We start from the raw sequence: 57671 nt of genomic DNA, 5'->3' as shown, positions 1-57671 counted from the left end.
GTGACAAGGTGACCGTAGAAGAATTCTGCAATTACTACCTGGCGAAAAAAAACGTTGGAGAGAAGGGAAGCGTGTTTGCAGGAATGGCTCCGCCCGATTTAGACACTGTACTTGCCAAATTGATTGGTCGGATTGCGTCAATGTATTCGACCTATTGTAAAATGGCCCTGCAAGAAAAACCCGAAATGGAACTCGATAGCTTTTATTTCCTCAATGCTATCTACCATAAAATCGAATCGCAAAAAAAAGACATCATTCAATTCCATTTTGTGGAACAGTCCACAGGTATGGATATATTAAAGCGACTACTTTCTTCAGGTTATATCACTGAACGAGAGGATCCATCCGACAAACGAGCGAAATTAGTAAGCGTCACGTCAAAAGGAGAAAAAACGTTGCATGAGCTTTATCAATTGCTTTTCAAGCCAACACTACTGATGTTTAGTTCTATTCCAGAAGAAGAGAAAAAACTGTTGGTCGATATACTTACTCCCCTTGAAATAAAACACGGAGACATTCTTTCCACAAGCAGAAATCGAACCTTAAATGAAATTCTGGAAAATGAAATTGGGGAGAAGGCTCTTAGAGAAATTCACGCTGACTTAGAGAAACGAATCAGCCAATTCGGAAAAACCAAATCTGATCATAATTAAACTTTGTCAAGAGCTTCAATAATAGTTAGATAAATGGAATCAACGTCTTTGTCTCCAATAAGACTGATTTTTCCTAGTCATAGCTTTTAAGCCCAGCGTTTCGAACATTTTCTTATCCTGTTTTAAACCTGGATTTGGTGTTACCAACAAAGTTTCGCTTTCACTTGTGAAGATGGAATTAGCTCCTGCCATGAAACACCAGGCCTGCTCTTCCTCATTCATTTCAGCTCTGCCTGCACATTCCGCAGCATATTTTAAAATCATGGTAGTTACTGTTTCGCAACGTTCACTTGCGGATATTTTTCTCGCACCTGAATTCTCCATAAATGAAAGGGTGTTTAAAAATCGGGCATGATGTTCATCATTGCTTATAATCATTTCAAGTAGTTGTTGAAGTGCCATATTATTTTTGTTCAAAAGTAGTGCCTTGCCGGATCATCAATGTGGTCCAGTTTTAAGGTTATTGATAGTCCGGATTAATGACATTTAAAAGTTTAATATAACTCAATCGCAATCGACAAGCTGCACCCGCTACTCGTGCAATTGATCCCAACGAAAACAAATAATGTCGAAAACAATATTATTTATAACGAATTCGTTTTATATTTGTCTAGTTAAATAATATCAATAAAGTCATGAAAAAATATATTACATTTAAAGTCAGTTTCATTATCCTTTTGACAATCAATATGTTAATTATTGTCGCAGACTACATTTATGTCACCCCTCCCATAACTATTCGCACACAGGCTTTGCCGGGGGGAAAGGATCAAGACATCGTGGCAATAAAGGCTCTTGAAAAACTATCTGCGGAGGGCTGGGCTGAGGGAGACGGTGAAAAGATGGCTTCGGTATATACTGATAGAGCCGATTACGTCACGTTCAATGGCGAATGGCTCCAGTCCCGATATGAGATCGATTCGCTTCATCAAGAATTGTACGATGGAGTACTGGAAGGGTCGTCGATTGAGAACAGGATGATACAAAGCATCCGTTTCCTGACCGATAGTGTTGCGATTGTCCATATTACTGGAGCAGTTAAACATAAAGGCAGCAAAAAGCCTGCAAAAAGTAGGGATTCTATACAGACGTTAGTTGCATGGAAAACGGGCGGACAATGGAAGTTCACGGCTTTCCACAATGCCCGGATAAGCAGGGTTTCATTATGGGAAGGCATCAAGATGTCTTTTAATTGATAATTATACTTACTATGCTAACAGAACGTCACAGTACTTCATTCGCCGTACTACTAAGTGCGATGATTGTCACATCTTCATGTGGACCCGATATCGACCCGATACCCAATAGAATAGAATTCAGTGAGAAGCTAAGCGACTATGACCTTTTTACTGACATGCGGAATCTGGAACCCGCGTCTGATGTAACCATTTATGAACTTTCATCGCCGTTATTTACCGATTATGCATCAAAACAGCGACTGATCAAACTGCCCAAAGGGACGGCAATGACGGCTCCAGATGGTAAGTTACCTGAATTCCCTGAAGGTACAATACTCGCCAAGACCTTCTATTATGATAGACCCGATGCTCCGCAGGGAAAACACATCATCGAAACCCGACTACTGATCAAGGATGAAGGCAACTGGAATGCGGCGACCTACCGTTGGAATGAATTAAAACAAGAGGCACACCTCCTAAAGGATGGAGCACGGGTAAATGCATCGTATAGGAGTTCCAACGGCGTAGAGAAGACTGTCGGGTATCTGATCCCGACCGAAGCAGAATGTAGTAGCTGCCATCGCACCAATAGCAGGATTGTCCCACTTGGCCCTGAATTACGCAACCTCAATATTGGGGTTTCCAAACGGGGAAGGATTGTCAACCAAATCAACTATTTTATTGATATTGGTATACTCAATCCTGTGGATAATCAGGCGTTGGGTGTTCTACCCAACTGGGCCGACAACAGGTTTACTATCGATGAGCGTGCAAGAGCTTACATGCATGTCAACTGCTCGCATTGCCATAACAGTGGGGGATGGGCTGACGATTTCACGAGTTTGGATCTAACATATGACACCCCGTTTGATGAAACACGCATTGGAAGTAGGAAAAAGCGGATTGCGGAACGCATTATGCTCACAGGCGATGGCAAAATGCCCAGGCTTGGCACTACGGTGTTACACACCGAGGGAATACAGCTAATTAGGGACTATATTGAGGGATTATAATGAACCCTGGTTGGGCGTACCGCTGTTTCAGGATGCTGGAGCATCCCCATCCTTTTAACTCCGACTTGTAAGTCTGCCCGATCGGAAGATATTCTTCTCCAATAAAGATCTGGTCCCTTTCTAGGCGATCGATATGTCCCATATTCACGGCCTCTCCACAATATATCGGCACAACAATAGCTGTAATATAGCAATTAATTTGGCTAAATTTGGTGAGAAAGGGTGGCAAAGGAAGGCGATTGACAAATTAATAATTTCAGGCAAAAGCGAATGTCAATATAACACGGCCTAATAAAAATATAATTATGATTTACAAAGAGGTTAAACCACATCCAAGTCTAGCAGATTACATCGATGCCTATTGGGTTACTGAGGGGGTGGAGAAACAATGTGTTAAAGATATAATATTACCGGATAATTGTGTTGATTTGATTTTTAATTTAGGAGAAAAGTACGAAACATACAACGGGGCTTTAGCAATGTATCCAGAGAAAACCTATCTCGTTGGGACAATGACCACATTTAAGGAGAGCGTTATGTATGCATCGAATAAACTTATTGGAGTTCGTTTTAAGCCTTCAGCCTTTTCCTCGTTTTACAACTTTGCACCTTTAAATGAAGTTAAAGATAAAACTATTGAATTTGAGCAGTCTTTATCACCCGACATTCACCAGATAGAAAAGCACTCTTTCGCCTATCTCGATGAATTTTTCTTAAAAGGGCTGACAAAGGAAAAGCACAATCTATTTAAGGTAGTAAGAGACATTGAAATAACCAATGGTCTAATTAGTATAGACATATTGGCAAAACAAAATAGCACGACAATAAGGCAACTAGAACGGAACTTCAAAAAGTACGTCGGAATTAGTCCAAAAGTGTTTGCTAATATTGTTAGGTTTAAAACCGCCCTTTCTAAAATAAAGCACAATCGAAATCAACTAAGTTTATTGGGTATTGCTCACGAATGTGGGTATTATGATCACGCCCATTTAAGCAATGAGATAAAAAGATATGCAGGCGTTGTTCCCTCAAAATTTTGATTTTGTCGTTTTTTTCCAAAGTTCCAATTATAATAATCATTTACTTTTGTAAAAACAGAATAAGATATTATGGCTGAAATTAATTCGCAAAAACTAAAACACGAGCAGATACAATACATTGAATTTCTATCAAAGGATATTGTTCAAGCGAAGAATTTTTACACCAAATGTTTTGGTTGGAAGTTTACAGATTATGGAACAGAATACACTGCATTTGCTGGAGACTATGTAGATGGTGGATTTACTTATGGGGAACCAACCAACGGAACTATTTTAGTCGTTCTCTATTCAGAAGATATTGAAACGACTAAAAGTAAAGTAATAAGTGCAGGAGGCACTATTGTTAAAGACATTTTCAGTTTCCCCGGAGGAAAACGTTTTCAATTCACAGATTTAGACGGCTACGAACTCGCTGTTTGGACAGAATAAATAGCGATATGGACAAACATAGTATTACGAGTTACTCTGTAAAACATATAAGTATTTCTATAAATAAGCCTGCCGATGAGGTGTATCGCTATGCCTCAAACCCTGAAAATTGGCCTGCGTGGACAGATTTTATTCAATCTATAGTTAAAGAAAACAGCACTTGGTTTGCTGTATCCGACTTAGGAAGAATTAAGGTAGAATTTGTTCCCGACAATAATTTCGGAATTATAGACCATTGGGTTACTCTTACAGATGGCACAACTGTATACAATCCGATGAGGGTAATCGAAAATGGTCAAGGGAGCGAATTTGTTTTTACCTTGTTTAGGATGCCCTATATGACGGAAGAAGCATTTGAACAGGATGCAACGGCTGTAATGAACGATTTAAAAACGTTAAAAAAAATACTTGAAAAGAATAGTAGAACGACTTAAGACAATTCACAACATAACAGTTAAACTGTAAAACAGTTGTTGGAATAATAGCTTTTAATAGCACGGAATCGATCATATTATATGCAGGTTTAATCTAGGGTGTCAACTACTACTTTAATAACAAATTAAAAGAATGAATAAATCAAATTCAACAATCCCCGAGGGCTATACAACAATTACTCCTTGGATAATTTCGCCGTCATCAGTGAAACTGATTGAATTTATGATCGCTGCATTTGATGCGGTAGAAATAGTGGACAATAGAGCATACAATGCCGACGGCTCCATTGGGCATATGGAAGCGCGTATCGGTACCGCCATCGTCATGCTCTTTGATTCAAAATCGCACTGGTTTGCAACGCGTGCTTTTCTCAGAATTTTTGTCGACGATAGTCAAGCGATTTACGACAAGGCTATGAAAGCAGGTGCAGGGCACTAACCGTCTGCAACTCGGCACCCGTAACGGTACCGCGGCACTAGTCATCAACGGAACAGACGGCAGGCCGCGTGTCAAGTTAGAGGTAAATGGCCGGAATGAAGTATCTTTTTCCGCGCTGGATGAGAACGGCAATACGATAAAGCAGCTGTTGGAGTAATTGTTTCTAAAAGTGATATGATGAATACATTTAGTATGACCCGGATATTCAGCAGGTTTTCTTTTGAAGGCAATAATGGTATTGTATCTTTGAATAAGGATAACATTACAAGATGAAAGCAGCTGTACGTGCCAGATATGGATCACCCGAGACACTAGTCGTCACAGAAATTAAGGGGCAGAAACCTAAAAAAGGCGAATTGCTTGTCAAGGTATATGCGACTACCGTAAACCGGACAGATTGTGCCGTGCTTACGGGGAAGCCCTTTGTCATGCGTTTTTTTACTGGACTCTTCCGGCCCCGCCTCTCCGTGCCGGGAACCGATTTTGCCGGACTGGTGGAAGCCGTCGGCGACGGGGTGGAGGGCCTCAAGAAAGGCGACCGGGTATGGGGATTTGATGACAACGGATTGGCCTCCCAAGCCCAGTACATGACCATATTTTCGCAAAAGGCGGTCATGCGGATCCCTGACGGGGTTTCATATCAACAGGCGGCTGCCAGTGCGGAAGCGGCTCATTATGCTTACAACTTTATAAAAAAGGTTGCCCTGAAGCCCGGACAAAAAGTGCTCCTGAATGGCGCGACGGGAGGTATCGGCTCGGCTCTCCTGCAGCTTCTGAAATATTATGGTGTGGAAGTCACGGCCGTTTGCCCTACAGCGCACGTCCCGATGATAAGATCGCTCGGAGCAGACCGGGTTATTGATTACATGAAGACAGATTTTACGCAGGATACTGTACGTTATGATTTTGTCTTCGATGCCGTTGGAAAAAGTACCTTTTTCAAGTGCAAGCGTATTTTGCAAAAGAAAGGCCTATATCTTTCCTCGGAATTAGGGCCTTATTCTCAAAATGTTTTCCTTGCTTTGCTAGCGCCGATATCCGGAGGCAAGCGCGTAAAATTTCCCATCCCCCTAGACATCAAAGCAAGTATGGCCTTCATTGCCAAACTCAGCGAGGAGGGAAAGTTCAACCCCTTGATAGATCGCAGCTATCCGCTTGATCGCATAGCAGAGGCTTACACCTATGTGGCGAGTGGACAGAAAATCGGAAACGTTATCCTTCTTTTACATGACGAGGATTCTACTCCTACGGATTTGGTTTCTGCAAGTTGCGGAATTTAATATACTGTCCGGAAATCTTTTTAAAGATTTTTATGGAGTGAAAAGAAGGATGGATACTTATGAAATTGATAACGATAGAGCTTTCTATAAAATATACTATGAGGCTTCCCAAAGAAACTAGAATACTTTTAGTTATAATTGAATTAATGCACTCTTTCAAACAGTTCGGGGTAACTAACTATTAAGCCTGATTTATCAACGGTTATTATTGCTTCGAAATCGTTCGGTACGTTCTCGTATTTATATTTTTCTGCACTCAGCCGCGAATATTTCTGCTCGCGCGCTGTTATTTTTTGTCCAAGTATGTCAATATAAATAACATCGATATGCGCTTGTTGGCCGTCTTTTAATTTTAACCGGTTAATCGGAAACGAGTTAGACAAGGGAGTTAAAGAAATATCAATATCTACACAGGCAGACATGTTGTTTATAACTGATCCGTTTACATTCCAATGATCATCGGTTTTCCGTCCTTCGACTTGAAATGGAGAATTGTTTATTTTCGCATTGATGCTGAAATGCTGTACTTCCCAATTGCGATTTGTCTCGATAAAATAAGCTATGCTGTAAATCTTATTATCCAGATGCCCCACTATCGTCGAGTCGATCATCACTGCCTTTTCATCAAGTCGGATAGTGCAATGTTCTAAAGAGTTGTAATATTTCCCCTGCCAAAGGATGTTGGTGTCTTGCATTTTAATAACCTAAGTTTATTCCAGAAAGATACGACTATTATTCAAAAATCTGAAACTGATACCCGTGGACAGAAACTCTGTACGGACGTGTCCAAGATCCCGCTCTAGCTATTTTTCATCGATTCTAGTCGATACTATATTGGGATAATGAAAAATGACCAGTTCCATTTGGTCAGGTGGATGAATAGAAGCCGAGCAGCATAACGTCGTAAAGACGTTACAGCGCAGGACGACTTAGTGGACAACGGCTTTACGCCGCCGCAAATATTCCGCACCAGCGTGTACGTGTACAGCGGAACGGTAGACAGCCGTTTTTTGAATTATCGGCAGAGAGAAGACGAATATTGCAAAATAATCTTTCCCGAAAACTTGTCTAAACGTAACTTTTAAATTACCTTTGCCTTTGTGAAAGTAAGAGAGGTCATAGCTTTTAAAAACTATTTCGAGGATTTCCTTTTGGGGCAACCAAAGAAAGTTCAAGATAAGATTTTTAAAATCATCGAAGCTATTGAAACTCTTGAACGGGTTCCGTCAAACTATTTAAAACATCTGACGGGAACAGATGGATTATATGAGGCAAGGATTCAACTTGGCTCAAATATCTGGAGGGTGTTCTGCTTTTTCGACGGAGAAAAATTAGTTGTTTTGATGAATGGATTTCAGAAAAAAACTCAAAAAACACCTAAAAACGAAATTGAGAAGGCGTTGAAAATAATGGCTGAATATTATGAGCAAAAGAACAAAGGCAATGGAAACTAAAAGCTGGAAAGACATAAAGGACAACGTTTACGGAACAGTGGGAACTGAAAGGCGTGATGAACTTGAAAGGGATTTTGAATCTTTTAAGATCGGACTGCTTCTTAAAAAAGCCCGTGAAGAAAAACAATTGACGCAATCCGAACTTGCCGAATTGGTCGATAAAAAACGAGAATACATTTCAAGGGTAGAAAACAATGGAAGTAATTTAACTTTAAAAACGTTGTTCGACATTGTTGAAAAAGGCTTGGGAGGGAAAGTAAAAATATCGATTGAAGTCTGACCTATCCATGAAGTCTGTAAAATCTGAGATCATAACATCATTGTACAGGAAGTAGAGATAGTCTATGCCTTTGACAAATAAATTATTTTTTCTAGCATGCGGAACGTGACGCGTCGGTAAAAGCATACAGAATTTCCAAAGCTTTGGATCTACCTGTACAGGTTATTAAGGATGGTCAGATTATAGAAAAATCGGCCGATGGGTCTGTAAAGTCTACCAAAACAATACAGCGGGTGAAATGTAAAATGATATTATACCGTTATAAGCTGTTAATACTAACTTGAACCTTTGAAAATGAAGAAGATAGTCCTGTTACTTTATGCCATTTTTAACATAACACTGCTATTTTCTCAAGAGAAAACTATTATCGAATTACAAAAAGTTGACGGCTATGGTCCTCACGGAAAGACCTCGTTCGGCATAAGTGAAAAACGAGATAGTAAACGAAAAGAATTATATCCCTCTGCTAAAAATATTCCCGAAAACTGGAACGATGTTCGAGAATACTACTATGAATTAAATCCAAAGCAGTTAATCTACCAATCCGTACATCGATTGGATACGATGAGCGCAAGTCTAGCCAAGCTACTAGAAACGGAAGATATTGACCTAAAAGACTCGGTGAATTACGCAGACGAACCTCTGGCTTGCGGGATTAATGTTGTGATAGGGAGAGATAGTCTGGGAATGCATTATATAATTGATAGAAATCAGAATAACGATTTTGGCGATGATGTGGTGAGGCCTGTTGTTGGAAGAAATACTTCACCCTCGGTATCAAATAATCCAGACTATGTTTTTTATCAATACTGGTACGGCGGCAAGGTTCATAACGACACCCTGGTTATTTCCGTATCAGAGATTAATAACGACGTCTTTTTTTCGTTCCCGCAATTTTATTTATCAACTTTAAACTACCAAAACAATACATATTATATCTGTAAGAATATCGGCAACAGAGGAGCTTTCGTTGTGCCTGCTATACCGTATTTTTCGGCGTTACCTCGAGAGAAGAGAGTTTTAGAAGGACAATATTTTAATTTGGGTGAGGACACGTTCAAACTATCCCGCATTTTGTATGACGGGAAATTTATAGAGGTCGAAGGCGCTGTTATTTTGACTGATACCATCAAGACCGTAAAAGAGAATCGAAATGTTCATCAAGCATCCGATCAAGCAGGATTTTTAGCTCCTGCATTATCCGGACGAGATGTATTAAACGGAGACATGTGGACGTTGGATAGTGTGGATAAGGACAAACTGATTTTTATTTACTTTTGGAGTACGACATGTGCCCCGTGTTTACAAGATTTACCAAATCTAACACGCATTGCGAACAAATATAAGGATAAGGTAGAATTTGTAGGAATCTGCGATGTACGAACCGATCTCAACGCGGTGTTGAATAAGCATAACATAAATTGGACGATGATTAAACTTCAAGATGCTGAAACGGAAGTAAGCAAATACAATATATACAAATACCCATCATCATATCTGCTAAACAGCGAACGGGTCATTCAGCGGGTAGATATGAGATCAGCGCAATTAGAGGAGTTTATAATAGAGAATATTCTTTAAATATTGGTTGGTAGGCGAAAATGGAAGCAAATACTAAAACTATTCACATTTCAAAGAAAGAAAAAATGCATTGGTAACTACTGTTCTGACTTTTACTCCTCAGCAGATATTTACGTCAACAACTACTTACCAATGCTGAAGACTAATTCATAATTTTAATGTGGATGATAATTTCGTATTGGATTCAATAATGTTCTGTGTTAAAGTTGTAAACATGGAAATTAAGGCGTACAGTAAAATTGAATACTCTGGCCAGTACACTAGTTTGCATACTGAAGTGGTTGGAATTTTTCCTTCTGTATATCAGAACATTACGTGTTTATTTTAAGAGAGTCCCGTATACACGTAATACAAATCATCTTTTGAACCTTTATACAAATAGCGAACCAAAGAAGAAGTTGCCCCTAAGATGAACTATAGCGAAGCATCGGAAATATATCATAAGTATAAAGCGGGAACGACTACTCCTGAAGAGAGGGCGTTGCTTGAACAGGCATACATTCTTCTTGCCGAAACACAGGAATTGCCGCTATTTGAAAAAAAGCAAGTCAAAACTGCTATATGGAACAGGATAGCCCCTAAGAAACCAGGCGAGTATTCCCGCTGGCTTCCTTATGCAGCAGCCGCACTTGTCTTTGCGGTAGCGGGTGCATACCTGCTTTACGTCGGCGGGGTAACCGACCGGTCCGCCGAAATCGTAAATGATATCGGGCCAGGCAGCAACCGGGCAACCCTTATGCTGGCCGACGGCCGCATGATTCCGCTACGTGAAGATAAATCGGGCATTACCATTGGCAATTCGCTGTTGTCAAGCGAACATAAACCGCCCATAGAGTTTTCGCTACACTTGTTACATCTTTTTAATAGAAATGACGTATTACGGTAGATACACCGATCATAAGCTCCTATCCCTGTTGAAATCAGGAGATGAGCGGGCATTCGCCGAAATCTACCGGCGCTATTGGGAAGTGCTGTTCTGTCATGCCTTGAGGATACTGCAGGATGACGACCTTGCAAAAGATGCGCTTCAGGATGTATTTGCCACACTTTGGGACAAATATGCCACAATAGACGACCGTGGTAAGTTGTCGGCATTTCTGTACCGCTCCGTACGCAACAGAGTTTTCGATTTGCTCGACCATAGCAAGGTGAAAGATGCGTACCTGTCCATGGTAACCAAGGTAGCCGACATAGGAGTTTGGAGTGTCGATGCACATATTAGGGAGAGAGAACTGGCAGGGGCGATTGAACGGGAAGTTGCCGATATGCCCGAAGGCATGCGCAGGGTATTCGAGCTGAGCCGCCTGGACGGTCTGAGCTATCGTGAAATCGCCTCAGAGCTCCAGATCAGCGAAAATACTGTAAAAGTGCAGGTTAGCCGGGCTTTACGACTGCTCCGTAAGGTTTTCAATCTGCTGATCAGTGCACTAGTTTGCATACTGACCGTTAGTTAGAGTTTTTCCTACTGGATTTCAGTACATTACGTGTGTATTTTAAGAGATTACCATAAACGCGTAATACAAATTACCTTTTGAACCTTTATACAAATAGCGAACCAAAGAAGAAGCTGCCAGTAAGATGAACTATAACAAAGCATCGGAAATATATCGTAAGTATAAAGCGGGAACGGCTACTCCTGAAGAGAGGGCGTTGCTTGAACAGGCATACATTCTTCTTGCCGAAACACAGGAATTGCCGCTATTTGAAAAAGAGCAAGTCAAAACTGCTATATGGAACAGGATAGCCCCTAAGAAACCAGGCTGGTTTTCCCGCTGGCTTCCTTATGCAGCAGCCGCACTTGTCTTTGCGGTAGTGGGTGCATACCTGCTGTACGGCGGCGGGATAACCGACCGGTCCGCCGAAATCGTAAATGATATCGGGCCAGGCAGCAACCGGGCAACCCTTATGCTGGCCGACGGCCGCATGATTCCGCTACGTGAAGATAAATCGGGCATTATCATGGGCGATTCACTGGTCTATGAGGATGGTTCTCTGCTCGGTGTTATACCCGGTGATACCGAAACATCAACCGTACAACTGAAGCTATCCACGCCGCGCGGCGGCCAATATCATGTTACACTGCCTGATGGCACAAGGGTCTGGCTCAATTCCTCATCCACATTGGAATATCCAAACAAGTTCACCGGTGACGAACGCGCCGTCCTTTTAGATGGAGAGGCCTATTTCTCGGTAACAAAGCCAGAAAATGGGAAAGACGGAAGAAAGCAAGAATGGCCATTCAGAGTTTTGTCCAACGGACAGACGGTCGAAGTGCGAGGTACTGAATTCAACGTCTCGGCCTACAGCGACGATCCGGAAACAAAGACAACCCTGGTGGTAGGGACAGTGCAGGTGTCGTTCCAGGAAAGGAAGAAGGGATTCCAGGAGACAACGGTACTCAAACCCAATCAGCAGTCCGTTCTACACAAAGACGGTGTTTACGTTAAAACTGTTGGGGTAACCCAATACATAGGCTGGAAGGATGGGCTTTTTGTATTCAACGATACGGACATCCGAACAGCCCTAAAGCAATTAGGTAGATGGTATGACGTGGATGTGGAATATGACGGGAACCCGCCCAAAACCCACTTTTACGGAACAATCGGTCGGGATGAAACCCTTGCTACCGTGCTGAACATATTAAAGCGGAGTGGGCTGCGGTTCAGAATCGAACGGGGCGGAAGCGTGAATAAATTGATTGTACAACCGGGAGCGATTGATCATGATGATCAATTATAGCGAATAAAAACGAATTTTTTAACCAATTAAAAACAAGTAGACTATGATATCACCATAACAACAGAACAAACCCAGCACTAGCGCGCGACCAATAAAAAAACCGGATAGCGCTGACAACACTATCCGGAAATTGTTTGGACCGTAGCGATATTTTGCTCGTTGGAACAAGCGTTAATTATCATTTTTATTATCCAAACAGTACAAACATATGAATTTTTACACATGTGTTAAAGGCTTTTCTTTGCCTTTGACCTACAGGACGCTTCTGATTATGAAATTGACTGTTTTCCTTACCATGGTAGTTGTTCTGAAAGCCTCGGCAGTCAGTTTTGGGCAAATCACGATAAGCGCCCGGAATATCCCACTGTCCGATGCGATGGAAAGCGTACAGAAGCAGAGCGGCTACAAGTTCTTCCTCCACGGCAGGGAGTTGGCGAATACCAGCTTGACGGTACACATCAAGGATGCTTCCCTCGAAGAAACAATGGACGTATTGCTGGGGGGACTCGGCCTTGACTGGGAGCTGGAAGGCAAAACCATCATTATTACCAGGCGTCCGGAATACAACATGACAATTACGCGTGTACAGCCTCCCCGTTCCCAAGATCATACGATAAATGGAAAAGTAGTTGATGGTCAAGGCAATGCTATTGAGGGCGTGACGGTAACCGTAAAGGGAACCTCCGTTGCTACCACAACCGATCCCGAGGGCTATTTCAAACTGGTATTGAAAGAGCGGAGACAGATACTGCTGTTCATGATGATTGGTTTCGAAAGCAGGGAAATTCGATTGGATTCACAATCGAATATTACTGTGACACTGACGGAAGCTATAAATGACCTAGATGAGGTGGTCGTGGTGGGATATGGCACGCAGAAACGCAGCGACCTGACCGGGTCTATTGCTTCCGCGGATTTAGATGCGTTGAGCGGGACCCCCAATCTCAACATCTTCCAGAGCGTGCAGGGCACGGTTCCGGGGCTCAACGTTGGGATGGTCGATGAGGCAGGGGAGACTCCTTCCATTTCGATCCGGGGCAGAACGAGCCTATCAGGCAACCAAAGTCCACTGATTATTTTAGACGGGATTATCTTCTACGGAAATCTCGCCAGCATCAATCCGAACGATATCAAGACCATGGATGTGTTGAAAGATGCCAGCAGCAAGGCGATTTACGGAGCGCAGGCCGCCAATGGCGTGATCCTGATAACCACAAAAAGTGGGCGTGGGGAGCAAAAGCCGCAGATCAGCTATACCGGTTCGTACGCATTCGGTGGTCCATCGAACCGGTTGCACACGCGAAACCGGGAGTCCTACCTGCAGATGATACAAGACATCTTTTGGCGGGATGCTTACACCGAGGAATCCGGCTACTTGCAATTGGATGAAAACTTCAATATACTGGAAACCAATCCATTTTCAAGAGAGCTTGCGGTTAAGGGATATAAAACAGGGGCGGATGTCGACTGGTGGGAACTTGGAACGACCAACGCTTCGATCCAGCAGCACAACGTAGGGATCCAGGGAGCTTCGGCCAGAACCAACTACTACCTGTCGTTGGCTTATGACAAGCAACAAAACTACATCATCAATGATAAAATGAATCGAAAGGCCGGCCGGATTAATATCGAAACACAGCTAACCGAATGGTTGAACGTAGGGGTACAGACGTTCGGTACGTTTGCAGACTTTTCGGGCGCGTCGCCGAATCTTACCCAACTGACCCAGGCGGGTCCGCTGCGGACGCCTTACGATGAAACGGGTAAGCTGATAACCGAATTCGGGGGGCTGAACAACCCACTTATCGCCGTCAATACCGACGATCTGGACCAGCGGAATGAACTATTTGGTAACCTCTACGCAAAAATCAAAGCACCTTTTCTTCCTGGGTTCTCTTGGGATATCAATTATGGGAACACACTGCAATGGCGACGGCAGTTCAATTCCAATCCGTATGTAAATGCGGAGACCGGCGAAGCGTGGAAAAACAACTCCGAACTCTACAGTTATACATTTGATAACATCCTGAACTATACGAAAGAGCTGGGTGAAAACCATCACATTGATGCAACGCTTGTCATTGGAAAGAGCCACCGGGAAGCCGATTCGACCATGGCACGGGCCACTAGTCTGGCTAACCAGACCTTGGGTTATAACGACCTGTCACAGGGCATCAATCAATTCACCAATTCGAGCGCGTGGGAAGAAACTTCCCTGTATCAGATGTTCCGGATCAACTATGCCGCATTTTCCAAGTATTACCTCACCGCTACGCTCCGCCGGGACGGATTTTCGGGATTTGCCGAAAATGAAAAAACCGCTTATTTTCCATCCGTTGGAATCGGCTGGACGGTTTCGGAGGAGGCTTTTTTGCGTCCGGTTACTTGGCTGAACCATTTGAAACTCCGCTTCAGTTATGGTGTAAACGGGAATCTGGTACAACGGTACAGTTCCTTGGCGAGCGTAGGCTCCTCGCCCGCTTACGTGTTCGGCGACGGGGCGTCGACAGCCTACGGTCACGCACCCTCGAGCCTGCCTAACCCGGATCTCAGGTGGGAAAAAACCTATGGGTCTAATTTCGGACTTGATTTTGGAATTTTCGGCGACCGAGTTGTGGGTAACTTGGAGTACTACCAGACGACCACCCGCGATTTGATCTGGAGCCGTGACTTACCGATTCTCACCGGCTTCAACTCGATCATCAGCAACATCGGCCAGATCGGAAACCGTGGCTTTGAAGCAAGCATTACGGCCGCGGCCATCCGGGCTACCGACTTTCAATGGAAAATTACCGGAAATTTTTCGCTAAACCGGAACCGGATTGAGAAGTTACTTGGCGATATTGACGGCGATGGAAGGGAAGACGACCTGATGACCAGTAACCTGTTTATTGGCGAGCCCATCGGTGCAGTTTTCGGGTATGACGTAGACGGCATTTACCAGTTCGACGAGGAAATTCCCACGGGTTATTATGTAGGGAGTTACCGTATTGTAGATCATACCGGAGACGGGGTATTATCCGCGGCCGACCGGGTCATTCTGGGCATGATGGATCCATTATATCGGTTTAGTATCCATAATCACTTTCAATACAAGGGGTTCTCATTGAAGTTTTTCCTGAATTCCATCCAAGGCGGAAGAAAAGGATACTTAGGTGAAAACGAGCCGTTTGAAGCCAGAAGTGCGGATGCTATTTCGGACATGGGAATCTGGGAGGAGGTGGATTTTTGGACCCCCAGTAATCCGGGCGGGCAATTCCGGAGCCCGGCAAGCACGAGTTCCATCAACCCCATGTTGTATGGAAGGCGCAGTTTTCTGCGCCTGCAGGACGTCATTCTGTCGTACAATTTTGATACGGCCTTGCTTTCGAGACTTAAGGTGTCGGGCCTGACCGTTACCCTTGCGGGTAAAAACCTGTTCACGTTGACCGACTGGAAGGGCTGGGATCCCGAAACGGGCAGTGGCTTAGGCTACGGAAGCCGTCCGGTTATGCGTCACTATTCCATCGGTTTAGCATTAACATTTTAAACTTATCGATCATGAAAAGACTGCTCATAGTTTTCTTTATAATTTCTTTTGTAGCGTGTCAGGAAGCTGATATACTTCGGGAGAATCCATCGGGTATCTACACGGCGGATAATATGTATGTTACCGAAGCCCACTTCCGGTCTGCGTTGAATATGTTGTATCAAAACTATCGCAACCTATATTATGGAGGAGATGATAATTCTTTTGATTTGCAGTTGGCTACGGATTTGTCGCATGCGGGCCAGGATGGGATTGTCCGATTTTTTAGCGACTATCCGGCGACGCTGGATCCAACTGCTGCCAAAGTATTGTATCATTGGCGAGGCAATTATAAAATTATCGCCAATGCAAACACCATTATTGGACGATTGCCCGCATCGGAAGTACCTATTGAAGCGCAGCCGCAGCTAGAAGGGGAAGCCCGCTTTTTTCGAGCATTGGCCTATCGTTACCTGGTGTATCTGTATGGCGGGGTTCCGCTGATCTTGGAGGAAACGACCTCCGCAAAAAACGACTTTACACGGAGTTCCAAGGAAGAAGTGATCCGGCAGATGATTGATGACCTGCAATTTGCTGCATCCAACTTGCCGAGCATCCCCGATTTGCCGGATGGACAGGTGTCTAAAGAAGCGGCAAAACATTTATTGGCCGAATCGGCGTTGGCAATCGGAGAGAATGAGCTAGCGATTGAGGCCAGCAGTCAGGTCATTGGCAATCCGGCCCTGGCGTTGATGACCGACCGTTTTGGTTCACGCCGGAATCAACCGGGCGATGTATACTGGGATCTTTTCCAGCGGAATAATCAGAACCGGAGCAGTGGCAATACGGAAGGGATCTTTGTCATCCAATTTGAACCGGATGTCCCCGGAGGTGGCCAATCTACCATTGCGCGGACGGGATATCAAATGGAACGGTGGCACACTCCGAATGTACCACTGGCAACGGATCCGGACGATCGGAACCTCATTGCCACTGGTTTTCTTCCGACCTCTATCGTCGGTCGCGGTGCAGGGTGGCTGATGCCGACGTTCCATTTTTCGAATGAAATCTGGTACGATGAGTTAGGTGATATCGACTACCGGGATATGCGCGTTTCGGAGTATAACTTTCCGCGGGGAGTTTTGTACAACAACCCCAGCGGGCCGGCGAAGTACCAGGGGGTGTATTTTGACATCAACACCGACGAAAATCAACACCTGTTGAATACAAGCGGCATCTGGTCGCGCGGGGCATACCCCTACCAAACGAAGGCTACGACCCCCGGTGATCATCCGTCTAACCTGATTCTTAACCCCGAAACGATGCAACTGCGTGATATCGGTGGCGTTACTTATACCGATTGGTACGATATGCGGCTGGCAGAAACCTATTTGCTGCGCGCGGAAGCTTACCTAGCGGTAGGGAATACAACGTTGGCCGCGGTTGATATCAATACGGTAAGAAACCGTGCGGGTGCGGTATCGGTGGATGCCTCGGCCGTTGACTTAGATTTCATCCTGGATGAACGGCTCAGGGAGCTCGGTATCGAAGAAAAGAGACGGCTGACACTGAGCCGGACGGGACGGGTGTATGCGAATATCCGGCAATACAATCGTTATAACGCGGACGACATACAGGAACATCACCAGGTTTTTCCGATTCCGCAAAGTGAAATCGATGCAAATATCGGGGCGGTATTAGAACAAAATCCAGGATATAACTAACAAGGACCGGTATTTCAATAGCATATAGAAATTCATGGAGAATCAAAACAAAAATGGAATGATAAATAGATTAATATTCGCAGTAGTATTGCTTTGGATCTGCCAGTCGTGTAAAACAGCGGATCAACAAGCCTTCGAAGCCGACATCATCATTTACGGGGGTACGGCTTCGGCGATTATCGCGGCAGTTCAAGCCAAGCAATCAGGAAAGTCGGTGATGGTGGTCTCGCCTGACAAACACTTGGGCGGTTTATCGTCAGGCGGCTTGGGCTTTACTGATACGGGAGACAAGTCGACCATCGGCGGGCTGGCCCGCGACTTCTATCACCGGGTATATCTTCATTACGAAGATAGCGCTGCATGGCGTTGGCAGCGGCATGCAGAATATGGAAATAAAGGACAGGGTACACCGGCGATGGACGGAGATGCGCGCACGATGTGGATATTTGAGCCGCATGTCGCCGAGCGGGTATTCGACGATTACGTGAAGGAATTCGACATAGAGGTGCGCAGGGACGAATGGCTGGACCGCGACGCGGGCGTGGTGGTGGAGGACGGTCGGATCAGGTCGATCACCACGCTGAGTGGGACAACCTATCGTGGCAAAATGTTTATCGACGCCACGTATGAGGGCGACCTGATGGCTGCGGCGGGAGTAAGCTACCACGTGGGACGGGAAGCGAACAGTGTATACGGCGAAAAGTGGAATGGCATCCAAACGGGCGTGCTCCATCACTATCACTGGTTCGCATCGGATATCAGTCCCTATAAAATTCCTGGAGATAGCACCAGTGGTTTGCTGTATGGTGTATCTAACGAACCCCCAGGGATATACGGACAGGGCGATCATCGCTTACAAGCCTATTGCTTCCGTATGTGCCTGAGTAACCACCCCGACAACCGGGTGGCTTTCCCAAAACCGGATGGTTACAATCCAGAAAACTACGAACTGCTGGCCCGTGTGTTTGCTTCAGGTTGGCGGGAGACGTTCGAGAAATTCGACCCCATCCCTAACCGCAAGACAGATACGAACAACCACGGGCCGTTTAGCACGGATTTCATCGGTATGAACTATGACTATCCCGAGGCCAGCTACGAACGGCGCCGCGAAATCATCAAAGAACACGAAGATTATCAAAAAGGCTTGATGTATTTTCTTGCCAACGACCCAGATGTACCAACGGAAGTACGGGAGGAAATGGCGCAATGGGGATTGGCGAAAGATGAATTTACAGACAACGATAATTGGCCGCATCAGCTGTACATCCGGGAGGCGCGGCGCATGGTAGGCCAATACGTAATGACCGAGCATGATACGTTCAGCGAACGGGAAATCACCGATCCGGTGGGCATGGGGTCATACACGCTCGATTCGCATAATGTGCAGCGGTATATAAAACCAAATGGCTACGTGCAGAACGAAGGCGATATCGGCGTTCACCCTAAACAGCCCTACCAGATTGTATACGGAGCGCTGATACCCAGGGCATCGGAATGCACCAATCTGCTTGTACCGGTGTGTTTGTCGAGCTCGCATATCGCCTTTGGTTCCATCAGGATGGAACCTGTATTCATGATATTAGGTCAAAGCGCCGCGGCCGCGGCAGTGTTGGCGATCGACAACGCTACAAATGTACAGGACATCGACTATTCATTATTGGAAAGAGTATTAATAGACGCAGGTCAGATTCTGAGGTAAAGGAACGGGAATACACTAGCTGAAATCGTACTGCCATATTGAGTCAAACAAAAAATTGAAAACATGGAAAACAGAAGGAGATTTATTAAAAAACTGACCGTTGGGATAACAGCGGCAACCGTTGGCGGTGTTGGTGCGGGATTCACCGCAAAAAGCTACCGTCGCATCATAGGGGCAAATTCAACTGTAAATGTCGGCATTGTCGGCTTTTCAGACCGCTTTAAAAATTCATTATTTCCTGGTTTCATTAACCATTGCAACGGATTGAACTTCCGGATGACAGCGCTCTCGGATATATGGTCAAAACGGCGGGAAGAGGGTTCATCTTTTATCAAATCGAAAACGGGGTGGGATATCGCAGGCTGCCGGAACAACGACGAGCTGTATGCCATCAAGGATATTGACGCCGTGATAATCAGCACCGCGGACTTCCAGCATGCACTGCACCTCAAGGAGGCCGCCGAAGCCGGTAAGGATGCCTACGTGGAAAAGCCGTTTGCGGAGACGATGGACGACGCAAATGAGGCGCTTGAAGCGTGCCGAAGCCGGGACATCGTGGTGCAAATCGGCTCGCAACGGCGCAGCGGAGCGAATTACCAAGCAGCTTATGAATACATCAATTCCGGCAAATTCGGGGATATCGTGATGGCTGAGATGTCCTGGAATGTCAACCAACCGGGCAGATGGCGACGAAAGGAACTCTGCGAAAGCATTAGACCCGCGGATGTGGACTGGCAACGTTTTCTCCTCAATAGACCCCGTGTGGAGTGGGATCCACGGATTTATCTTGAATACCGGTTGTTCTGGCCCTTTTCCTCAGGGATTCCCGGTCAGTGGATGTGCCACCAAATCGATACCGTCCATTGGTTTACGGGCCTAAACTATCCGCGCAGTGTCGTATGCAACGGTGGGATCTATCAATGGAAGGATGGCCGGAATAATGCTGACACGTTAACAGCCGTATTCGATTATGGGCCGGATGATGATCTGAGCAAGGGCTTTCAGGTGGTTTACTCATCCAGGTTCACCAATTCGGCAGGAGGGATAAAGGAACTGTATTATTCCAATGGTGGAACGCTGAACTTGGATACGAATGAAATATCGTCATTGGGAGGCCTGAATGCCGGGGATGCCTCATCAATGGACCTCTCTCCCAACCTGTTGCCATCATCCAGCCTTCCCACCTCCCGGGTATCGGTGGATGCCAATACCGGTGGCGACCCACTCACCTCCGCCCATATGAAAAATTGGATGGAATGCATCTTATCAAGACGGCAAACCAATGCCCCCGTAGAAGCAGGTTATCACCATGCCATTGCATGTACCATGGCAAACGCTGCTTTGAGAACAGGCCAGCGGGTGCATTTTGACGAAAGCAAAAACCAGGTAGTGGCTGGTGGAAATGTATTTAAATATTAATCCGACAACAATCATGATTCACAACTACTTTTTGATGGTCACCTGCTGGTTGGGCATCATCGTAACTATGCAGGGTAGAGCACCGAGACCGTGCACCCCAATGCCCCCTTCCATCGGGGTCTGCGCATCCACTGACCAAATGTCGGATGCCGGGGATGCAGGCTTTGATTTTATTATCCCCAGTGTCGCCGCCTATCTCAAACCGGCACTTGGCGATTCTGAATTTTCGTTCGACGAAGGCAAAGGCGGCATGCCCATTCTTGCCTGCAACAGTTTCTTCCCTGCGCAGATGAAATGCGTAGGCCCCGAAGCAAATGTTGATTCACTTCTGGCGTATGCGCGTACCGTTTTCAGCCGTGCCGAACGGAGAAAGGTATCCCTCATCATATTCGGCAGCGGCGCGGCAAGGAAAATCCCCGAGGGATACGATAAAGCACTAGCGACTGGCGAATTCGTGGGACTCTGCATTAAACTTGCCGAACTGGCGGCTGTGTATGATGTAAAAATTGCCCTGGAAAACCTCAACAAAGAAGAAACTAACCTTGTCAACACCGTCGATGAGGCGCGGGTAATCTGCGAGAAAGTGAATATGCCCAATTTTGGCATCAATGCAGACATCTATCACATGCTAAAGGAACATGAACCCGCCCATCATTTATCAGCAGCCTCAAAACATATTTTTAACTGCGAGATTGCCGAACCTCAAAACCGTACGCCACCGGGGGTTGAGGGAACCGATTTCAGCATATATTTAAGAATGTTAAAAGAGATAAATTACAAAGGGGGGATAGCTGTAGAAGCACGCTGGAGTGATTTTCCGAATCAAGCGCCAGCCGCCTACCAAACATTGAAAAGCCAGCTTGATGCCGTGTATCAATAAAAGACATTTACCAGTTATGACAGTAACATCACCGACGTGACCGTCGGCCTTTGTAGGCATCGGACCGGTCACCATTGGCATGCTCCATGTCCTGTTGAGCCTCATCCTCCGGAAAGTAGAGAAGTATCGTGACGATCTGGAAGACCGGTTGGACGACTATGTGGAAGTGGATTAATTGGAAAGAAAAAGCAGCTGCAATTAATAGCTATACCGATTAATAGACCAACACCTGATCGATAACTACCCCTTCATCCACAGCTTTCAGTGTTAGTCGACTACCGGTGTGTTTGCTCACCGGCAAAACCACCCTCCGGATGGCCTGGTTGCGTAATACGTTCTCTTTCCATTCCTCGCTCCGTCCATGGGTTTCGTAACCGATTTCAGCCGCAGGGCCATCATCCAGCGAAATGCTGAACCTCAGCTTGTCCCCCTCTATAGGGTGGTTCGGCAGCAACCTGACCTCTACCATAACCGAATCGCCGGATAAATGATCCAAGTGAAAAACGATGCTGCCGCCGCTTTGTAACGCCAGAGCCTTGCCTTCGTACCCCAATCCCTCGATGGGGGACCGTGTCGCGCTGCCGTCGGAAAAATCCACCGCGCTGAACGCGTAGCGTGGTTTTTGATAAACGGGTAACGGTTGGGATGCCCACCTTTCCTTTACTCTTTGGAATACAGGGAGGTTACGCGGTTTGTAATCCATCATTTCATTCCATTTTCCGTTATTCAAGATGTTATAGTTGTGCGTCAACGCGAAGATGCTGTCAAAAGCTGCATGGCTCTGTCGCCAATCCGCTTTGCCATGACGGGCAAGCTGTGCATTAAGAAGCTTCTTGTTCATCTGCGCGGCGGCTTGTACCGGATATTTCACTAACTGAAAGTAGGCTGCCCGATTTTCGTCGGGGATCAACGTCTCAATCTTTTCCACATAGTCCGATAGATTCCCATAGGCACGCAATCTTTCGATGATTTCGTCTTCACTCCATGGCAGATCCTTGATAACTTTGTGCGCCGGATGCTGTTCTTCTTCCCTGGTATTTCCCATGAACTCCGGCTTGCGGATATACGCCAGGCGATAATGTTCTAGCATAGCCGGTAGCAGCTCTCTGCTGGCAAGGCCACCGAATTCCCGTTCAAGCCAATTACCTAGATGGGCGACAACGCCTGTGGCTACAACTTCTTCAATATCCCAAGCCATGTCCAAAAAGAGTTCGATCTGATATTCCAGCGGTTTGATATCGCCTACATTCAATATCCATAACTTTGTCGCCTCGTAATCATAGGCTAGCTTCATCTGATAGTAGAGCAGACCTGGGCTGGCCGTGCCCAGCCACAGATAATCGTGTGGCCTTCCCCAATAAGAAACATGGTAATAAATACCGTTACCTCCGCTGCGTTTCCGTTCCTCTTCATCAGGAAAATGTTTGATATAACCATAATTATCGTCGCACCATACCAACGTAACGTCATCAGGTACTTCTAATCCATCGTTGTATACGTCCAGCACTTCCTTGTAGGGAATGAATACCTGGGGGATCGAGTTAACATTCGGGTTGATGTATGTTTCCAACAGCTTCCGTTGGTCAGGAATAACACGCGATAATACGGCCTCATGTTCTTCATGCGTTTTCACCCCCTGCATCATACCATCATGCTTTCCCCGGAGCCCGATTGTGAAAATATTGCGAGCCCCCTGTAGTTCTTTAAGACGCTCCGTCCAGTACCTGCGCATTTCATCCTTGTTGGTAACATAATTGTAATCGCTTATTCCGGAGATGTCCCATTCTGTTGCACTGTTGCGCATTAAAGGCTCGCAGTGGGAAGTGCCGACAAAAATACCATAATCATCGGCCGCTTTTTTATTACCTTCCGTAAAATAGAAAGGCACGGTAACTTCGTGCATGGCGGGCCAGATTGTGTTGGCACGTAGACGAAGCAGCAATTCAAATATTCTGGCATAAGTCTTCGGCCCAATAGCTCCTTTCGTTTTGCCTACGGTTGGAAGGCCGGGCTCGAATGTCCTGCTACTCCAGGGCATCAGACCCCAGTCCTCGTCGTTCAGGAAGATACCCCGATACTGCACGCTGGGCCACCGTGCAATGGTGGTATCTGGAACCGGAAACCCATCTTTTTTGACGGGTACGGCATCCGCCCACCATTCCCACGGCGACACGCCGATCATTCGGCTGATTTCAAGCAGTCCGTAGGCCGTGCCTTGGCTATCACTTCCTACCACCACTATCTTGTATTCCCCATTTTCTTGCATCGAGGTAATCAGGAAGGCTTCCCGTTTACCGCTTATCGTTTTCAGATCTATCTTTCCTGCCTTAGCCAAACGGTCGATTCCCGGGTGCTGTCCGGTTGTGCCCGCAATGATCTCAGCACCATCTGATTTTCCCGCAACCCTCAATTCGGCTTCGAATACCTTCTGTACATCGTTTTGCAGCATGGATAGCGCGGTCTGTACTACAGCGGCTTCTCCCTTGTTGATTTGGATACGGGTTACACTTCCTCTTTCAAAAAGTTTTTCCTCCATTTTTCCGCCATATGCGAGGCTACCGTTGCATACCAGCAGCCCCAATCCTAGGAAGCACGAGATCATCAGCTCTTTTAATCTTTCCCTACGTCCATCTTTTATCTTCAGTACCATTGTTTTGTATACCATCGAATTGCTTATTCTATTATTCAACCGAAACAATAAAAACAACCACTAGTCCGAAATTAGCTTTTTATCATATTTTTATACGCTTTATCAAGCGTTTAATCGGCTAATTCGATAATATAGAGTTGCATGCTATGACGTGGCAGCTCAATGCCAACGGTCATATTCCCTTCTTTATCGGCTCCGAGTAAGTGGCCCGTGAAACTTAGCGATCTGGCATGGTCGAACCATTCCGTTGCCAGTTGGTTGGGGTTTAACGGGCTACCTGCTTGCTTCCACTGTGTGAAAGTATTATTATGTTCACGGTCTAAGTGATATACCTTTGTATTGTATTTCCTATTGGGCTGTAGTTTTTCCAAGTTTACCAAAACTGAATCCGTAAGGGAAAGATCGTCATCCGTTTCGTTAAAGTTATAAACAATAAACGCTAGCGATTTTTCGCCTTTCGTAGCGAGAATACCTAGGCGTTTGCCTGGGTAGATACCGTGTACTTTGAGTCTCTCCCTTTGAAGCATCGATAGGAATTCGAATCCTGTTAATATGGGCTTCGGTATATGTCCGCCCGTTGTCAATTCCCGATTCCCCAAAAACATTTTTTCCTTTTGGTCTTCCCAGGAGAACCCCCAATAAAGCATTAAGGAAGTTTTAAAGTCATAGTTGTCTTCGATAGCGTATAAACAGTCAACTAGTTTTGTAAGAAATAGTGGAGAAAATTCATTGTTCCGGTATTCTAATTGCGGATGTTTGGCATAAGTTCGTTCGAAATGAGAACATACGCCCCATTCGTTGAGGTGAAACTCTACCTCTTCAAATCCATCGTATTTGTCTTTGAGCCGTTTTATCCAGAGAAGCTCTTGAGAGAATCGGCTTACTTGGGGCACTATTTCCGGCGGGTTGGCTAGCCACGACCCAGACAATCCGTAAATATGGTGCGAGATGAAATCAATCGGAGAGCCGGTTTCTCCGGTCACAAAATTGGTTCCTCCATGTACGTGGTCTAAGAACGACTTCAAGACAACAAGGCTGAAGGTAGCAGGCCCCCCGACACGAAAATCCCGATCGTACGATTTAACAACGTGGGCAAAAACGTCGTATAGTCGATAAAAGACGGGCAGGTGTTCTGTTGGCCATCCGTCGGGTTCGTTCCATACTTCATAATACCATGTTCGCATCTCTTCTTTCCCGAAATGAACTATCAGGTTCTCCATAAACGATCGCAAAAGATGTTCCCATTCGTCCCAGTCTCGGGGTTCGGCATTCCGTCCCACAAAGCCCTCGCTATTGATATTGTCTCCCAGCGATTTTGCAAAGCCATTCGGAAAAAAATCGAATTCGATAATAGGTTTGACTCCATGAGCAAGATAGGTGCGAAACGTGTTGTTTACTTTTGAAAAATCATAAGTATAGGTTCCGTCCTGCCTATGCACCACAACATTTCCACCTCTTATCGAATCGTTGCTAAAGGTAAAATGGGTTCGTAAATACTTAATTGAATTATGTTCCTGAATTCGTGAAAGAAGGTACTGCCCCGCTTCGTTATGTGCCATACTAAACAAGAAGTCGTGCCCTGCTGCTTTCCAAAAGAAGTGATTTTCACCTATTTTCTCCTCCGTATCGACAATAAACGATGTCTGTGAGGAGACACTAGTTGAAAGCGACACTAGTACAAGAAAAATGACCTGTATTTTCATATTTATTTTTGCTTACTATTTACAATCTTTTAGTTTTATTCCATACACCGCTAGTTAGTACCCGTCGTTCTGAGTCAACTCGGCAAAGATGTTTTTCTCGATTTCACCATAGGGAATCGGCCAGAGATTCTGGTGATCACCGACATTAAAACCTGCCGGATTATACTTTCTGGTTCGTTCTACGTTCTTACCCAGCCGGCACAAAGTCATTGTACGCCACTCTTCCATATAGAGTTCTCGCAATCGTTCCTCAAGGATATAGTCAACAGTTATATCAGATTCTACTGCCAATGTTGCGTTTGCCCGTTGACGAATAATATTAATATCGGCAAGTGCCTTCTGTTTTTCGTTATTTCCTAAATAGGCTTCTGCTCTGAGTAAGTATGTCTCAGCGAGACGAAAAGCGTATTCGTCTTTGAAAGAGCCGTTAGCGAGTCCCGAACTGTTAAGGATGACGTGTTCGCCCAAAGGCGTAGTTTTAATAGATCCATCGCTGTTTCGAGCATACGATTGTTGGGGGAAATCCCCCACACGGCTTCCTTTCATGATAAAGGGAAAGAAGTTAAGGAGCGTGTCCGCTGTTCTGAGCCAGCCATCCTTTACCAGCCATTGGCCAAATCCTTTTGCATCGCGATTATCAATCCGAAAGTCCCGGACGATCATCGGTTCTGTCGCCCTCAAGTCACGATTCAAATCGGTTCCCCACAGCTCATTGAAGAAATAATGCGTACCATGGTTAGAGCCAATACCTCTTCCACCTTTTTCCGCAGTGATATCAGGAAATGCCAAGGTCATGTTGCCGGAGTTTGCTTCAACTTGTACGGAAAAATAAGCAGGCAAAAAATAGCGGGGATATTCCGCGCTGTAATTTGACCCCGGATTCTGGAAATCGTATTGCAACACAAATATGCTCTCCGAGTTGCCACTTGTCCGATTTTGATTGTTTGCCTGAAAGAGGTCCCAGTAGACATTTCCCTGCTCGCCTTTTCGAGAGCCGAACCGTTGCGTCATTAAACCCATCTGAGGCAGAGAGATGATGGCACTTGCGGTATTGATTGCATCCGTGTATCTTTCCAAACTGATATAAATTTCCGTCAGCAGGTGCTGTACCGCCTGTTTACTTACCTTCCCGTCAGCCACCTGATCAATATTGGCAAGCAGTTGTTCTGCTTCTTCCAAGTCCGAACGGCATTGGTCATAAACCTCAGCTCGTGTAGCCCGAACGTAATCCCGTTTCGCAACGGTTATCTCTTCCAAGCTTATCGGAACGCCCCCGTAGTAGTTTGCTAAAACACGATACGCGAACGCACGGAAAAACAAAGCCTGTCCACGGATGGTCCCCTTTTCTGCCTCACTGATCTGGTCCGCCAATTGCAGTCGATTGAGAATTGTATTTGCACTGTTTATTTGATTATAACAAACTGTCCAGAGTTTCTGCGGCGTAACGGTGGTTGCCATGAGAAATGTCGAAAGATTGTTCAACTGGGCATTAGGAAAGTCATAGCTGAAGAAGCAAAAATCGCTAGGAGTAAAAAATGCGTCGGGGATATTTTGTGCCCTGCTCCAGTAGAGGTTACGGAGATTATCATAAAGATAATTGACGGAGTGTTGGAATTGACCAATAGTACGATAAGAGTTCTCCGGCGAATAAAAATCCAATGGTTCTTCCTGTAACCATTTTTCCTCGTTGCATGAACTCAATAGTATAATCAATGCGATATTTCGAATTAATATTTTCATAACCTAAATTGTTAGAAGTCAAAATTTAAACCAGCTGTGAAGCTTTTCAATGTGGGATAATTCGGGAAATCAAAGCCTTGATTCGCTTCTGGATCCCATCCTTCCCATTTCGTAATTGTCAGTAAGTTCGTGCCGCTAGCAAAAACCCTAAAGTTATGTACGCCTATTTTGTTTAGCAATGATTTGGGTAAACGATACGAAAGCGAGAGATCCTGCAACCGAACAAAACTCCGTTGCACATAGGGTGAAAAACTGGGACCTAAAAATGAAGTCATGAATCCAAGTTGTCTGTACTTAGCATCTGGATTTTCGGGCGTCCAATAATCATAATCAAAGTAGGCATAGTTTTTCATTTGGTTAGGGTCTGGCTGCGCAGATGCAGGCCTGCCGTAATAATACTGCGATCCACCTTGCACAGAATTAATAAATACCCGTAGTTCGAACGCACGATATCTGAAAGCCTGTTGAATGCTGAAATAAAAATCAGGATCAGTATATCCCAATATCCTTCGGTCCTTATCGGGAGTGTAGCTGCCATCATTGTCGATATCTTCAATTTTATAGGTGCCATAGGTAAAATTATTGGGTATTACACCATTGTTGTAATCATCGATCTGCCACATGCCAATAATATTGTAGTCGTATACCACACCCAACGGCTGATTCATAAAAATTCCGGCAGAAACTAAATCATCCTCTCTACCATCATTGTCGGTATCCAACCCGAGTATGCTAACAACTTTATTACGATTTCGCGAAAAATTGACACCTATTTGCCATTCGAATGCATCGTTCCGTATAGGCAGGCCCGAAATCGAAAACTCATGACCGACATTTCGTAACTTACCGATGTTTGCCGTTACACTTGCAACACCATTTCCATCGGGAAACAGCCCATTCATATTAGGGATAGGCAGTTCATAGAGTAAATTTTGGGTATTTGAACGGTAATGGTCATAACTTCCGAACAGTCGTCCGTCCAACAGACTGAAATCTAAGCCGATATTCAGCGACGTAGTGCTTTCCCACCGTAAATCATGATTTGACATGGTACTTACAGCTTGCGTCAATTCGGGGGTTGCGCCATCGCCGTAGAGATACCCACCTGGCTGTCTCCCATATCCGCCTTTGAAGGGTATTTCGGTCGACATGCGAGCCAAAGTAGCGTATCTCCCTCCGGTACGGTTCCCACTTGATCCATAAGAAGTCCTTATTTTCAAGTTGTCGATCCAGCCGAGATTGTCTTTAATGAACCGTTCTTCTCCGATCTGCCACGCCATTGCCACCGACGGAAAATGACCTATTTTATAATTCTTGCCAAAGCCTGAAAAGCCATCGCGACGTATCGTGGCGGTCAAAATATAGCGGCTATTGTAAGTGTAACCTACTCTAGCCATTGCGTATAGACTTGCTTCTTCCCATGCTCCTGATCTGATTTCATTTTGATCACCTTGACCCGCTTGGAGATAGTTGTAACCTAGGGTTTGGTTCGTGAAGTTTTTGGCTAACGCGTCAGTGAAGTCAAAACCTCGTTTTTCCGACCCATAAACCATCGTGGCATTTACAGCATGTAAACCAAAATTACGTTGATAGCTTAGAATGTTATCCAGCGTCCATGCGTATTCACTATCATAATTCTTAGAGCCAGCACCCAACATGCCGTTCACATATGGATCAAAACTAAAATACTTCCTCCATGTTAGGTTTCGCGAATAATTGAGCCTATAACTTAATCCTTTGATAAAAGGGATCTTTAGATCACTATAAAAATTGCCGGTTAGGTTATACCTTACATCCTCATTGGGATTCCCTGCAACCAACAACGGGTTGGTAGACCCGATATCTAACATGTCGATGAGATTGCCATCAGCGTTGTAGGGAGAACTCAGGGGACCGATACGCCAAATTTCATAAAATGATGGATTTTCTCCTGAGACATCGCTCGAAGTGAAGAAAGATTGGCTTCCTATCTTTAACCAATCGGTTATTTTAGCGTCTATGTTGACCCGAACATTGTGTCTTTTGTACTTATCATTTATAATTAAATTTTGTTGATCAGTATACCCGAAAGAAAGAAAGTACGATGCGAGTTCGTTTTTCCCTTGGACGCTGGCGTTATGATTCTGAATATACGGCGTATTTACGGACATTAAGTCCATCCAATCAACCTCAGTACCCGCTAAGTATCCAGAAGCAACCGATTCCCTAAAAAAAGCCGGATTCCATTCTGGGTTTTTCTCCAATAGATCGGTTCCCGTCCTGCTGTTTGGTAAATCGGCGTTTGCAAGTTGCGCTAGGTATCCCTCGCGGCCCAACGGTTTAAGTTTCGAATTCATTAATTGTTGGGCCGACAGGTTTCCACTGTATTGAATGATTGGTTTAGAGAGTGTTTGGGCGGTTTTGGTTGTAATCATCATGACCCCGTTGGATGCCTGTGAACCATAGACTGCTGCACTACTTGCATCTTTCAATATATCAACAGATTCAATATCGGAAGGATTAATATCAGTAAGACTCCCCCGAAAAATGATTCCATCAAGAACAATCAGTGGTGCGGTAGTTCCTGAAATCGTATTACGGCCTCGGATAGTGATCGAAGGCGCATCACCTGCCTTAGAAGTGGTTCCGACATTCAGTCCGGGCACCACGCCTTTAAGCGCCTGTCCGATGTTGACATTCGGCGAATTTTGCATAGCAGTTAAGTCAGCACGGACAACCGCTCCCGTCAGATCGCTTTTTTTTGTTACTCCATATCCAATCACCACAACTTCATCCAGATTACTAATTATTGTTTTTAATGAAACATTGACGACGGTCTGTTCATTGATGTGCCACGCAAAAGGCTCAAAGCCCATAATGGAATAAGTAAGTGTATCCGCACCGTCGGGAATTCGGATTTCGTAATTGCCATTTGGATCGGTCGTCGTCGCCACATTAGTTCCTTTCACACGTACGGTAACTCCCTCCAGTATGTTTCCTTTTTCGTCTGTCACCCGGCCGACAATCGAATGTTGTTGTAGTAGACCGATATTTTGGGTCAATCCCTCGGTCCGCTGTGGAAGGGGCTTTGGCTTGATACTGATGATCTTTCCGTTCACGGAATAATTTAATGGTTGATCTTTGAATAGGGCCGGGAGTATTTCCAGTATTTCCTTTCCATTTACCTGTAAGGTAATGTGTTTTGCTCGCTTTAAGTCTTGATCACCGTAGATGAAAGAATATCCGCTCTGTTTGCGTAGTTCTTTGAGGACGATCTTGAGAGGTTGGTTTTTAACGGATATAGACACACGTTGTGCTGATGCATCTGCCGATGCCTGTAGGGTGAATATCAATATTAGAAATACGATAAGCTTCATTATATTGCCAACAGCTGATGGTTTGTTGATGTCAAGCACGATGCTACGCCAGAACAGAGACCAGCACCACTTGACAAGAGAAATTAAATGCATACCTTTGTCTTGTTAGGTTAGTTAATAAAAGTTCAATTTTCGCAATTTGATTTTTTGTTTGCCTGACATCGAGCCGTAGATGTTCGTAGCACCTACGGCTTTTTTTGACAGAAACAAACACATAAGAGTTTCAGTTCTTGACCATAATCCTCCTTTCTTTACGTTCGAATCTAAGATTTGTCTGCTCTTCCAGAGCCTGTAACAAGACAGATAAAGGAAGATCTCGGAATACCTCACCCGAAAGGGTTTTGCTTGGTAAGTTGGTCCCTTTTTGACACGTAAACTCTACGTCATACCAACGCTCCAGTTGTTGCAGAATATCTGCTATAGATTGTCTTTCGAGCACGATAAGGCCCTCTTTCCAAGCGGTATAATCTTCGGTATTGACTTTTGTCACCGATAATCGTTGTCCTTCCAGATTGGATTGCATCCCTGGAGATAAATCAAGCGGGGTTCCCTGTGCCGTGGTGATACGCACCTTACCCTCAACCAATGTTGTTTGGATAGCGGTTTCATCCTGATAAGCTTTTACGTTGAACTGCGTTCCTAAGACTTTCACTTCCTGTTCTCCAGTAGCTACAATGAAAGGCATAGAAATAGATGACCGAAAAGCTTTAACCTCAAAATATCCTTCCCCTTTTAGTTCAACGCGACGTTCATCTCCACTAAATTGCGTTGGATACGTAAGTGTACTCGCTGCGTTCAGCCAAACTTTACTGCCATCGGGTAATGTAACTTGATATTGTCCGGCACGTGGTGTGGTAACCGTAGCGATTTGGATATCATTGGTTTGCAAAATCGATGTGCCGTCGTTATAGGAAATTCCTTTTTCATTGATCACTAAGCCATTTTGGCTCTCGCTAAGGTCGATGGTTTGTCCATCGGAAAGGATCAAGGTAGCACGGTTGGTACCGGGTTGTATATCCTGAGCTTCCGACAGGATATCATTCCGATTTTGACGGTCATACTTATAGTAATACCAAATGCCGGAGAATGCGAAGAGTATGAAAACAGCTGCAGCATATTTATATAATTTTGCAATGCGACCGGTACGGATTTGTTTAACAGGTAACTGCCGATCAAGTTGCTGATTGATCTGTTTCCATGTATCATTTACGATAGAAATTGATTTTCGCTGTAAAATGTCCGGGATTTTTTGATTGCTGTTTTGATAATAGGCTTCCAACAACTCCCGCCAAAGGGAATCGTATTCCTCCGAATTCACATAACCCGTCAGTTCCGCTAATTCGTTTTTATCGATCGTTTCATCGATATATTTTTGAAATAGCCTTTGAATAGGCGTTTTCTTTTCCATGTTGGACATATTGGTTTATAATCCCTCTATTTACAATACACCACTACGCGAAAAAGTAACAGGTCTAAAATGAAAAAAAATAAAATATTTTTATACAATACTGATTATTAATTGGTTATTTTTTTGGTATTCGTGTTACGAACTATATATCAAGCTTGTTTAAGATCAATTGGGACCTCTGAAGGTCTTTATTAATAATTGTCTACCAATACCGGAGCGAGCAACATGAGCAAATGTGGTAAGCGCGATTGCATAAATGCACGGATATACTTGTTTGCCAGTTGAAGATGCTGGTTGATTGCAGAATGGCTGATTTGAAGTAAGTCAGCGATTTCTTTATAACTTTTTCCCTCAAGCTTGTGCAGTATGTATACCTCACGTTGCCTGTCACTGAGCGTGGAAAGAGCCTCTTCCAACAGTTTGTTTGTTTCTTCGTATTGTATGTTCTCTTCAATATGAGTATAGGACTGCTGTGGGTAGGCATACATCCGTCGGTTTTGTTCGCGCACCGCCGTTCGAAAGGCATTATTGGATAGGTTGGCTGCCATGGTGTAGAGCAGTGCGCCAAAAGAACGCTCTACATCCACTTCTCGACGCATTTGCCAGATCTTCATGAAGATATCCTGCAAGAGATCCTGGGAAATTTCTTCGGATTTAACGAGCTGCGATAGCTTTACGGCAAGTCGTGGCGCGTATATATGATAAATCTTTTCAAATGCCATACGATCGCCCTGCTGTAGGCGTAACAGGAGTTCCTTCTCATCGATGACATTTTTTTCTACCATAAGTATAATCTGTAAATTTAACAAAATATCTAGAATACAGACGATTCTTCCCAAAATACGCTTAGACAATCATTTAGTGAACGATACACTTAAAGCCATCATTGTTGAGATGATGAAAAAAGGCCAATCCCATTTGATCAGAACAAGAACCTATACCTAATGATATTGCCAAAAGAACGAGCCCAACTAATTTTTTCATAGCTTTACTTTTATAAAAAGAACATTTCGCGAGGATCTATCGTTTTGCAGTCCGGTAGTATTTAGCGTTTTTTTACTGATTTCCACTTGCTTCCCAGTCCCGAAAATTCGACAGAAGCCTCAGCGCGTGTACCGATACCAAAGCCAGTAGCGGATGAGCAATGCTGCTATAAAACGAAAATTTACAGAAATCGTTCAGACCTTTAATGCCAACGAACATTCATAATCCTGAAATAAATAGTAAATTTAAGAAGTAATATGTTAATACCCCACAACATTTTAATCGAATCATGAAGATTGTAAAACACCAGATAAACAATATACAAATAGCGGAAATTATTTCAGATGAAATCATTATTCATGATACAGAAACTGCTTTGGATTTGTTAGGAAACGTTTACTACCAGGGTTTTGATAAAGTTTTTACATGAGGAGAATATAATTCACATTGGAGCATTTTCGAAATACCAAAGTAACAGCTTAAACGAGTTTATTTATGAAGCGAATAAAACCGGATACAACTATTTCGCTGCTACCCGAGAAAAAGTGTTACAGAATTTTGCGAAGACTGATCAGCGATATACACGAACACTACCTCCATAAAATAATACACAGCACGACCTATAAGCAAATTATTTTTTAAAATTAGTTTGTAGTCTAACTAATATGTTTTATATTTGTCCCATCAAATAAAAAGAAATATGGACGCCGTAAAAAAAGTAATAGAGAATATGCAGTTGCTGAGCTTCAATGTACGCCATTATTTCCAGAAGCGTTTCGCGGCCCTGGAACTGGACGTCACGTACGAAATGGTACGCGTAGTGCTGATACTTTCCAGCCAGAAGTATATGAATCAACAGCAAATTGCGGATGTTACCTTCAAAAACAAGGCTAGCTTGACGTCGTTGATTGATAACCTGCAAAAAAGAGGGCTTGTGGTGCGTAACGAGGATTCGGCAGATAGGAGGAATAAGATTATCACCCTGACAGCTAAGGGCAGAGAACTGGCGAACATTGTACAGCCGGTATTCGATGAGATGTTTGACCTGCTTTATAAAGATGTAACGGCCGAGGAACTGAACGTGATGGGCCGGGTGATTGCCAAAATGAACAGGACAATCGAATAAAAAATTTAATAAAATAGTTAGATATTTAACAGTTAAATAGTTTACTAATAAAATGACGGATAGATATAGAAATCAGAGATTAAGATCAATAAGCTGCGCAATGTGGCTGATTGCGGTGGTTGCTTTGACGACATCGGCAGCATCCGGACAGGTACGTGTTGAGCATAAGGTAACCCTTGACGAAGCCGTGGAGCTAGCCTTGGAAAACCATCAGCAGCTGAAGCTCTCCAAGGCCAATGTATCGTTCAACCGGGCCCAGCAAGATGTCGCGGAACAGCAGCGGTTGCCCACAGCAACATTTTCAGCCAGTGCACTCTATCTTGGCGATGCGCTGGTCCTGAACACGGACTTTTCCAAACTGCAGACCGTAGAGATGCCAAATTTCGGGAATTCCTTTGCTGTGCAGGCTTCGCAGCTGCTTTACAAGGGGGGGGCGATAAAGAAGTCCGTCGAATTGGCAGGGCTTCAGACCCAGCTTGCCGAACTCGACCTGGAAAATGACGTACAGTCTATTAAGTTCCTCGTCGTTTCCAATTACCTGGACATCTGCAGAGTGCTCAACCAGCGACAGGTATACGAGCAGAACCGTGTGCTAGCAGAGCAGCGGCTGGCCAATGTGCTGAAACAGTACGAACAGGATATGGTGACGCGAAATGAAGTAATCCGCGGGGAACTGCAGATTAAGAACTTGGAGCAGTCCATTCTGACGGCCAGGAACAACCACGCCATCCTCAGCAACCAGCTGAGCTATGCATTGGGTCTACCGGATGATGTGCTGATCATACCTGCGGACGCTATTGGCAGGCCTCAGGTGCAGGCACAGTCGCATTACGTGGACTTAGCCCGCCGTGTGCATCCCGTTATCCGTTCGGCCGACCAGCAAATCGGTATGGCGGAAAAGAATGTAAGCCTGATCAAGACCGACCGCATCCCTGCAGTCTCAGCCTTCGGCGGATACAACATGCAACGCCCGCTGACAACGAGCACACCGGTGATGGACCTCTACAATAACACCTGGCAGGTGGGCGTGACCCTGAGTTACAATATCGACAACCTGTTCCGCACGAAGAAGCGCATACAGGTTGGGGAAAGGCAGACCGCCATTGCGCGGGAGGCATGGGGATTGACCCTGCAGAACATCGATATGGGTATTAATGCCGCTTATACCAAATACTGGGAGGCCGTTCAGCAAGAAAAACTGATGGAAGAATCCAAGCGCCTCGCCAACGAGAACTATCAGATAGTTGAGGCGAAATACCTGAACCAACTGGCCATCACGGCCGAAATGACCGATGCGACAAACGCCAAACTGGAAGCTGAGTTGCAGCATGCCAACGCGGCAATCGGGGTCCTTTTCCAATATTATAACCTACTGAAAAGTACAGGGACCCTTTAGCCAGGGATAACTTATTACAACAATTAAAAAAATAAAATTACAGAAGCATGTCTGAGCATACCGAAAACAACAAAGTGAAACAGGAAGAACCGGTTTCCGGCAACGAGCAACGCAACGCGAAAGATGCGGGAAAGGAAAGCAGGAAGGTCAAACCGAAAACCAATATGAGGCTGCGTGTCACTATCGTGAACCTGCTCGTCTTTATCGTCGTGGCCGGCGGGTTCATCTGGCTCGTGCAGAAGTATTTCCATATCGGAGATGATGACTTCACAAATGCCGCCCAGGTCGAAGCCTTTATCAACCCTGTAAACACACGGGTTTCTGCCTATATCAAGGAGATACGTTTTATTGAACACCAACAGGTGAAAAAAGGAGATACGCTCCTCATCCTAGACGATCGCGAGATTTTGACGCAGTTAGGTCAAGCAGAAGCTGCCTATGAGAATGCCCTGGCATCCAAAGGGGTGACCACCTCCACCGTGAGTACGGTCGCAAACAATGTCCATGTGACCGATGCCAATATAGCCGGCGCAAGGGCACGCCTGCAGAATGCAGAGAAAAACCTCGAGCGTTACAGAAATTTGCTTAAATCAGAAGCGGTAACAAAATTTCAGTACGATCAGATCGAAACAGAGTATGATGTAGCGAAATCGTCCTACGAAGTATTGTTGAACCAACGTAAATCCGCAGGACTTTCCGTATCGGAAGCTCAAAGCCGTCTGCACCTAAACGATGCCGAAATCAAACGAACCAAAGCTGCGCATGACATGGCCCGGCTCAACCTTTCGTATACCGTCATTACGGCACCGTACGATGGTATTATGGGAAGGCGGACGATCAACGAGGGCCAGCTGCTCCAGCCGGGGCAACAGGTGGCCACCATCGTACTTGATAACAATAAATGGGTAACCGCTAATTTTCTGGAAAGCCAGATGCCGGGGATCCATATCGGGCAGCGCATCCGCATGACGGCCGATGCCATCGGCAAACAGGAATTCGACGGTGTGGTCACTGCGGTATCAGCGGCAACCGGTTCACGTTACTCGATGGTTCCTGTGGATAACAGCTCGGGCAACTTCGTGAAGGTGCAGCAGCGTATCCCCGTGCGGATCGAATTTACGGAAAACAATGATCCTGAAAACCTGCAGGAACTTAGAGCGGGGATGAACATGAATGTATTTATTAAAAACTAACAAACGTGTATAACAGAGGACTGACGAAGGATTGGGTGCCAAAAATCGGCATACTCCTGCTAATTATTCTGCTGCTGTTTACGTTTATGCTGGTCAATCCGATCTATAGCAGTAACATGGGGCAGATGGTAGGCAGTACGGGCATCATGTCCGAGTATTTCGTGTGGGCCAACTTCGCATCCACAATTGGGATGGCGGCTGCTATTCCTCTGGTGATGCGCTTCAAGATGCGCTTCCGTTCCAAGGAATTGATGGTCTCCTCACTGCTGACCATGGCCGTGCTGTCGGTTGCCATCGCAACCACAATGTCGCCCGAGGTAATCGTGGGGTCGGCCTTTCTTTTCGGCTTTGCCAAGATGTTCGGCATGATCGAGGTGATCCTGCCGGTAATGTTCATATTGAGCCCTACGGGCGATAAAGGACGCTTCTATTCGCTCTTTTATCCGATCGCGATCATTGCGGGCCAGGTGGGCGGGTTGATTGCCGCAAACGTGTCCCTAGGTTACGACTGGCAATCCATACATATGTACGCCGCCGCCACACTGCTGCTGGTTGCGCTTATCTGCACAGTGGTGATGCATGACCTGCGCTTCTCGCGGAAAATGCCACTATACCAGATTGATTGGTTGAGTATAGTCCTGTTTTCGGCCTCGATGCTCTCACTGGCGTATGTGTTTGCCTTCGGCAGGCAACAGGCTTGGTTCGTCTCCACAAGTATCCAGTATGCTGCCGTGGCTTCGATTGCACTGGCGGTTTGCCTGGTGGTGCGGCAACAGTTCCTGAAAAGACCCTACATGACCTTTGGCCTGTTCAAAAAGGCTAACGTGCGCATCGGCGTGGTCCTGCTTATTGGCCTTGGGATGTTCATGGGTGCGGGTTCCATCCAGTCCATCTATACGAACGCCATACTCGGCTATAACTGGAAAATCAATGCTTCGCTCAGCCTGATGACTATGCCTGGAATGGTCATCGCGGGATTCGTCGGTTTCCACTGGACTAAGCATAAACTGCCGATTAAGATGTACATCTTTTCGGGGTTTGCCGCCTATGTATTGAACTACGTGATCCTGTACTTCATGATGGTGCCGGGGTTAAGCATCGATTGGTTCCTGTTGCCCCAGCTGCTGAACGGCTATGGGATGTGCTCGTTGTTTATTGCGATTTGGCTCTACGGATTGAACGGTATACCCCAGAATGATATGCTCACATCGGTAGGGTCGGTCATGGTGTTCCGAAGTTTTATCGCCACTGCATTTTTCGGTGCGCTATTCAGCTGGGTGCAGTATGCCCTGCAATGGCAAAGTGTCAATAACCTTGCTTTTTATTTCGACGCCACGATCATGAACACATACGGCACTGTGGGAAACTTTGGACAAATGCAACTGGATGCCATACTAGCTGCCAACAAGACCTTGCTAGGTTATGTCATCATCGCAGGACTGGCATTTCTCACATTCATCTTTTTTCACCAGTTCGGCAATTTCAAGTATCGCATCGCACGGTACCGTATCCGTAAGTCCGAATGGGAAAGCCGCAGAGATGGGAAAGTCGACGCCACGACATCGGCCGGCGCCGAAGATGTGGCAGGTATTGTTTAAACGTATTTATCTATATTTTTATCATTTATAATCTTTTAACAATGGAAAAAAATCTAATCAATCGTGCATTAAAGTACTGGTATCTGCCGTTAATCATGGGAGTCCTCTATGCCCTATTGGGCGTCTGGGTATTTGTTACTCCTCTGAGTTCGTTTCTGGCCCTGACGATGTTCCTGAGTGTTGGGATTCTCATTCTTGGTATCGCCGAACTGGTTTATGCCGTCTCCAACCGGAAGAACCTCAGCAATTGGGGCTGGAGCCTGATCGGAGGTATATTGAACCTGCTGGTGGGAGTCTGCTTGCTCTCCAATCCCGGCGTATCCGCGTTGATGTTGTCGATTTTTATCGGGCTATGGTTGCTGTTCCGGTCGGTAATGGCGATTATCAATGCATTTGAATTCAAGCACTCGGGGACAAAGAAATGGGGTTGGGTTCTGTCAACGGGTATTCTGGGTGTTCTATTCTCCGCGCTGTTGCTCTGGAATCCTGTCATCGCCGGCGTGACCGTCGGTATCTGGATAGGAATCGGGCTGGTCACCGTTGGCATGCTCCATATCCTGTTGAGCCTGATCCTCCGGAGAGTAAAGAAATATCGTGACGATCTGGAAGACCGGTTGGACGACTACGTGGAAGTGGATTAGCGGGAAAGGTACGGTTTGGCTTTAAAATTTAACCCCGCTTCTTCCAGCGCTTTTTTAAATGCGGGTAGAGAAGCCTTTCCGATGCCATGCAACGCAAGGATCTCTTTTTCGGTATGTTCCGACAACTTTTCAATGGTATCAATGCCGTGATGAAGCAACGCATTTCTTGCGGGATTGCTCAATAAGCTAAGGAAACCTGAAGCTGGCTCCTTCAGTTTTTCGCAAATGGGGCAGGTTGGGCAATCACCGCTTTTGCTATATTGGTGTCCTTGTTTGCAGGTGCGCAATGTTTTGGGTGTTGCCGTCTTACTTCCGTATTCATCTAGAGGAATTTCTTTCAAAGGATTTCCTCCGTCGATAAATAGTTTTCCCGATTTCTTCAGAGACTTAGTAATTTTCTGTAGCGCCTGCTTTTCAATTTCAGGATGCCTCCCGTCCAAAGCTCCGACCCTTATCGCAACAGCCATGTCAAAAGGCTTTTCACCGGTATCCATGTCAAAATCTTCTACAGCAACTTGCATGAACGTGAGCTGTCCACTTTCCAGTTCATTAGTTGAACCGGTAATGGCTTGACGAATGGCTTTTGCAGATCGATCGATAGCGAGAATACGCCCATCTTTTAATTGTCTGGATATTTCCCTTGCCATTGCTCCCGATCCGCAACCGATTTCCAAAACTCTACTACCATCATTTATTGGAAGTGCACGTACAATTGCAGCCAGTCTGTCAGATAACTTAGTTTTCATCATTCCATTCGTTCAAGTATATCATAAAGTTATCACAACTTTCTCTAGGTCAGGTTATCGTATGGCAAGAAATTGTTTCTTTATTATCCTTTGTTTAGCATAACGTGAAGGGCAAAAAAATATTTGACTGAAGAGATGTCAGAGGAGTGGGAGAAAATCGCGTTTCTCTAAGAAAACCTTGGACTTGTTCGCTTTTTTAACAAAACAAGGATCATTTCATGAAAGCTGAGGAGAAAAACCACTTGATCGATATGATGAACCTTGACGAAGATCTTGGACTCTATGATTCATAGTGCAAGATTTACGGCTGTGATTTATTGACAAGGAGGGAGGAACAGGTCTTACGTTTGACTACCCACGCCTTTTATTATGAATCCCAACAGAAATTCCCAACCCTACCAACGTCATCCATACCACAGCTATATTCTCCCTACCGTTCAAAATCGGGACGATACCCCAAGATTTCTCATGGATATAGGTGGCTAAAGGAAAACACATTAACGATAACACGATGATGATCAAAAAATTCCACCGCGGACGCTTAAAGGGTAGGATCATATTATCCATTATCATGTGTATTATTTTGAAACGAAGTTTTCTAGATTTTCGGAAATCAATCTTAAGTCTTTTATCAGTTTCTGATTATCATGTGTATCAATATTGGCGTTTATCAAAACGATTCGACCGATATTTGTTTTAAGATCGATGGAGATGACGGCAAAAAACCCGGGATCACTTCCCGTGTGTGTTAATCGACCTTTCTTGTTGTAAGCCCAAAACATAGCTTGATTTGTTACCGTCTCACCCATACTAGCGGGCAAATCTTTATCTGCGAATCTTTTGTCCAACATCGCTTTGTAAGACGCTTTGCTCAGCAGTTTGGAACCACCGTTATACCCTTTGATGATTCTTGTACATATTTTATCATGTCACCTAGTGAACTTTTTAAACTTCCATCTGGATAAATGATAGAGGTGTAGGGTTTCACACTTTTATCTTCGTTCACTAAATATTTGTAGAATGGGAGATCAGGGACATTTATCTCGTAAAGTTTTGCATAATCACGAGATTTATCTTCGTCATAAAACCAGTGCGTGCGGTCAAGCTGCAGCGGTTCGAAAATATATTTTTTAGTAAACTCATCAAACGGTAATCCAGATCGCTGCTCGACGAGAAATGCAGCTAATGCCGAGGCAACGTTAGAATAAATATACTTAGTGCTGTCTTGGATACGTCGAAGTTATTTGGACTGTAAAATTGGCCGTTTTCACTTAACCAGCTTTCCAAAAAAACACCCATGGGCGTGTCTGGCTTTTGGGCGAGTTGATAGCTATTTATAATCGAGATTTTCTCGGGTGATACTATATTCAAACAGACTTCATCCTATTAAATTCCTTTTTCATCATAAATCAAGCGACAATCAAACTCTTTCGTGAGGTTGCAGGACGTTTTGTTTATAACGGAGGTCAATCAAGGTTACGCTCCCGAGCGAAAGAACAGGAGATACAGAAGGAGCAGAATATCGAGAACCAGCCCAACCATAGCTTGCAGGCTCGGCATGCATCGAAGCTTTCGAACAGGTAGCAGGTATAGCTGGAGAGCTTACAAAGCGGCAGCCGATATGTTGGGTGGATTGCTCGATCCAAACAATATCGCGAGCGGAGGGGAGAGCACCGTAACAGATGAAGAGCGAAAACACCGGCAAAAGAAAAAAGGAAGGGGGAATTTGCGGCCTGCGAAACCCCGACGCTCGAGGCCAGTGCTGTTCTCGCCTTGGGCATTTCCGGTGAAATGACATCACTTGCGCTCCGTTTTCCTATCAAATGTTTTCGATATAATGGATTTGTTTTCTTTTGATCATCAACTTATGATTCTTGTATATCTTTTGTTGAAGGGTTTTAAACTTCTGATCGGCAGCTTTGGGAACTGCACTGGAAACCACTACGCCAGCGTATTTTTTTGGATCTTCACTAAGTTTGGCATTGATTATTATAAAAGTGCTTTTTATCTGTTCAACAGCGTCTATTATCGATTGTCCTTTGAGTTCAACAAGGTAAAATTTCCGATCTTCGTTAACAGAAAAGAAAAAGTCACATTTCCGGATATTTTTGTCTTTGACAAGACAATCATCCACACGGATTTTGCAGATACTTTTTTTGCTTACATTGTTCAGTGTGAACTTCTTTCCGTTTTCATGGGCGGAGGATTCATTGCTGTAGCAACCAGTATCCCCTCCTAACTTCGATAAAATATCCTTGCAGGGCATACTATGAATATCTAAGGGTCAACAAACCTTCAAAAGTGCTACTTAGTTCCTCCGAAATATCATCAATATTGGATGGACCGATTGATTTTAACGCTTCATCCAACGTAGATCGGGACGTCCCATTGCTAAAATAATAGCAAGCAACATTTTCGTAATCAATCCAACAGGATTCATCAACAAGTTCCTTCACTTCGGACTGCAATTCTGGACGCTCTTTGACCACATTGCCTGCCTGAATGAGATTATCTATTGATGTCAGCAAATAAGGGCTATGTGTAGTGATGATGAGTTTGTCTTCCGAAAGTTTTACTCTTTCAATAATAAATTCGATTAAATCTTTTTGAGAAGATGGATAAAGATTAAGTTCCGGTTCTTCTATCACGAAGATATCATCCTCCTTTTTATTGGGATTGGTCTGATGCTTAACCACGAGAAGAAGCGGCACAATAGACTGGATCCCACTGGATGCCTGTGATAGCTTTATCGTTGTCTGATCCGCAACCGTGATATAATCCGTACCATCTTTCCATTGATATTGAATATCAAGAAAATTGATTGAGAGTTCCTTAATATTGGTTCTTGCATTTTCAAATTTTGCCCCAAAATCGATCAACCATTTAGGAAGAGCCACGTCACTGTTAATGAGGCTGAATACAGATTGGGAAAGAGTTGCAAAGAAAACCCTTTCGGCAGGAATGTATATGGGATTTAGTGAACGTATATTGTTTTTTGAAATATTGCTACGGAATTCTGTTCCCTCTATTTCATAGAAAAGGTCATCATTCTCATACCTAATTAATGTATCTGGATAGATCTGAAAATCAATATTATAATTTGCAAGCAATTTTGAAAACGTTTGCATAGCATCGGGAGATTGTCCGTCTAAGGCTCCCCCTTTGAAAATGGAAACGAGTTTGGCAATGGTACTCTTACCGCTACTGGTAGTTCCTATGAATATATTGATATTTTTAAACTCGATATCAACATCCCTCAACGGTCCAAAGTTCTTTACTCGTAATCTTTCCATCTGATTTCTTTAGTTACTAACTCTTTCGCCAAATATACCGAAATACCTCTAAAACAAAAAAGCCGAACTAAATGTATACTGTAGTAGGAGAGACCCTGCGCATGCTCAATCATTTCTTCATAGATACTTTGCGGCCAAACGCAAATTTTCCCTCTTTTAGTACCAACTGGATCAATTCCTGTATCTGTTGTTGGTCGGGCAGTTCCAAGGAGATGGCTAAGTCAAATCGACGTAGCAATGCGTCGTCCAACATATCCTTGGAAGTGTAGAAATTTATCGCTCCTTCAGCCTTTCCGCATTTATCGCCTACAAATGTTAGAAATGTTGTCGTTTTCATTTTTTTGAATTTGGTTACATTTATATGTTTCGTATCGAAATCCTCTCAACAGCCCGCAATAATCATGCTCGTTTGTGCCGTTTTGCAGGGTGTACTCCTTAAAAAACATAATCCTTATTTATCAGTCGTTACGCTCCGACCTTTTCACTGATAATATCAAGCTTCAAGCTACAACAGAAGAACACGTACTGGAATACTTGTCAAAGATTGATAATAATAAATAATCCCTGTTTTGACAATCTTCTTGGTCCGCCTTTAGTAGTATGTGGAAAGGTTTCGAAGTCGATGGATCATTAATAGAAGCCATAAGAGCGAACAGTACGCTATCCTTTTTGCAGGGGTTGGACGACAACACAGCGCGTACTCAGCACCTAGTCGCCGATTTTATTCGCACCGACAGTGCTGGCTGGGACCGAGAAGTAGGTTGAAAACGAAAATTTACAGCAATCGTTCAGGCCTTTAGTGTCAATGTACATGCATAATCCTGAAATAAATAGTAAATTTGAGAAGTATTAATGTTAATATCCCACAACATTTTAATCGAATCATGAAGATTGTAAAACACCAGAAAAACAATATACAAATAGCGGAAATTATTTCAGATGAAATCATTATTCATGATACAGAAACTGCTTTGGATTTGTTAGGAAACATTTACTACCAGGGTTTTGATAAAGTTATTTTACATGAGAAGAATATAACTCCCTCGTTTTTTGACCTGAAAACAAAAGTCGCTGGAGATATTCTTCAAAAGTTTGCTCAGTACCGCATGCCGATTGCTATCATTGGAGCATTTTCGAAATACCAAAGTAACAGCTTAAACGAGTTTATTTATGAAACGAATAAAACCGGATACAATTATTTCGCCGCTACTCGAGAAGAAGTGTTACAGAATTTTTGCAAAGAGTGATCAGCAAAATACAGGTAGTGTAAAATTGAACTGTCACATCACTTGAGGGATGATCATATTCTCTGCAACCAAAGTTTCAAAGCGGCGATCAGGCCGATTTCGATAATTTCCTGCAACATCGTCAACCAAATTGTTATTATCGATAAATCTAGGGATACTTCTAGTTATAATTGAATTAAAGTACTCTTTCAAACAGTTCGGGGTAACTAACTACTAAGCCTGATTTGTCAATGGTGATTATTGCTTCAAAATCGTTTGGTACGTTCTCGTATTTGTGTTTTTCTGCACTCAGCCGCCAATATTTCTGCTCGCGCGCTGTTATTTTCCCCTGCCAAAGGATGCTGGTATCTTGCATTTTAATAACCTAAGTTTATTCGAGAAAGATACGACTATTTTCAAAAACCTGAAACTGATACGCGTAGAAAGAAACTGTATACGAACGGGACCTTTCTTATTCGGTGAAAACGAATTCAAGAAAAGGTTGTTCATTACGTAGTTTAGTAAACGACATAGAAATTTGGCTGCTTATGTTTGGAATTGAAGACATTCCCAAATTTATTCTGGCTTTTTTCGTTTTGCTACCCGTAATCTCGACTATTCATGAAGGAGGGCACGTTTTTTTTGCGTGGCTTATGGGTGGAAAAAATATCAGGATTACGATAGGAACAGGAAAGCCTGTTTTTCGTTGGGGACTAGTTGAGGTCCGACAATACTACTTCTGGTATGGCTTCTGTACTTTTGACAATATTACACGTCAAAGAACAATAGCCAATATCCTTATTTTCTCTGGTGGTGTTTTGTTTAACTTGCTGGCCGCGATAGCTGTTATTTTACTTGTCGAAAAGGATATCCTCGAGGAAGGTCTTTTTGCATATCAATTCACGTATTTTTCATTATACTACATATTCTTTGCTCTTATTCCCATTCCTTTTCCAGATGGAGGTTATAGTGATGGGCGGATTATCCTCGACTTAATCAGGGGCAAAGAGAACATTATAGCACCTCGGGTATACTACGTTCGGTGGGATCAGGACGGTAATCAGTGGCAGGTATTTGATGACCACGATGAGTTGATAGCTAATTACGAAGGTAAAATGGAAGCGCTAAACAGGGCAAATGAGATTGCAAGGAATAACCGTCCGAGTATGGTAATGTCCAGTAAAGGTGGTAAAGAAAAAGAAATTAGCAATTATCCAAGAATCCCGCTCTAGCTATTTTTCATCGTTTCTCTTAGAAGTGCACCAAACTCCTCCAAACTAGAGTCACACCGAAAATTTCTTTTGGTCGATTTGATCCATTTATATTCCCAAATCACGTTGTGGCTGGAGTTGGTAAGTCTCAAGAAGATTTGAAAGCCGGGCGTTTGAAAGATTACAAAAGTCTCCTATATTTTTCATATAAGTCCCCACTAAGAAAGACGGGAATGGGAATCCTTATATACTGCTAGGTTTGACTGGTCTTGATGTAGATGCCGAATCTTTGATGAATTTAACAGTTTCTTCCTTGCATGATAGTGAGTCATCCATTGATAATAATATTTGAAAAAATGGATTCGTCCAGTTAGCAATTTGATTCACCAAACAGAAAATACAGATGACGTCAAGGGTTGCTATTGTACAAATAAACTAATCCGCTCTATATTTTTACTAAAAATATTAGTTTTTATCGGTTTTTGTGTTTATATTTGAGAAGTGAAATCCAATTGTAAGTATTATGAAAAAGCACAAAAATTTTCTCGGAAAGTATGTAGACATGTGTACCGACTTCGGCATGAAGCTGTATTTCGGTCCTGATGGCGGGAAGCCCAACCTTATTAATTTTCTCAACGGTCTTTTTGAAGGCGAGAAGGTCATCCGTGATCTGGAGTACCGGCCTACAGAGCGTAACGGCGTGCAGGAGAGCAACCGCAAGGTTATCTTTGATCTATATTGCACCAGTGATGACGACAGCCATTTCATTATCGAAATGCAGCAACTGTCACAGGATTTTATCCGCGACCGAATGGTTTACTACAGCTCACGTCTTATCCATACGTTGGTGCCGCGTGGTCATAAGGGCAATACCTATGAACTTCCCGAGGTTTATTTCATCGGCATTCTTGATTTTGCATTGGACAGCGCGGCCAGTGATCAGTACTATTACGATGTAGTGCTTTACGATCGGGAGCGCAAGGCCCAGTTTTACGACAAATTGGGCTACAAGCTTCTCAGCCTGCCTAATTTCCGTAAAGAAGAATCTGAAATCAAGACCTTTATGGATATGTGGTTATATGTTTTCAAGCACATGTCACAGCTGAGAGAAATACCAAAATTTTTGGATAAACGTGTATTTGGTCTTATCTTTGATATCGGAGAGATATCAAATCTAAAGGTAGAAGATATGAAAGCATACGAATGGAGCTTAAAGGATAAGCGTGATGCGGAGAGCATCCGTCTTACGGCTGTTAGGCAAGGTTTGCAGGAAGGTCTTGAGAAAGGTCTTGAGAAAGGTATTCAGAAAGGTTTACATAAAGGTCGATTAGAAGAACGTGCTAAAGCCGAAGCTGAAAAGCGCGAAATGGCGCGTGAAATGAAAAAGGACGGTCTTCCGATAGAGCAGATCGCAAAATTCACTAAGCTTAGTGTCAAAGAAATCGAAAAACTGAAATAGCGTTTTTAACAATATTATATAGCAGGCATTTTCTGAATAAGAGATGCCTGTTTTTATTTATGAATCCCAATAGCAATTCCCAACCCTACTAATGTCATCCACACAATAGATATATTCTCTCTTCCTTTCAAAATGGGTATTATATTCCACGGTGTCTCATGGATATAGGTGGCTATAGGAAAACATATTAATGATAGCACCGTGATGATTAATAGACTCGACCAGAAATGCTGGAAAGGCAAAATAATATTGGTAAGCAGCGCAAATAGAATTGCACCAAACGCGCAGCCGATGTAAAAGATAGTAAAACCATCAATTTTTGCCGATAATGTAAACGTCGCAAAGAAAGTGACGAAGAATAGTATGATCGATAGCGACAAATGCAGCAGAATCCCGAGCCATTTCTTGCGTATAGATATCAGATCATAATTAGTGAGCGATACACTTAATGCCATCGTAATTGGGATAATGAAAAATGACCTTTTCCATGAGGTTATAATTCATCGTTCTTAAAAGTTAGTAGCCTTTCATGTACTATGCTTTCTCTCTAAAGATAATGTAAAATCCCGTAACTCCAACCGATAATTTAACCAGGTCAAATCCGCCCAAACCCCCATTTTCGTGTCGTTCAGCCTTTTCCCGCGGGGATGAAACTGCTGTTTTCCTACTGTTCAACATTTTTTTTGGAATTCTCCGTTCACATACAGCATATTTGCTGCGTGATCACACAGCAATCTATCCAGGATCGATAGGTGCTTTTTATAAACCCAAATAAATTATTTGAACATGGAACAATTTATTCATGAAATCCAGCACGTAGCACAAATAGCCACGAACATAATCGATGCGGGAGCAGGGCTTGACTTGCTCGCTGTCAGTAAGGAAAAATGTAATTTTAAATACATTTAGAACAACTTGATTGTACAATAAGGGTGATCCGGACACCCTTTTTAACTAACTAGATCAAACATGAAAAGTGAACTAAATACATTACCGGCAATACCTGCTGTAAGAGATGATCACATCCTCTGGAACCAAAGTGTCAAAGCAGCTTCCATGCTGTACCGCTGGGAATTGGTCGATAGCTACGAATCCATACTACGGCTAGTACATATCCATCAAAGCTATCTTCAACAGGAACCATTCAAACACGATAAGACCTTTCTGCCACAACTGGAAGCACAATTGCCTCTAGTGGATGGACCCCGGATATGGGCCTGCTTCCATGTCGGACCCTATGCATTGATGACGCGTGCGCTTATACGTCGAGAATACGGTATCGCCATCCTGCTCAAAGACGAAGTATTCGAGGAACAATACCCAATGTATGTGACGCAGTTCGAAAAGAGTTTCGGCCGGGAGCCCAAACCTAGCGAACTGCAATTCGTGCGGTCAAGCGGCTCCACATCCCTGATTCAGTTAAAGCGGCTACTGAAAGATGGATTCCACGTCATCTGCTATATCGATGGAGAGGAGGGAGGAAGTGGAGAGAAAGGATGGACGCAGATCCATGTACATAACACCACTTTGGATGTACGTATGGGAATGTCCATACTAAGTCAATTGAGCGGCGTCCCCATCCGTCCGGTTGTTCTTACAACGGAAGGCGAAAAGCTGACGGTACGGAGTAAGGGAGACCTATACGTAAACAACCGAGAACAATATCAAGCCACCATGCAGTCCTGTTATAACCTGTTGGAGGACCTATCTGCCGAGGAACTCTTACAGTGGGAAAGTATTCCCAGATTGTTTGAGAGAACCATTTCAACCAAGATCGAAACCTGGGAGCCTCCCATATGGCTACCCGTCTATGCAAAACAGAAAAACATGCTGCTGGATGTTGTGTCGGGAAAATGCGCAGAAGTTCCGGCCGGCCAGTTTGAGAAAATGGATACGCTGAGACGAGAATTCCTTAAGCAGATTTAATAACCTTATATTTATGAAACAATAAAACCTTATGCTATGAGCAACACCGATTTAAATCAAAAATTTTCAGAAATGGTCCAATCCTTCACCGCCAACTGTGACAAACAGCAACTGCATAAAAATTTTAAGATCAGGGTAGAGGAATGGGAGAATTAAATAAACAAAACAATGATGTTCAACTTTTTCAGAAAAAATAAAAAGAGTAAAGCTACCCCTAGGAAAGAGCACCTAAACAGGGAAGCCATCCAAAAACGGGGATTGGAACTGGCAGAGGTTACCAAGAAACGGCATGCGGCCGGCCTTCCACAGCAAGCGAAGTCGCAGGAAGATTTAACGGCCGTGATCTACGTCTTTACCGATCAATGGGATTACACGATAATGAAGATAGGTGTCGACGTTCCACTTCTGGACGACGGCAGCCTGCGGCCTAGTTTAAAAAAGAAAGGATTTCTTCCGTTGAATGAAAATGTCTATATACTTGTTTCGCAGATACGATCTGTCGATTTGGAAGCACTAAAGATAGAGATTGATCCGGAACTGGACCGGAGTATGCGGAGAAATCTTAGGGGAGATGATGTTATTGAGAAGCTGCAGCGCTGCCGGAAGGAGGATTCTCCTATTTTCTATATAGATGAGGCTTTTGTGGAGGAGATAATGCTTGGCTGTTCCCGCCCTCATTTAGTTAAACTGCTTGAAGAAGGCAAGATTCAATATACCAAAGTAGGAAAACACCGCAGAATAGTTTTCGAAGACGTGGTGGAATACAAAAAACAAATGAAAGCCGAACAGAAAACCCAGTTGACCGATATGATGAATCTTGATGAAGATCTTGGACTCTGTGATTCGTAGTGTAAGATTTACAGCTGTACTGGATACTAATGTAATCTATCCGTTAATTATACGCGATCTTCTGCTTTGGTTCGCACATTATGACTCGCATACTCCAAAATGGAGCGCAAATATCTTTGACGAATGGAAAACAGTCATGATACGGAGAGGTATTTCGGAGGAAGAAGCGGAAAAGAGTAAATATGGTTGGTATTGTGCAACTGTGGGAATGCTTTTAAGCCATTCCACCATTTATCAATGTCTGACCCCCGTACCTTCTTTTATTTCGGTTGGCCGAGTCAGGAAGTTTCTTTGAAGATCTCCCGTGTTCAAAATAGAAAACAAAAAGGGGGACATGACGACAGTTGAAATCTGCCCCTTTTTGTTTTTATCCTATTTATTGTGCTGAAACCATTCTATCATGGATCTTCTCCGCAAGCTTCGGTTCGTACTTCAATCCCGGATCCAAAAAGTACATGTGCAGAACCCTAGAATATCTGAAGTTAAATGGGGCCAGCAACACGACAGCAGATAATATGATTCCGATATAGAGATACATATTTTCTGACCCGCCGGACAAAACATACGTTGCTACACCTACGGTAATCATTTCTGCTACAGCCATTGCATAGCTGACGAACATCGAAACATAAAAATAACCGGGATGCCTCTCGTAAAACAAATCGCAATAATTACATTTTTCGTGCATTTTCTGTCTCATAATGCCGGGGTAGAACATGTCCCCTTTGCGGCACCGGACACATCGGGCATTCCTTAATGCTTTCCCAATAGGTACCAGCTCATATTGGGATCCTGTCCCTAGCTTCTTGATATCTTTCATTTTTTTACCTTAAACTGTTATTTACAGAACAGTTAATTTGTTAAAACTGTTCGCTTACTTAGAATTTTCCATTAGTGTTTTTCCAATCTTCTCTCGGCATCATCGCTTCCAAAACGTCCCAGTGTTCAGCAATCCTTCCATTCTCAACCCGAAACAGGTCATAAAAAGCAATAGGGTCATTGCCGAAACTTCCCTCACTTAATACCAAGACAAAGTTTCCTTCTCCCAGTACCTTATGGACTATATCGTACTTCATAAAAATGCCTTGTTTACCCAGTTCCTCCAGCGTCCTGCCCAGTCCTGATAATTGATCCGGAATGTTTGGATTATGCTGAACGTAGTTGTCTCCGTCAAAAAATGAAGCCATTTTCTCCATTTTTCCGTTTACTAAAATATCTTCCACAAAACCGGAAACAATCTTTTTATTGGACTCAGTCTTATCTAGGTCTTTTAATTCAGTTGCGCCATCGATCATGGTACGCCCGCTTGGGTTTGGTTTTGCTGTTTCCTGCAAATTATCCCAGTGCTCAACAATTTTTCCGTCCTCAAACCTGAACACATCGAAACCGATTTTAGGACCAAAGACATTGTATTCCGAATGAGCAAATACGTAATCCCCATCTTGAAACACGCGTATGGTATTTACCTTTGCAGAATTAGCCGGCAATGTTTGAACAAAACTTTTGAAGCCAGCAAGACCATCTGCAACGTTCAGATTATGCTGGATGTATTTGTTCTCATTAATTATTTCCAACGGTTCGTGGGCCCCTGTCTCAATAGCTTTTAGCAAGTCTATAACTTTTTGTTTGTTTTCCATTATTACTGTTTTTTTAAGTTAGAAAATGAGTTGTTTTGCGCATGCAAGGTCGATAATCCAAGTCCTAAAATCATCGTTGTGCCTATCCATATTTTTTTATTACATAATATATTTAAATACTATGCAAAGATGCAACGTATAACAAACGCATAAAAGGTAGTAATGGTCCTTTGAATGATACTTTCCCGCCAGTAATCGAAAAGAATACCTTTAGCGGTTTAGCAAAAGTAGATCGATGGAAAACGTTCCGCCACCTTCGAGGATAATCACCCAGAGAATTGCAAGAAGCATTACAAAATATTCTATGCCTTCGCCTTTCTTTTCGCCGTACCAATTCATACTCCAGCCATCTTTTATATGATAAAACATCGCGCCAAACATAATGATAAAATTCCCTGCCGCAGCTACTCTAACCAAAAAACCACTTATCATAGCAATAGCCCCTAAAGTTTGCGCGATCGTTATCAGCCAAGCAAGAATTGGAAGGACACCCATTTCGCGCATTTTTCCAAAGGCATTTGCTCGAGGGCCCTTTAACCATCCTATTTTTTTCAAACCATAAGGCAATAAAACTGCACCTGCTAGTACTCGCATTAGCAGTAAGACCCAATTCGGAGATGTCTCTAATAAAGTGTTAATCATGACAATTTATTTAATTACTGTGCTGCGTAGCTTTGCACAGAGACCGATTCGTCCTACCACCCCAATATTTGGGACCAAGTTTTTAAATTACAAGGGCTAAATTTAAACAGTTAGGAAGAATTTAGAAAGGTAAAAACAGTTCTTTTACTGATACTTTTAAGCCAAAGCACACTGTTTTAAACACCGCATTTGACTTAAACCGCGGTTTCTATTTCAAAACTCTATTTCTATGCTCTATTCCCCATTCAACCATTGCATCGATTACTTTTTTAAATGATTTTCCGGACTCTGTGAATTCGTATTCTACCGCTACTGGATACGTTCCATAAACAGTTCGTGTTACCATACCGTTTATTTCCAAATCTCTTAATTCTTTGGAAAGCATTCTTGGTGTGATTTTAGGAATTTCTTTCTCTAGATCCTTAAATCGTTTCTTTCCAAATTGTAAAGAAGCCATAATAGGCAGCTTCCACTTTCCTGCTAAAACATTTAAAGTATCATTGACAGCCAACAAATAAGTCTCTGGACACTTTTTTATGAGGTCGATATCTATTAATTTAAATTTCATTCTGATATATTTATTTTAATTAAGTGATGTTACTATACTTTTGTATACCACTATACGAAAGTAAGCGTTTTGTTGTAAATTTGTGATGTATAAAGAAAGTGGGAGTGGATATTTAACCCATCATAAAGGATTAATGAATAAAGAAAATGTTGTTTACATAGGTTGTGATAATCGCTGGAGTCTTATTTTCGGCTAATGGAAATGACACATGGGGGCACAGGTGAATAAGTTATAATATTTTAAAACAGAAAAGAATGAAAGTAGCAGTTATTGGAGCCACAGGGTTTGTAGGTAGCAGCATTGTGAATGAACTAGTAGACCGCAATATTACAGTTACAGGTATTGCCAGAAAAGGAAAAACACCACACCAAAGCATCCTAAGCTATAGTGCCGTGGATGTAAATAATGTAGAAGAATTAGCAAATTTGCTAAAAGGGCACGATGTGGTCATAAGTGCTTTTAGCCCGGCAGCGGCAAGTGCAAATCTACAGGAAGATTTTATGAAGGGTGCCCACGCAATTCAGGAAGCCGTAAGGCGGTCCGGCGTACAAAGGTTCATTATCATTGGTGGAGGCGGAAGTTTATTGACCGAGGATGGAAAACAGGTTCTTGATACCTTGCCGCAAGATTTACCTTTTATTCCAAAATCAAAAGCTACCAGCGCCTATTTTGAAGTAATCAAGAAGGAGAAAGAATTGGACTGGGCGTATTTTAGCCCCGCTCTGCAGATGAACCCGAATGTCACCATAGGTCGTACGGGAAAATACCGTCTCGGTACGGATTACCCCATTGTCGACGAAAAAGGGAGGAACATCCTTTCTGTAGAAGATGTGGCCGTAGTCATAGCGGATGAAATCGAAAATCCTAAACACCACCGGGTTCGGTTTACGGCAGGTTATTGAGTTGGCAGAGAGGTGTTTCTCAACTTTTTATTGGTAGCTTGAGACTATATTGACCATCTTGTGTAGAAATTAAAAATAGGTTATAAACCGATGGTTTACGGACAATGAAGAAAAGTAGTAGAATCTTTAAAAAAGAAAAATTTGAAAAAATACACTTTCAGAGGTACAACGCGGTTTGAATTTGAGTTTAAAGATTTATCCGAGATAACCGAAAAAAATCAAGGGAACATTGGTGTTCCGCACCGTGCCGATTTCTACCAAATTATCATTATCGAATCTCACAATTCGGTACAGGAGGTCGATTTCAAAAAAATTCCCGTAGATCAGAGACACATCCTGTTTGTCGGAAAGAATCAGGTGATCCGTTTTGACGTTTCCCCTTCCTATTCAGGTAAATTATTGCTTTTTACAGATGATTTCTTTAATCGGACAACTCATGACACGCTACTTTTAAAGGAAACCAATTTGTTCAACCCTTTTAGCCCGAATGTGGTTATCGAAACCAATGCAAAGATTCACAAACTGCTCGATTTGATTCAGCAGGAAGCAGCATTGAGAACCTATGCATTTCAGGAAAACATGCTCCGACATTTGTTAAGTGCATTTCTTATCGAAGCATCGCAAATCAGCACACAAAATTATCAGTATACCGAAAATAGAGATTATTTGATTGCTCTTCAATTTTCTAATCTGGTCGAAAAGGAATATAAAACCATCAATAAAGTCAAAGATTATACCCAATTAATGGGTATCTCCGCGAAACCACTTACCCATTCTTTAAAGAGTGCAGTGGGAAAAACGCCGAAAGAATTTATTGATGACCGGATCATCTTAGAGGCCAAACGTTTATTGGTTTATAGCCACAGAAGTATAAAAGAAATTACCTTTGAACTGGGCTTTGACGAACCTACCAATTTCAGCAAATTCTTTCGTAACAATACCGGTAAAAGCCCCGCCGACTTCAAATCCGAACATATAGCGTAATTCTATCGGTTTTTGGCTTTTTTCCATCGCTATAGTGCCGAAGTATCGTATTACTTTTGTATCAGTAATTAATAGTCAATACGTTAGATTTTAAAAAGTGATTCATTATGAATAGTAAAGATTTAAAATTAATATACATTTGGGATGCTTACTGTGGCTGGTGTTACGGATTTTCAACCGGATTAAATGAATTTCACAAGATGCATCCTGAATTGCCCATAACCGTTTTATCGGGTGGGCTTTTTGTGGGGGATCGGAAACGTCCTATTTCCGATTATCCGCACATTCCAGGTGCCAATCAACGCATCGAACAACTATCCGGTGTCAAGTTTGGTGATGCTTATCAAGAGCTGCTAGAAAAAGGAAATTTTGTATTGGACTCAGAAGCTGCCGCGAAAGGTTTCGCCGCTCTGGAGCATTTTTCTTCTGAAAAAGCTTACGAATTAGCTGCAGCTATGCAGAAAGCGTTCTACAGCGAAGGCAAAAGCCTTAGCGAAGAGGCAACGTTTCGCGAAATAGCGGACGCGTTTGGTTTGGATGCGGACGAAGTCATAAAACGATTTAAAAGCGATGAAGCTGGTCGGGACAGCCTTAAGGCTTTCCATACCGTTCACAATTTAGGGGTTAACAGTTACCCAACCTTACTGTTACAAAAAGGCGAAAAACTGATAAAAATTGGCGGGGGGGCAATGAGTGCCGAAAAGTTAGAGGAAAATTTCCGAACGGCTTTGCAAAACGACTCCTTAGAATCATAGTATATATGATTGATCAGGGGAGAAAATATCAATGCAATCTTTAACAATTAGGACAAAAGTGGATCCAAGTCCGTGGATAGGCATCTTGATGCCTTGTTAAAGGATGGCACACTTCAAAAGCTCTCCCAAGGGTATATTATTATCCTAAGGACGGCTTTTGGCACCCACCCTTAAAGTTAGCAGCCTTTCACGTACTATGCTTTCTCTCTAAAGATAATGTAAAATCCCGTAACTCCAACCGATAATTTAACCAGGTCAAATCCGCCCAAATCCCCATTTTCGTGTCGTTCAGCCTTTTCCCGCGGGGATGAAACTGCTGTTTTCCTACTGTTCAACATTTTTTTTGGAATTCTCCGTTCACATACAGCATATTTGCTGCGTGATCACAACAATCTATCCAGGATCGATAGGTGCTTTTTATAAACCAAAAGCATAAATTGAACATGGAACAATTTATTCATGAAATCCAGAACGTAGCACAAAATCTATCTGCCGAGGAACTCTTACAGTGGGAAAGTATTCCCAAACTGTACGATAAAACCATTTCAACCCGGAGCGAAACCTTTGCACCGCCCATATGGCTACCCGTCTATGCAACACAGAAAAACATGCTGCTGGATGTTGTCTCCGGGAAATGCGCAGAAGTTCCGGCCGGCCAGTTTGAGAAAATGGATACGCTGAGACGAGAATTCCTTAAGCAGATTTAATAACCTTATATTTAGGAAACAATAAAATCTTATGCTATGAGCAACACCGATTTAAATCAAAAATTTTCAGAAATTGTCCAATCCTTTACCGCCAACTGTGAAGAACAGCAACTGCATAAATATTTTAAGGTACGCAGATTGGAGTGGGAGGATTAAATAAACAAAACAATGATGTTCAATTTTTTCAAAAACAACAATAAGAAGAATAAACCTACCCCTAGAAAAGAAAATCTGGATCGGGAAGCCATTCAAAAGCGGGGAATGGAACTTGCAGAAGTAAGTAAGAAGCGGCATGCTGCCGGCCTTCCACAGCAAGCGAAGTCGCAGGAAGATTTATCGGCCGTGATGTATGTCTTTACCGATCAATGGGATTACACGATAATGAAGATAGGTGTCGACGTTCCAGTTCTGGACGACGGCAGCCTGCGGCCCAGTTTAAGAAAGAAAGGATTTCTTCCGTTGAATGAAAGTGTCTATATACTTGTTTCGCAGATACGATCTGTCGATTTAGAAGCACTACAGATAGAGATTGATCCGGAACTGGACCGGAGTATGCGGAGAAATCTTAGGGGAGATGATGTTATTGAGAAGCTGCAGCGCTGTCGGAAGGAGGATTCTCCTATTTTCTATATAGATGAGGCTTTTGTGGATGAGGTAAGAGCAATTATTGAGCGATAGAATTAAATAGATATAAAACTTATAGGTTATGATTCAGAAGAAAAAATATGTTCGAAAGCTGATCCGGAAAAAAATAATGGGGACATTAACTGCCGAGGAAGAGATTGACTACACGATTGCTTCGCTTCTTTATAAGCGAGAAGAGCTCCAGGAAATGATAGCTGATGTATTGCTAAGTATTCCGGATGAAGACTTAACGGACATCCCACTTGGAGGTTGGAAGCCGGATATTGATGGCATTATTACAGGCCGACTAACATCGCGCAATATCAATTCTGACAGCGAACTGAAAGATGACGAGGATGGCAAGGAATAGTAAAATTATATCTTTTATCCAGCTGTGAAAAGCAATTATCGGATTAATAGCCTAGGGGTGGTTAATAATCATGCAACCCACCAATCCATAATTTCATTAGCTGCATTAGTTTCGATTTCATCTGACAGTTAAAGGGCAAACAAACTAGATTTGTAATGCGAATAACAAATTGAAGTTTAACCCCTTAACAATGTCAGACATGAATGTAGAGACAAAATTAATCAAAA

Annotated in this window: 60 protein-coding genes (1 of these 60 running past the window's edge); 40 read left to right on the top strand and 20 right to left on the bottom strand. The window is 43.5% G+C overall.

The window, feature by feature from the left end; all coding sequences use genetic code 11:
• Positions 1 to 653 carry the 3' portion of a MarR family winged helix-turn-helix transcriptional regulator gene (locus C5745_RS07565; protein WP_105716392.1) on the top strand. Its footprint begins 52 nt before the window's first position, so 653 of the gene's 705 nt are visible here — the last part of the coding sequence; the start codon falls outside the window, past its left edge; its stop codon occupies positions 651 to 653.
• Between the two features lie 39 nt (positions 654 to 692).
• Here the strand turns inward: C5745_RS07565 and C5745_RS07560 are convergent, their stop codons facing one another.
• On the bottom strand, positions 693 to 977 hold the full coding sequence (locus C5745_RS07560) for a hypothetical protein (protein ID WP_105716622.1): 285 nt from the start codon (positions 975 to 977) through the stop codon (positions 693 to 695).
• Positions 978 to 1288: 311 nt separating this feature from the next.
• Here C5745_RS07560 and C5745_RS07555 point away from each other — a divergent pair, with 311 nt between their 5' ends.
• The 8 genes from C5745_RS07555 (at position 1289) to C5745_RS07525 (ending at position 6466) form a co-directional block, all read left to right on the top strand.
• Positions 1289 to 1849, top strand: a complete 561-nt coding sequence (locus C5745_RS07555; protein WP_105716391.1) for an SgcJ/EcaC family oxidoreductase — start codon at positions 1289 to 1291, stop codon at positions 1847 to 1849.
• Positions 1850 to 1863: 14 nt separating this feature from the next.
• Positions 1864 to 2844, top strand: coding sequence for a hypothetical protein (locus C5745_RS07550; RefSeq protein ID WP_133166316.1), 981 nt, complete (start codon positions 1864 to 1866; stop codon positions 2842 to 2844).
• A 305-nt stretch (positions 2845 to 3149) separates the two neighbouring features.
• Positions 3150 to 3884, top strand: a complete 735-nt coding sequence (locus tag C5745_RS07545) for a helix-turn-helix domain-containing protein (protein ID WP_105716389.1) — start codon at positions 3150 to 3152, stop codon at positions 3882 to 3884.
• A 69-nt stretch (positions 3885 to 3953) separates the two neighbouring features.
• A complete protein-coding gene (locus tag C5745_RS07540) occupies positions 3954 to 4313 on the top strand; it encodes a VOC family protein (protein WP_105716388.1) in 360 nt (119 codons plus the stop codon).
• An 8-nt stretch (positions 4314 to 4321) separates the two neighbouring features.
• Positions 4322 to 4747, top strand: coding sequence for an SRPBCC family protein (locus C5745_RS07535; protein WP_105716387.1), 426 nt, complete (start codon positions 4322 to 4324; stop codon positions 4745 to 4747).
• Between the two features lie 133 nt (positions 4748 to 4880).
• A complete protein-coding gene (locus C5745_RS07530; protein ID WP_105716386.1) occupies positions 4881 to 5186 on the top strand; it encodes a VOC family protein in 306 nt (101 codons plus the stop codon).
• On the top strand, positions 5173 to 5343 hold the full coding sequence (locus tag C5745_RS20195; protein ID WP_165793045.1) for a hypothetical protein: 171 nt from the start codon (positions 5173 to 5175) through the stop codon (positions 5341 to 5343). The genes C5745_RS07530 and C5745_RS20195 overlap by 14 nt, the downstream gene beginning before the upstream one ends.
• A 112-nt stretch (positions 5344 to 5455) precedes the next feature.
• Positions 5456 to 6466 carry an NAD(P)-dependent alcohol dehydrogenase gene (locus tag C5745_RS07525; RefSeq protein ID WP_105716385.1) on the top strand — a complete coding sequence of 337 codons (1011 nt, stop codon included), beginning with the start codon at positions 5456 to 5458 and terminating at the stop codon, positions 6464 to 6466.
• A gap of 143 nt (positions 6467 to 6609) precedes the next feature.
• Here C5745_RS07525 and C5745_RS07520 read toward each other — a convergent pair whose 3' ends face one another.
• Entirely contained in the window at positions 6610 to 7161 is a 552-nt protein-coding gene (locus tag C5745_RS07520) for a putative glycolipid-binding domain-containing protein (RefSeq protein WP_105716384.1), read from the bottom strand.
• A 405-nt stretch (positions 7162 to 7566) separates the two neighbouring features.
• On the opposite strand from C5745_RS07520, the gene C5745_RS07515 reads away from it, so the two are divergent.
• The 11 genes from C5745_RS07515 to C5745_RS07465 all read left to right on the top strand — a co-directional run bounded on the left by C5745_RS07515 (position 7567) and on the right by C5745_RS07465 (position 21750).
• A complete protein-coding gene (locus tag C5745_RS07515) occupies positions 7567 to 7920 on the top strand; it encodes a type II toxin-antitoxin system RelE/ParE family toxin (protein WP_105716383.1) in 354 nt (117 codons plus the stop codon).
• The gene (locus C5745_RS07510) at positions 7889 to 8200 is read left to right on the top strand and encodes a helix-turn-helix domain-containing protein (RefSeq protein ID WP_243403279.1); all 312 of its coding nucleotides are present in this window, start codon (positions 7889 to 7891) and stop codon (positions 8198 to 8200) included. Before C5745_RS07515 ends, C5745_RS07510 begins: the two co-directional genes overlap by 32 nt.
• 294 nt (positions 8201 to 8494) lie before the next feature.
• The gene (locus C5745_RS07505; RefSeq protein WP_105716381.1) at positions 8495 to 9781 is read left to right on the top strand and encodes a TlpA family protein disulfide reductase; all 1287 of its coding nucleotides are present in this window, start codon (positions 8495 to 8497) and stop codon (positions 9779 to 9781) included.
• Positions 9782 to 10190: 409 nt separating this feature from the next.
• Positions 10191 to 10667, top strand: a complete 477-nt coding sequence (locus C5745_RS07500; protein ID WP_105716380.1) for a hypothetical protein — start codon at positions 10191 to 10193, stop codon at positions 10665 to 10667.
• Positions 10651 to 11235, top strand: a complete 585-nt coding sequence (locus C5745_RS07495) for an RNA polymerase sigma factor (RefSeq protein WP_105716379.1) — start codon at positions 10651 to 10653, stop codon at positions 11233 to 11235. Before C5745_RS07500 ends, C5745_RS07495 begins: the two co-directional genes overlap by 17 nt.
• 124 nt (positions 11236 to 11359) lie before the next feature.
• Positions 11360 to 12520 (top strand): FecR family protein, encoded by a 1161-nt coding sequence (locus C5745_RS07490; RefSeq protein WP_105716378.1) that lies wholly within the window; start codon positions 11360 to 11362, stop codon positions 12518 to 12520.
• A gap of 208 nt (positions 12521 to 12728) precedes the next feature.
• Positions 12729 to 16049, top strand: a complete 3321-nt coding sequence (locus C5745_RS07485) for a SusC/RagA family TonB-linked outer membrane protein (protein ID WP_105716377.1) — start codon at positions 12729 to 12731, stop codon at positions 16047 to 16049.
• Between the two features lie 11 nt (positions 16050 to 16060).
• On the top strand, positions 16061 to 17752 hold the full coding sequence (locus C5745_RS07480; protein ID WP_105716376.1) for a RagB/SusD family nutrient uptake outer membrane protein: 1692 nt from the start codon (positions 16061 to 16063) through the stop codon (positions 17750 to 17752).
• 34 nt (positions 17753 to 17786) lie between these two features.
• Positions 17787 to 19451, top strand: a complete 1665-nt coding sequence (locus tag C5745_RS07475) for an FAD-dependent oxidoreductase (RefSeq protein WP_207795745.1) — start codon at positions 17787 to 17789, stop codon at positions 19449 to 19451.
• 63 nt (positions 19452 to 19514) lie between these two features.
• Complete coding sequence (locus C5745_RS07470) at positions 19515 to 20870, top strand: Gfo/Idh/MocA family protein (protein ID WP_105716375.1); 1356 nt, start codon at positions 19515 to 19517, stop codon at positions 20868 to 20870.
• A complete protein-coding gene (locus C5745_RS07465) occupies positions 20854 to 21750 on the top strand; it encodes a sugar phosphate isomerase/epimerase family protein (protein WP_105716374.1) in 897 nt (298 codons plus the stop codon). The genes C5745_RS07470 and C5745_RS07465 overlap by 17 nt, the downstream gene beginning before the upstream one ends.
• Before the next feature lie 214 nt (positions 21751 to 21964).
• Here the strand turns inward: C5745_RS07465 and C5745_RS07460 are convergent, their stop codons facing one another.
• The 6 genes from C5745_RS07460 to C5745_RS07435 all read right to left on the bottom strand — a co-directional run bounded on the left by C5745_RS07460 (position 21965) and on the right by C5745_RS07435 (position 33392).
• Positions 21965 to 24415 (bottom strand): glycosyl hydrolase 115 family protein, encoded by a 2451-nt coding sequence (locus C5745_RS07460; RefSeq protein ID WP_207795744.1) that lies wholly within the window; start codon positions 24413 to 24415, stop codon positions 21965 to 21967.
• Positions 24416 to 24510: 95 nt separating this feature from the next.
• Positions 24511 to 26103, bottom strand: a complete 1593-nt coding sequence (locus C5745_RS07455) for a GH39 family glycosyl hydrolase (RefSeq protein ID WP_105716373.1) — start codon at positions 26101 to 26103, stop codon at positions 24511 to 24513.
• Between the two features lie 54 nt (positions 26104 to 26157).
• Positions 26158 to 27843 (bottom strand): RagB/SusD family nutrient uptake outer membrane protein, encoded by a 1686-nt coding sequence (locus C5745_RS07450; RefSeq protein ID WP_105716372.1) that lies wholly within the window; start codon positions 27841 to 27843, stop codon positions 26158 to 26160.
• Positions 27844 to 27854: 11 nt separating this feature from the next.
• Positions 27855 to 31292 (bottom strand): SusC/RagA family TonB-linked outer membrane protein, encoded by a 3438-nt coding sequence (locus tag C5745_RS07445; protein WP_207795743.1) that lies wholly within the window; start codon positions 31290 to 31292, stop codon positions 27855 to 27857.
• Positions 31293 to 31422: 130 nt separating this feature from the next.
• Entirely contained in the window at positions 31423 to 32607 is a 1185-nt protein-coding gene (locus C5745_RS07440; RefSeq protein ID WP_165793043.1) for a FecR family protein, read from the bottom strand.
• A gap of 191 nt (positions 32608 to 32798) precedes the next feature.
• Positions 32799 to 33392, bottom strand: coding sequence for an RNA polymerase sigma factor (locus tag C5745_RS07435; protein WP_105716370.1), 594 nt, complete (start codon positions 33390 to 33392; stop codon positions 32799 to 32801).
• Positions 33393 to 34291: 899 nt separating this feature from the next.
• Here C5745_RS07435 and C5745_RS07425 point away from each other — a divergent pair.
• From C5745_RS07425 to C5745_RS07405, 5 genes are all read left to right on the top strand, one after another.
• On the top strand, positions 34292 to 34717 hold the full coding sequence (locus tag C5745_RS07425; RefSeq protein WP_105716368.1) for a MarR family winged helix-turn-helix transcriptional regulator: 426 nt from the start codon (positions 34292 to 34294) through the stop codon (positions 34715 to 34717).
• Positions 34718 to 34817: 100 nt separating this feature from the next.
• Positions 34818 to 36113 (top strand): TolC family protein, encoded by a 1296-nt coding sequence (locus C5745_RS07420; protein ID WP_105716367.1) that lies wholly within the window; start codon positions 34818 to 34820, stop codon positions 36111 to 36113.
• A gap of 47 nt (positions 36114 to 36160) precedes the next feature.
• Positions 36161 to 37306 carry an HlyD family secretion protein gene (locus tag C5745_RS07415; protein ID WP_105716366.1) on the top strand — a complete coding sequence of 382 codons (1146 nt, stop codon included), beginning with the start codon at positions 36161 to 36163 and terminating at the stop codon, positions 37304 to 37306.
• A 5-nt stretch (positions 37307 to 37311) separates the two neighbouring features.
• Positions 37312 to 38904: an efflux MFS transporter permease gene (locus tag C5745_RS07410; RefSeq protein ID WP_105716365.1), complete on the top strand. Its 1593-nt coding sequence runs from the start codon at positions 37312 to 37314 to the stop codon at positions 38902 to 38904.
• Between the two features lie 41 nt (positions 38905 to 38945).
• Entirely contained in the window at positions 38946 to 39545 is a 600-nt protein-coding gene (locus C5745_RS07405) for an HdeD family acid-resistance protein (RefSeq protein ID WP_165793042.1), read from the top strand.
• Here C5745_RS07405 and C5745_RS20805 read toward each other — a convergent pair.
• The 4 genes from C5745_RS20805 to C5745_RS20800 form a co-directional block, all read right to left on the bottom strand.
• Positions 39542 to 40294 carry a methyltransferase domain-containing protein gene (locus tag C5745_RS20805; protein WP_207795742.1) on the bottom strand — a complete coding sequence of 251 codons (753 nt, stop codon included), beginning with the start codon at positions 40292 to 40294 and terminating at the stop codon, positions 39542 to 39544. The two genes, C5745_RS07405 and C5745_RS20805, sit on opposite strands and share 4 nt — an antisense overlap.
• Positions 40295 to 40642: 348 nt before the next feature.
• A complete protein-coding gene (locus C5745_RS07395; RefSeq protein ID WP_133166314.1) occupies positions 40643 to 40864 on the bottom strand; it encodes a hypothetical protein in 222 nt (73 codons plus the stop codon).
• A gap of 5 nt (positions 40865 to 40869) precedes the next feature.
• Complete coding sequence (locus C5745_RS07390) at positions 40870 to 41142, bottom strand: hypothetical protein (RefSeq protein WP_117584408.1); 273 nt, start codon at positions 41140 to 41142, stop codon at positions 40870 to 40872.
• A 20-nt stretch (positions 41143 to 41162) separates the two neighbouring features.
• Positions 41163 to 41501: a serine hydrolase gene (locus C5745_RS20800; protein WP_394342070.1), complete on the bottom strand. Its 339-nt coding sequence runs from the start codon at positions 41499 to 41501 to the stop codon at positions 41163 to 41165.
• A gap of 222 nt (positions 41502 to 41723) precedes the next feature.
• On the opposite strand from C5745_RS20800, the gene C5745_RS07380 reads away from it, so the two are divergent.
• Both C5745_RS07380 and C5745_RS20070 read left to right on the top strand, forming a co-directional pair.
• Positions 41724 to 42086 (top strand): hypothetical protein, encoded by a 363-nt coding sequence (locus C5745_RS07380; protein ID WP_133166313.1) that lies wholly within the window; start codon positions 41724 to 41726, stop codon positions 42084 to 42086.
• A gap of 72 nt (positions 42087 to 42158) precedes the next feature.
• Entirely contained in the window at positions 42159 to 42530 is a 372-nt protein-coding gene (locus C5745_RS20070; protein WP_133166312.1) for a hypothetical protein, read from the top strand.
• Between the two features lie 28 nt (positions 42531 to 42558).
• Here C5745_RS20070 and C5745_RS07370 read toward each other — a convergent pair whose 3' ends face one another.
• Entirely contained in the window at positions 42559 to 43584 is a 1026-nt protein-coding gene (locus C5745_RS07370) for an AAA family ATPase (RefSeq protein ID WP_105716358.1), read from the bottom strand.
• 109 nt (positions 43585 to 43693) lie between these two features.
• Complete coding sequence (locus tag C5745_RS07365; RefSeq protein ID WP_105716357.1) at positions 43694 to 43921, bottom strand: hypothetical protein; 228 nt, start codon at positions 43919 to 43921, stop codon at positions 43694 to 43696.
• Between the two features lie 263 nt (positions 43922 to 44184).
• Here C5745_RS07365 and C5745_RS20190 point away from each other — a divergent pair, with 263 nt between their 5' ends.
• Both C5745_RS20190 and C5745_RS07360 read left to right on the top strand, forming a co-directional pair.
• Positions 44185 to 44349: a hypothetical protein gene (locus C5745_RS20190; protein ID WP_165793041.1), complete on the top strand. Its 165-nt coding sequence runs from the start codon at positions 44185 to 44187 to the stop codon at positions 44347 to 44349.
• 119 nt (positions 44350 to 44468) lie between these two features.
• Positions 44469 to 44831 carry a DUF4180 domain-containing protein gene (locus C5745_RS07360; RefSeq protein ID WP_105716356.1) on the top strand — a complete coding sequence of 121 codons (363 nt, stop codon included), beginning with the start codon at positions 44469 to 44471 and terminating at the stop codon, positions 44829 to 44831.
• A 175-nt stretch (positions 44832 to 45006) separates the two neighbouring features.
• Here C5745_RS07360 and C5745_RS07355 read toward each other — a convergent pair whose 3' ends face one another.
• Complete coding sequence (locus C5745_RS07355) at positions 45007 to 45186, bottom strand: putative glycolipid-binding domain-containing protein (protein WP_105716355.1); 180 nt, start codon at positions 45184 to 45186, stop codon at positions 45007 to 45009.
• Between the two features lie 172 nt (positions 45187 to 45358).
• On the opposite strand from C5745_RS07355, the gene C5745_RS07350 reads away from it, so the two are divergent.
• The gene (locus C5745_RS07350; protein ID WP_105716354.1) at positions 45359 to 46042 is read left to right on the top strand and encodes a site-2 protease family protein; all 684 of its coding nucleotides are present in this window, start codon (positions 45359 to 45361) and stop codon (positions 46040 to 46042) included.
• Positions 46043 to 46544: 502 nt separating this feature from the next.
• A complete protein-coding gene (locus C5745_RS07345; protein WP_105716353.1) occupies positions 46545 to 47480 on the top strand; it encodes an Rpn family recombination-promoting nuclease/putative transposase in 936 nt (311 codons plus the stop codon).
• Between the two features lie 53 nt (positions 47481 to 47533).
• Here the strand turns inward: C5745_RS07345 and C5745_RS07340 are convergent, their stop codons facing one another.
• Positions 47534 to 47935, bottom strand: a complete 402-nt coding sequence (locus tag C5745_RS07340; protein ID WP_105716352.1) for a hypothetical protein — start codon at positions 47933 to 47935, stop codon at positions 47534 to 47536.
• A gap of 331 nt (positions 47936 to 48266) precedes the next feature.
• On the opposite strand from C5745_RS07340, the gene C5745_RS20720 reads away from it, so the two are divergent.
• The 3 genes from C5745_RS20720 to C5745_RS20595 all read left to right on the top strand — a co-directional run bounded on the left by C5745_RS20720 (position 48267) and on the right by C5745_RS20595 (position 50255).
• The gene (locus C5745_RS20720; protein WP_262508119.1) at positions 48267 to 48389 is read left to right on the top strand and encodes a hypothetical protein; all 123 of its coding nucleotides are present in this window, start codon (positions 48267 to 48269) and stop codon (positions 48387 to 48389) included.
• Positions 48390 to 48449: 60 nt separating this feature from the next.
• Positions 48450 to 49406 carry a lysophospholipid acyltransferase family protein gene (locus C5745_RS07335; protein WP_105716351.1) on the top strand — a complete coding sequence of 319 codons (957 nt, stop codon included), beginning with the start codon at positions 48450 to 48452 and terminating at the stop codon, positions 49404 to 49406.
• Between the two features lie 168 nt (positions 49407 to 49574).
• The gene (locus tag C5745_RS20595; protein WP_243403278.1) at positions 49575 to 50255 is read left to right on the top strand and encodes an excisionase family DNA-binding protein; all 681 of its coding nucleotides are present in this window, start codon (positions 49575 to 49577) and stop codon (positions 50253 to 50255) included.
• Positions 50256 to 50631: 376 nt separating this feature from the next.
• Here C5745_RS20595 and C5745_RS07320 read toward each other — a convergent pair whose 3' ends face one another.
• The 4 genes from C5745_RS07320 to C5745_RS07305 all read right to left on the bottom strand — a co-directional run bounded on the left by C5745_RS07320 (position 50632) and on the right by C5745_RS07305 (position 53102).
• On the bottom strand, positions 50632 to 51075 hold the full coding sequence (locus C5745_RS07320) for a DUF983 domain-containing protein (RefSeq protein ID WP_243403277.1): 444 nt from the start codon (positions 51073 to 51075) through the stop codon (positions 50632 to 50634).
• A gap of 58 nt (positions 51076 to 51133) precedes the next feature.
• On the bottom strand, positions 51134 to 51892 hold the full coding sequence (locus tag C5745_RS07315; RefSeq protein ID WP_105716350.1) for a nuclear transport factor 2 family protein: 759 nt from the start codon (positions 51890 to 51892) through the stop codon (positions 51134 to 51136).
• Between the two features lie 210 nt (positions 51893 to 52102).
• Positions 52103 to 52534: a DoxX family protein gene (locus tag C5745_RS07310; RefSeq protein ID WP_105716349.1), complete on the bottom strand. Its 432-nt coding sequence runs from the start codon at positions 52532 to 52534 to the stop codon at positions 52103 to 52105.
• Between the two features lie 208 nt (positions 52535 to 52742).
• Positions 52743 to 53102 carry a winged helix-turn-helix transcriptional regulator gene (locus C5745_RS07305; protein WP_105716348.1) on the bottom strand — a complete coding sequence of 120 codons (360 nt, stop codon included), beginning with the start codon at positions 53100 to 53102 and terminating at the stop codon, positions 52743 to 52745.
• A gap of 254 nt (positions 53103 to 53356) precedes the next feature.
• Between C5745_RS07305 and C5745_RS07300 the strand changes: the two genes are divergently transcribed.
• The 6 genes from C5745_RS07300 to C5745_RS07275 all read left to right on the top strand — a co-directional run bounded on the left by C5745_RS07300 (position 53357) and on the right by C5745_RS07275 (position 57444).
• Entirely contained in the window at positions 53357 to 54004 is a 648-nt protein-coding gene (locus C5745_RS07300) for an NAD(P)-dependent oxidoreductase (RefSeq protein ID WP_105716347.1), read from the top strand.
• Between the two features lie 141 nt (positions 54005 to 54145).
• Entirely contained in the window at positions 54146 to 54988 is an 843-nt protein-coding gene (locus tag C5745_RS07295; RefSeq protein WP_105716346.1) for a helix-turn-helix domain-containing protein, read from the top strand.
• A gap of 107 nt (positions 54989 to 55095) precedes the next feature.
• Positions 55096 to 55743, top strand: coding sequence for a DsbA family protein (locus C5745_RS07290; protein ID WP_105716345.1), 648 nt, complete (start codon positions 55096 to 55098; stop codon positions 55741 to 55743).
• Positions 55744 to 56186: 443 nt separating this feature from the next.
• Entirely contained in the window at positions 56187 to 56450 is a 264-nt protein-coding gene (locus C5745_RS07285) for a hypothetical protein (protein WP_105716344.1), read from the top strand.
• 168 nt (positions 56451 to 56618) lie between these two features.
• Entirely contained in the window at positions 56619 to 57128 is a 510-nt protein-coding gene (locus tag C5745_RS07280; protein ID WP_105716343.1) for a hypothetical protein, read from the top strand.
• 28 nt (positions 57129 to 57156) lie between these two features.
• Entirely contained in the window at positions 57157 to 57444 is a 288-nt protein-coding gene (locus C5745_RS07275) for a hypothetical protein (RefSeq protein WP_105716342.1), read from the top strand.
• Positions 57445 to 57671: the final 227 nt, after the last annotated feature.

This window comes from Sphingobacterium haloxyli, from assembly GCF_002980525.1.
Lineage (GTDB): Bacteria > Bacteroidota > Bacteroidia > Sphingobacteriales > Sphingobacteriaceae > Sphingobacterium > Sphingobacterium haloxyli.
This window is presented reverse-complemented; position numbering and strand designations above follow the sequence as displayed.

Excerpts from the sequence above, each read along its gene's own strand:
- C5745_RS20070 (WP_133166312.1), top strand. The coding sequence starts at position 42,159 with ATGATTCTTGTATATCTTTTGTTGAAGGGTTTTAAACTTCTGATCGGC.
- C5745_RS07535 (WP_105716387.1), top strand. The coding sequence starts at position 4,322 with ATGGACAAACATAGTATTACGAGTTACTCTGTAAAACATATAAGTATT.
- C5745_RS07435 (WP_105716370.1), bottom strand. The coding sequence starts at position 33,392 with ATGGTAGAAAAAAATGTCATCGATGAGAAGGAACTCCTGTTACGCCTA.
- C5745_RS07365 (WP_105716357.1), bottom strand. The coding sequence starts at position 43,921 with ATGAAAACGACAACATTTCTAACATTTGTAGGCGATAAATGCGGAAAG.
- C5745_RS07300 (WP_105716347.1), top strand. The coding sequence starts at position 53,357 with ATGAAAGTAGCAGTTATTGGAGCCACAGGGTTTGTAGGTAGCAGCATT.
- C5745_RS07405 (WP_165793042.1), top strand. The coding sequence starts at position 38,946 with ATGGAAAAAAATCTAATCAATCGTGCATTAAAGTACTGGTATCTGCCG.
- C5745_RS07320 (WP_243403277.1), bottom strand. The coding sequence starts at position 51,075 with ATGAAAGATATCAAGAAGCTAGGGACAGGATCCCAATATGAGCTGGTA.
- C5745_RS07280 (WP_105716343.1), top strand. The coding sequence starts at position 56,619 with ATGATGTTCAATTTTTTCAAAAACAACAATAAGAAGAATAAACCTACC.
- C5745_RS07505 (WP_105716381.1), top strand. The coding sequence starts at position 8,495 with ATGAAGAAGATAGTCCTGTTACTTTATGCCATTTTTAACATAACACTG.
- C5745_RS07450 (WP_105716372.1), bottom strand. The coding sequence starts at position 27,843 with ATGAAAATATTAATTCGAAATATCGCATTGATTATACTATTGAGTTCA.
- C5745_RS20805 (WP_207795742.1), bottom strand. The coding sequence starts at position 40,294 with ATGATGAAAACTAAGTTATCTGACAGACTGGCTGCAATTGTACGTGCA.
- C5745_RS07285 (WP_105716344.1), top strand. The coding sequence starts at position 56,187 with ATGGAACAATTTATTCATGAAATCCAGAACGTAGCACAAAATCTATCT.
- C5745_RS07460 (WP_207795744.1), bottom strand. The coding sequence starts at position 24,415 with ATGGTATACAAAACAATGGTACTGAAGATAAAAGATGGACGTAGGGAA.
- C5745_RS07495 (WP_105716379.1), top strand. The coding sequence starts at position 10,651 with ATGACGTATTACGGTAGATACACCGATCATAAGCTCCTATCCCTGTTG.
- C5745_RS07470 (WP_105716375.1), top strand. The coding sequence starts at position 19,515 with ATGGAAAACAGAAGGAGATTTATTAAAAAACTGACCGTTGGGATAACA.
- C5745_RS07355 (WP_105716355.1), bottom strand. The coding sequence starts at position 45,186 with ATGCAAGATACCAGCATCCTTTGGCAGGGGAAAATAACAGCGCGCGAG.
- C5745_RS07545 (WP_105716389.1), top strand. The coding sequence starts at position 3,150 with ATGATTTACAAAGAGGTTAAACCACATCCAAGTCTAGCAGATTACATC.
- C5745_RS07360 (WP_105716356.1), top strand. The coding sequence starts at position 44,469 with ATGAAGATTGTAAAACACCAGAAAAACAATATACAAATAGCGGAAATT.
- C5745_RS07550 (WP_133166316.1), top strand. The coding sequence starts at position 1,864 with ATGCTAACAGAACGTCACAGTACTTCATTCGCCGTACTACTAAGTGCG.
- C5745_RS20190 (WP_165793041.1), top strand. The coding sequence starts at position 44,185 with ATGTGGAAAGGTTTCGAAGTCGATGGATCATTAATAGAAGCCATAAGA.
- C5745_RS07395 (WP_133166314.1), bottom strand. The coding sequence starts at position 40,864 with ATGATAATGGATAATATGATCCTACCCTTTAAGCGTCCGCGGTGGAAT.
- C5745_RS07490 (WP_105716378.1), top strand. The coding sequence starts at position 11,360 with ATGAACTATAACAAAGCATCGGAAATATATCGTAAGTATAAAGCGGGA.
- C5745_RS07350 (WP_105716354.1), top strand. The coding sequence starts at position 45,359 with ATGTTTGGAATTGAAGACATTCCCAAATTTATTCTGGCTTTTTTCGTT.
- C5745_RS07445 (WP_207795743.1), bottom strand. The coding sequence starts at position 31,292 with ATGCATTTAATTTCTCTTGTCAAGTGGTGCTGGTCTCTGTTCTGGCGT.
- C5745_RS07340 (WP_105716352.1), bottom strand. The coding sequence starts at position 47,935 with ATGGCATTAAGTGTATCGCTCACTAATTATGATCTGATATCTATACGC.
- C5745_RS07390 (WP_117584408.1), bottom strand. The coding sequence starts at position 41,142 with ATGTTGGACAAAAGATTCGCAGATAAAGATTTGCCCGCTAGTATGGGT.
- C5745_RS07485 (WP_105716377.1), top strand. The coding sequence starts at position 12,729 with ATGAATTTTTACACATGTGTTAAAGGCTTTTCTTTGCCTTTGACCTAC.
- C5745_RS07370 (WP_105716358.1), bottom strand. The coding sequence starts at position 43,584 with ATGGAAAGATTACGAGTAAAGAACTTTGGACCGTTGAGGGATGTTGAT.
- C5745_RS07500 (WP_105716380.1), top strand. The coding sequence starts at position 10,191 with ATGAACTATAGCGAAGCATCGGAAATATATCATAAGTATAAAGCGGGA.
- C5745_RS07425 (WP_105716368.1), top strand. The coding sequence starts at position 34,292 with ATGGACGCCGTAAAAAAAGTAATAGAGAATATGCAGTTGCTGAGCTTC.
- C5745_RS07555 (WP_105716391.1), top strand. The coding sequence starts at position 1,289 with ATGAAAAAATATATTACATTTAAAGTCAGTTTCATTATCCTTTTGACA.
- C5745_RS07315 (WP_105716350.1), bottom strand. The coding sequence starts at position 51,892 with ATGGAAAACAAACAAAAAGTTATAGACTTGCTAAAAGCTATTGAGACA.
- C5745_RS20595 (WP_243403278.1), top strand. The coding sequence starts at position 49,575 with ATGATGTTCAACTTTTTCAGAAAAAATAAAAAGAGTAAAGCTACCCCT.
- C5745_RS07520 (WP_105716384.1), bottom strand. The coding sequence starts at position 7,161 with ATGCAAGACACCAACATCCTTTGGCAGGGGAAATATTACAACTCTTTA.
- C5745_RS07540 (WP_105716388.1), top strand. The coding sequence starts at position 3,954 with ATGGCTGAAATTAATTCGCAAAAACTAAAACACGAGCAGATACAATAC.
- C5745_RS07530 (WP_105716386.1), top strand. The coding sequence starts at position 4,881 with ATGAATAAATCAAATTCAACAATCCCCGAGGGCTATACAACAATTACT.
- C5745_RS07310 (WP_105716349.1), bottom strand. The coding sequence starts at position 52,534 with ATGATTAACACTTTATTAGAGACATCTCCGAATTGGGTCTTACTGCTA.
- C5745_RS07455 (WP_105716373.1), bottom strand. The coding sequence starts at position 26,103 with ATGAAAATACAGGTCATTTTTCTTGTACTAGTGTCGCTTTCAACTAGT.
- C5745_RS07420 (WP_105716367.1), top strand. The coding sequence starts at position 34,818 with ATGTGGCTGATTGCGGTGGTTGCTTTGACGACATCGGCAGCATCCGGA.
- C5745_RS07335 (WP_105716351.1), top strand. The coding sequence starts at position 48,450 with ATGAAAAGTGAACTAAATACATTACCGGCAATACCTGCTGTAAGAGAT.
- C5745_RS07275 (WP_105716342.1), top strand. The coding sequence starts at position 57,157 with ATGATTCAGAAGAAAAAATATGTTCGAAAGCTGATCCGGAAAAAAATA.
- C5745_RS20720 (WP_262508119.1), top strand. The coding sequence starts at position 48,267 with ATGGAACAATTTATTCATGAAATCCAGCACGTAGCACAAATAGCCACG.
- C5745_RS07305 (WP_105716348.1), bottom strand. The coding sequence starts at position 53,102 with ATGAAATTTAAATTAATAGATATCGACCTCATAAAAAAGTGTCCAGAG.
- C5745_RS07475 (WP_207795745.1), top strand. The coding sequence starts at position 17,787 with ATGGAGAATCAAAACAAAAATGGAATGATAAATAGATTAATATTCGCA.
- C5745_RS07440 (WP_165793043.1), bottom strand. The coding sequence starts at position 32,607 with ATGGAAAAGAAAACGCCTATTCAAAGGCTATTTCAAAAATATATCGAT.
- C5745_RS07510 (WP_243403279.1), top strand. The coding sequence starts at position 7,889 with ATGAGCAAAAGAACAAAGGCAATGGAAACTAAAAGCTGGAAAGACATA.
- C5745_RS07465 (WP_105716374.1), top strand. The coding sequence starts at position 20,854 with ATGTATTTAAATATTAATCCGACAACAATCATGATTCACAACTACTTT.
- C5745_RS07290 (WP_105716345.1), top strand. The coding sequence starts at position 55,096 with ATGAATAGTAAAGATTTAAAATTAATATACATTTGGGATGCTTACTGT.
- C5745_RS07560 (WP_105716622.1), bottom strand. The coding sequence starts at position 977 with ATGGAGAATTCAGGTGCGAGAAAAATATCCGCAAGTGAACGTTGCGAA.
- C5745_RS07525 (WP_105716385.1), top strand. The coding sequence starts at position 5,456 with ATGAAAGCAGCTGTACGTGCCAGATATGGATCACCCGAGACACTAGTC.
- C5745_RS07415 (WP_105716366.1), top strand. The coding sequence starts at position 36,161 with ATGTCTGAGCATACCGAAAACAACAAAGTGAAACAGGAAGAACCGGTT.
- C5745_RS07480 (WP_105716376.1), top strand. The coding sequence starts at position 16,061 with ATGAAAAGACTGCTCATAGTTTTCTTTATAATTTCTTTTGTAGCGTGT.
- C5745_RS07345 (WP_105716353.1), top strand. The coding sequence starts at position 46,545 with ATGAAAAAGCACAAAAATTTTCTCGGAAAGTATGTAGACATGTGTACC.